General features: G+C 33.0%; 69 protein-coding genes (2 of these 69 only partly in view). 45 read left to right on the top strand and 24 right to left on the bottom strand.

Annotation, left to right across the window (positions count from 1 at the left end; all coding sequences use genetic code 11):
• The 8 genes from DFQ10_RS16620 to DFQ10_RS16585 all read right to left on the bottom strand — a co-directional run.
• Positions 1–267 carry the start of a DUF3696 domain-containing protein gene (locus DFQ10_RS16620; protein ID WP_115818574.1) on the bottom strand. It extends 1,101 nt beyond the left edge of the window, so the window shows 267 of its 1,368 coding nt (coding positions 1–267); it begins with the start codon at positions 265–267; the stop codon falls past the left edge of the window.
• 485 nt (positions 268–752) lie between these two features.
• Positions 753–1,196, bottom strand: a complete 444-nt coding sequence (locus DFQ10_RS16615; RefSeq protein ID WP_115818573.1) for a hypothetical protein — start codon at positions 1,194–1,196, stop codon at positions 753–755.
• Complete coding sequence (locus tag DFQ10_RS16610; RefSeq protein WP_115818572.1) at positions 1,193–1,753, bottom strand: hypothetical protein; 561 nt, start codon at positions 1,751–1,753, stop codon at positions 1,193–1,195. Before DFQ10_RS16610 ends, DFQ10_RS16615 begins: the two co-directional genes overlap by 4 nt.
• 228 nt (positions 1,754–1,981) lie before the next feature.
• Complete coding sequence (locus tag DFQ10_RS16605) at positions 1,982–4,162, bottom strand: B12-binding domain-containing radical SAM protein (RefSeq protein ID WP_115818571.1); 2,181 nt, start codon at positions 4,160–4,162, stop codon at positions 1,982–1,984.
• A 72-nt stretch (positions 4,163–4,234) separates the two neighbouring features.
• Positions 4,235–5,179 (bottom strand): tRNA dihydrouridine synthase, encoded by a 945-nt coding sequence (locus tag DFQ10_RS16600; protein WP_115818570.1) that lies wholly within the window; start codon positions 5,177–5,179, stop codon positions 4,235–4,237.
• Positions 5,180–5,265: 86 nt separating this feature from the next.
• A complete protein-coding gene (locus DFQ10_RS16595) occupies positions 5,266–6,153 on the bottom strand; it encodes a dienelactone hydrolase family protein (RefSeq protein ID WP_115818569.1) in 888 nt (295 codons plus the stop codon).
• 54 nt (positions 6,154–6,207) lie between these two features.
• Positions 6,208–7,107, bottom strand: a complete 900-nt coding sequence (locus DFQ10_RS16590; RefSeq protein ID WP_115818568.1) for a DUF4476 domain-containing protein — start codon at positions 7,105–7,107, stop codon at positions 6,208–6,210.
• Positions 7,108–7,193: 86 nt separating this feature from the next.
• Complete coding sequence (locus DFQ10_RS16585; protein ID WP_115818567.1) at positions 7,194–7,784, bottom strand: FMN-binding negative transcriptional regulator; 591 nt, start codon at positions 7,782–7,784, stop codon at positions 7,194–7,196.
• Between the two features lie 114 nt (positions 7,785–7,898).
• Here DFQ10_RS16585 and radC point away from each other — a divergent pair, with 114 nt between their 5' ends.
• Genes radC through DFQ10_RS16565 form a run of 4 tightly spaced genes read left to right on the top strand, consistent with a single transcriptional unit; the run spans position 7,899 to position 11,420 of the window.
• A complete protein-coding gene (gene radC, locus DFQ10_RS16580; RefSeq protein WP_115818566.1) occupies positions 7,899–8,597 on the top strand; it encodes a RadC family protein in 699 nt (232 codons plus the stop codon).
• A gap of 44 nt (positions 8,598–8,641) precedes the next feature.
• A complete protein-coding gene (locus tag DFQ10_RS16575; RefSeq protein WP_115818565.1) occupies positions 8,642–9,937 on the top strand; it encodes a polysaccharide deacetylase family protein in 1,296 nt (431 codons plus the stop codon).
• Positions 9,934–10,620 carry a YjjG family noncanonical pyrimidine nucleotidase gene (locus DFQ10_RS16570; protein WP_115818564.1) on the top strand — a complete coding sequence of 229 codons (687 nt, stop codon included), beginning with the start codon at positions 9,934–9,936 and terminating at the stop codon, positions 10,618–10,620. Before DFQ10_RS16575 ends, DFQ10_RS16570 begins: the two co-directional genes overlap by 4 nt.
• An 11-nt stretch (positions 10,621–10,631) precedes the next feature.
• Entirely contained in the window at positions 10,632–11,420 is a 789-nt protein-coding gene (locus tag DFQ10_RS16565) for a hypothetical protein (RefSeq protein WP_115818563.1), read from the top strand.
• Between the two features lie 4 nt (positions 11,421–11,424).
• On the opposite strand, the gene DFQ10_RS16560 is transcribed toward DFQ10_RS16565, so the two are convergent.
• Entirely contained in the window at positions 11,425–12,702 is a 1,278-nt protein-coding gene (locus DFQ10_RS16560) for a replication-associated recombination protein A (protein WP_115818562.1), read from the bottom strand.
• A gap of 152 nt (positions 12,703–12,854) precedes the next feature.
• On the opposite strand from DFQ10_RS16560, the gene DFQ10_RS16555 reads away from it, so the two are divergent.
• A complete protein-coding gene (locus DFQ10_RS16555) occupies positions 12,855–13,646 on the top strand; it encodes a rhomboid family intramembrane serine protease (protein ID WP_115818561.1) in 792 nt (263 codons plus the stop codon).
• Between the two features lie 24 nt (positions 13,647–13,670).
• On the opposite strand, the gene rlmB is transcribed toward DFQ10_RS16555, so the two are convergent.
• Both rlmB and DFQ10_RS16545 read right to left on the bottom strand, forming a co-directional pair.
• Complete coding sequence (gene rlmB, locus DFQ10_RS16550) at positions 13,671–14,405, bottom strand: 23S rRNA (guanosine(2251)-2'-O)-methyltransferase RlmB (protein WP_115818560.1); 735 nt, start codon at positions 14,403–14,405, stop codon at positions 13,671–13,673.
• A 115-nt stretch (positions 14,406–14,520) separates the two neighbouring features.
• Positions 14,521–16,200 carry a BamA/TamA family outer membrane protein gene (locus tag DFQ10_RS16545; protein WP_245940752.1) on the bottom strand — a complete coding sequence of 560 codons (1,680 nt, stop codon included), beginning with the start codon at positions 16,198–16,200 and terminating at the stop codon, positions 14,521–14,523.
• Positions 16,201–16,387: 187 nt separating this feature from the next.
• On the opposite strand from DFQ10_RS16545, the gene rpsL reads away from it, so the two are divergent.
• From rpsL to eno, 34 genes are all read left to right on the top strand, one after another.
• Entirely contained in the window at positions 16,388–16,762 is a 375-nt protein-coding gene (rpsL, locus tag DFQ10_RS16540) for a 30S ribosomal protein S12 (protein WP_019386263.1), read from the top strand.
• A 22-nt stretch (positions 16,763–16,784) separates the two neighbouring features.
• Positions 16,785–17,261 carry a 30S ribosomal protein S7 gene (rpsG, locus tag DFQ10_RS16535; protein ID WP_115818558.1) on the top strand — a complete coding sequence of 159 codons (477 nt, stop codon included), beginning with the start codon at positions 16,785–16,787 and terminating at the stop codon, positions 17,259–17,261.
• Between the two features lie 3 nt (positions 17,262–17,264).
• Positions 17,265–19,391, top strand: coding sequence for an elongation factor G (gene fusA, locus DFQ10_RS16530; protein ID WP_115818557.1), 2,127 nt, complete (start codon positions 17,265–17,267; stop codon positions 19,389–19,391).
• Between the two features lie 12 nt (positions 19,392–19,403).
• Complete coding sequence (rpsJ, locus tag DFQ10_RS16525) at positions 19,404–19,709, top strand: 30S ribosomal protein S10 (protein ID WP_007650482.1); 306 nt, start codon at positions 19,404–19,406, stop codon at positions 19,707–19,709.
• A 173-nt stretch (positions 19,710–19,882) separates the two neighbouring features.
• The gene (gene rplC / locus DFQ10_RS16520) at positions 19,883–20,500 is read left to right on the top strand and encodes a 50S ribosomal protein L3 (protein WP_115818556.1); all 618 of its coding nucleotides are present in this window, start codon (positions 19,883–19,885) and stop codon (positions 20,498–20,500) included.
• Positions 20,500–21,129 (top strand): 50S ribosomal protein L4, encoded by a 630-nt coding sequence (rplD, locus tag DFQ10_RS16515; RefSeq protein WP_115818555.1) that lies wholly within the window; start codon positions 20,500–20,502, stop codon positions 21,127–21,129. The genes rplC and rplD overlap by 1 nt, the downstream gene beginning before the upstream one ends.
• Positions 21,130–21,134: 5 nt before the next feature.
• The gene (rplW, locus tag DFQ10_RS16510) at positions 21,135–21,425 is read left to right on the top strand and encodes a 50S ribosomal protein L23 (protein ID WP_115818554.1); all 291 of its coding nucleotides are present in this window, start codon (positions 21,135–21,137) and stop codon (positions 21,423–21,425) included.
• Positions 21,426–21,437: 12 nt separating this feature from the next.
• Complete coding sequence (gene rplB, locus DFQ10_RS16505; RefSeq protein WP_115818553.1) at positions 21,438–22,265, top strand: 50S ribosomal protein L2; 828 nt, start codon at positions 21,438–21,440, stop codon at positions 22,263–22,265.
• Between the two features lie 10 nt (positions 22,266–22,275).
• Positions 22,276–22,554 carry a 30S ribosomal protein S19 gene (gene rpsS / locus DFQ10_RS16500; RefSeq protein WP_020897652.1) on the top strand — a complete coding sequence of 93 codons (279 nt, stop codon included), beginning with the start codon at positions 22,276–22,278 and terminating at the stop codon, positions 22,552–22,554.
• A gap of 5 nt (positions 22,555–22,559) precedes the next feature.
• Complete coding sequence (gene rplV, locus DFQ10_RS16495) at positions 22,560–22,967, top strand: 50S ribosomal protein L22 (protein WP_115818552.1); 408 nt, start codon at positions 22,560–22,562, stop codon at positions 22,965–22,967.
• 3 nt (positions 22,968–22,970) lie between these two features.
• Positions 22,971–23,687: a 30S ribosomal protein S3 gene (rpsC, locus tag DFQ10_RS16490; protein ID WP_115818551.1), complete on the top strand. Its 717-nt coding sequence runs from the start codon at positions 22,971–22,973 to the stop codon at positions 23,685–23,687.
• 20 nt (positions 23,688–23,707) lie between these two features.
• A complete protein-coding gene (rplP, locus tag DFQ10_RS16485) occupies positions 23,708–24,127 on the top strand; it encodes a 50S ribosomal protein L16 (RefSeq protein ID WP_115818550.1) in 420 nt (139 codons plus the stop codon).
• Positions 24,128–24,139: 12 nt separating this feature from the next.
• Positions 24,140–24,331, top strand: coding sequence for a 50S ribosomal protein L29 (gene rpmC, locus DFQ10_RS16480; protein ID WP_115818549.1), 192 nt, complete (start codon positions 24,140–24,142; stop codon positions 24,329–24,331).
• A 17-nt stretch (positions 24,332–24,348) separates the two neighbouring features.
• Positions 24,349–24,606, top strand: a complete 258-nt coding sequence (rpsQ, locus tag DFQ10_RS16475; RefSeq protein WP_040756784.1) for a 30S ribosomal protein S17 — start codon at positions 24,349–24,351, stop codon at positions 24,604–24,606.
• 2 nt (positions 24,607–24,608) lie between these two features.
• A complete protein-coding gene (rplN, locus tag DFQ10_RS16470) occupies positions 24,609–24,977 on the top strand; it encodes a 50S ribosomal protein L14 (RefSeq protein ID WP_115818548.1) in 369 nt (122 codons plus the stop codon).
• A gap of 13 nt (positions 24,978–24,990) precedes the next feature.
• Positions 24,991–25,302 (top strand): 50S ribosomal protein L24, encoded by a 312-nt coding sequence (gene rplX, locus DFQ10_RS16465; RefSeq protein WP_115818547.1) that lies wholly within the window; start codon positions 24,991–24,993, stop codon positions 25,300–25,302.
• A 2-nt stretch (positions 25,303–25,304) separates the two neighbouring features.
• A complete protein-coding gene (rplE, locus tag DFQ10_RS16460; protein ID WP_115818546.1) occupies positions 25,305–25,856 on the top strand; it encodes a 50S ribosomal protein L5 in 552 nt (183 codons plus the stop codon).
• A 2-nt stretch (positions 25,857–25,858) separates the two neighbouring features.
• The gene (gene rpsN / locus DFQ10_RS16455; protein WP_115818545.1) at positions 25,859–26,128 is read left to right on the top strand and encodes a 30S ribosomal protein S14; all 270 of its coding nucleotides are present in this window, start codon (positions 25,859–25,861) and stop codon (positions 26,126–26,128) included.
• Between the two features lie 88 nt (positions 26,129–26,216).
• Positions 26,217–26,615, top strand: a complete 399-nt coding sequence (gene rpsH, locus DFQ10_RS16450; protein WP_115818544.1) for a 30S ribosomal protein S8 — start codon at positions 26,217–26,219, stop codon at positions 26,613–26,615.
• A 12-nt stretch (positions 26,616–26,627) separates the two neighbouring features.
• Entirely contained in the window at positions 26,628–27,170 is a 543-nt protein-coding gene (gene rplF, locus DFQ10_RS16445; RefSeq protein WP_115818543.1) for a 50S ribosomal protein L6, read from the top strand.
• 10 nt (positions 27,171–27,180) lie between these two features.
• Positions 27,181–27,537: a 50S ribosomal protein L18 gene (gene rplR / locus DFQ10_RS16440; RefSeq protein ID WP_115818542.1), complete on the top strand. Its 357-nt coding sequence runs from the start codon at positions 27,181–27,183 to the stop codon at positions 27,535–27,537.
• Between the two features lie 6 nt (positions 27,538–27,543).
• Entirely contained in the window at positions 27,544–28,068 is a 525-nt protein-coding gene (gene rpsE / locus DFQ10_RS16435) for a 30S ribosomal protein S5 (RefSeq protein ID WP_115818541.1), read from the top strand.
• 84 nt (positions 28,069–28,152) lie between these two features.
• Positions 28,153–28,332 carry a 50S ribosomal protein L30 gene (gene rpmD, locus DFQ10_RS16430; RefSeq protein ID WP_115818540.1) on the top strand — a complete coding sequence of 60 codons (180 nt, stop codon included), beginning with the start codon at positions 28,153–28,155 and terminating at the stop codon, positions 28,330–28,332.
• 15 nt (positions 28,333–28,347) lie between these two features.
• Positions 28,348–28,800 (top strand): 50S ribosomal protein L15, encoded by a 453-nt coding sequence (gene rplO, locus DFQ10_RS16425; protein WP_115818539.1) that lies wholly within the window; start codon positions 28,348–28,350, stop codon positions 28,798–28,800.
• Positions 28,801–28,809: 9 nt separating this feature from the next.
• On the top strand, positions 28,810–30,174 hold the full coding sequence (gene secY / locus DFQ10_RS16420; protein ID WP_115818538.1) for a preprotein translocase subunit SecY: 1,365 nt from the start codon (positions 28,810–28,812) through the stop codon (positions 30,172–30,174).
• Between the two features lie 78 nt (positions 30,175–30,252).
• Complete coding sequence (gene infA / locus DFQ10_RS16415) at positions 30,253–30,468, top strand: translation initiation factor IF-1 (protein ID WP_007094967.1); 216 nt, start codon at positions 30,253–30,255, stop codon at positions 30,466–30,468.
• 6 nt (positions 30,469–30,474) lie between these two features.
• Positions 30,475–30,591, top strand: coding sequence for a type B 50S ribosomal protein L36 (gene ykgO / locus DFQ10_RS16410; RefSeq protein ID WP_008269159.1), 117 nt, complete (start codon positions 30,475–30,477; stop codon positions 30,589–30,591).
• Positions 30,592–30,593: 2 nt separating this feature from the next.
• Positions 30,594–30,968, top strand: a complete 375-nt coding sequence (gene rpsM / locus DFQ10_RS16405; protein ID WP_115818537.1) for a 30S ribosomal protein S13 — start codon at positions 30,594–30,596, stop codon at positions 30,966–30,968.
• 101 nt (positions 30,969–31,069) lie between these two features.
• Positions 31,070–31,453, top strand: coding sequence for a 30S ribosomal protein S11 (rpsK, locus tag DFQ10_RS16400; protein WP_115818536.1), 384 nt, complete (start codon positions 31,070–31,072; stop codon positions 31,451–31,453).
• A 216-nt stretch (positions 31,454–31,669) separates the two neighbouring features.
• Positions 31,670–32,275, top strand: coding sequence for a 30S ribosomal protein S4 (rpsD, locus tag DFQ10_RS16395; RefSeq protein WP_115818535.1), 606 nt, complete (start codon positions 31,670–31,672; stop codon positions 32,273–32,275).
• Positions 32,276–32,368: 93 nt separating this feature from the next.
• A complete protein-coding gene (locus tag DFQ10_RS16390; RefSeq protein WP_115818534.1) occupies positions 32,369–33,361 on the top strand; it encodes a DNA-directed RNA polymerase subunit alpha in 993 nt (330 codons plus the stop codon).
• Between the two features lie 59 nt (positions 33,362–33,420).
• Positions 33,421–33,894 (top strand): 50S ribosomal protein L17, encoded by a 474-nt coding sequence (gene rplQ, locus DFQ10_RS16385; RefSeq protein ID WP_115818533.1) that lies wholly within the window; start codon positions 33,421–33,423, stop codon positions 33,892–33,894.
• A 268-nt stretch (positions 33,895–34,162) separates the two neighbouring features.
• Positions 34,163–35,266: a glutamine-hydrolyzing carbamoyl-phosphate synthase small subunit gene (gene carA / locus DFQ10_RS16380; protein ID WP_115818532.1), complete on the top strand. Its 1,104-nt coding sequence runs from the start codon at positions 34,163–34,165 to the stop codon at positions 35,264–35,266.
• A 218-nt stretch (positions 35,267–35,484) separates the two neighbouring features.
• Positions 35,485–36,780, top strand: a complete 1,296-nt coding sequence (gene eno / locus DFQ10_RS16375; RefSeq protein WP_115818531.1) for a phosphopyruvate hydratase — start codon at positions 35,485–35,487, stop codon at positions 36,778–36,780.
• Between the two features lie 61 nt (positions 36,781–36,841).
• Here the strand turns inward: eno and DFQ10_RS16370 are convergent, their stop codons facing one another.
• Positions 36,842–37,600 (bottom strand): DUF481 domain-containing protein, encoded by a 759-nt coding sequence (locus tag DFQ10_RS16370; RefSeq protein WP_115818530.1) that lies wholly within the window; start codon positions 37,598–37,600, stop codon positions 36,842–36,844.
• Positions 37,601–37,774: 174 nt separating this feature from the next.
• On the opposite strand from DFQ10_RS16370, the gene DFQ10_RS16365 reads away from it, so the two are divergent.
• From DFQ10_RS16365 to DFQ10_RS16350, 4 genes are all read left to right on the top strand, one after another.
• Positions 37,775–39,061, top strand: coding sequence for a citrate synthase (locus tag DFQ10_RS16365; RefSeq protein ID WP_115818529.1), 1,287 nt, complete (start codon positions 37,775–37,777; stop codon positions 39,059–39,061).
• Between the two features lie 149 nt (positions 39,062–39,210).
• Positions 39,211–40,791, top strand: a complete 1,581-nt coding sequence (locus DFQ10_RS16360; RefSeq protein WP_115818528.1) for an autotransporter outer membrane beta-barrel domain-containing protein — start codon at positions 39,211–39,213, stop codon at positions 40,789–40,791.
• 31 nt (positions 40,792–40,822) lie between these two features.
• A complete protein-coding gene (locus DFQ10_RS16355) occupies positions 40,823–42,121 on the top strand; it encodes a T9SS type A sorting domain-containing protein (RefSeq protein WP_115818527.1) in 1,299 nt (432 codons plus the stop codon).
• A gap of 65 nt (positions 42,122–42,186) precedes the next feature.
• Positions 42,187–43,098 (top strand): dimethylarginine dimethylaminohydrolase family protein, encoded by a 912-nt coding sequence (locus DFQ10_RS16350; protein WP_115818526.1) that lies wholly within the window; start codon positions 42,187–42,189, stop codon positions 43,096–43,098.
• Position 43,099: 1 nt separating this feature from the next.
• Here the strand turns inward: DFQ10_RS16350 and DFQ10_RS16345 are convergent, their stop codons facing one another.
• The 6 genes from DFQ10_RS16345 to rsfS all read right to left on the bottom strand — a co-directional run bounded on the left by DFQ10_RS16345 (position 43,100) and on the right by rsfS (position 48,002).
• Positions 43,100–43,366: an acyl-CoA-binding protein gene (locus tag DFQ10_RS16345; protein ID WP_115818525.1), complete on the bottom strand. Its 267-nt coding sequence runs from the start codon at positions 43,364–43,366 to the stop codon at positions 43,100–43,102.
• Positions 43,363–44,016, bottom strand: a complete 654-nt coding sequence (locus DFQ10_RS16340) for a phosphatidylserine decarboxylase family protein (protein WP_115818524.1) — start codon at positions 44,014–44,016, stop codon at positions 43,363–43,365. The genes DFQ10_RS16345 and DFQ10_RS16340 overlap by 4 nt, the downstream gene beginning before the upstream one ends.
• On the bottom strand, positions 44,006–44,827 hold the full coding sequence (locus DFQ10_RS16335; RefSeq protein WP_115818523.1) for a phosphatidate cytidylyltransferase: 822 nt from the start codon (positions 44,825–44,827) through the stop codon (positions 44,006–44,008). The genes DFQ10_RS16340 and DFQ10_RS16335 overlap by 11 nt, the downstream gene beginning before the upstream one ends.
• Entirely contained in the window at positions 44,827–45,435 is a 609-nt protein-coding gene (locus tag DFQ10_RS16330; protein ID WP_115818522.1) for an LUD domain-containing protein, read from the bottom strand. Before DFQ10_RS16330 ends, DFQ10_RS16335 begins: the two co-directional genes overlap by 1 nt.
• Positions 45,436–45,668: 233 nt before the next feature.
• On the bottom strand, positions 45,669–47,612 hold the full coding sequence (ftsH, locus tag DFQ10_RS16325; protein WP_115818521.1) for an ATP-dependent zinc metalloprotease FtsH: 1,944 nt from the start codon (positions 47,610–47,612) through the stop codon (positions 45,669–45,671).
• An 18-nt stretch (positions 47,613–47,630) separates the two neighbouring features.
• Positions 47,631–48,002: a ribosome silencing factor gene (rsfS, locus tag DFQ10_RS16320; protein ID WP_115818520.1), complete on the bottom strand. Its 372-nt coding sequence runs from the start codon at positions 48,000–48,002 to the stop codon at positions 47,631–47,633.
• 93 nt (positions 48,003–48,095) lie between these two features.
• Here rsfS and DFQ10_RS16315 point away from each other — a divergent pair, with 93 nt between their 5' ends.
• Positions 48,096–48,827, top strand: a complete 732-nt coding sequence (locus DFQ10_RS16315; protein ID WP_115818519.1) for a biotin--[acetyl-CoA-carboxylase] ligase — start codon at positions 48,096–48,098, stop codon at positions 48,825–48,827.
• Here the strand turns inward: DFQ10_RS16315 and DFQ10_RS16310 are convergent.
• Entirely contained in the window at positions 48,824–49,219 is a 396-nt protein-coding gene (locus DFQ10_RS16310; RefSeq protein WP_115818518.1) for an SRPBCC family protein, read from the bottom strand. The genes DFQ10_RS16315 and DFQ10_RS16310 overlap by 4 nt on opposite strands.
• An 82-nt stretch (positions 49,220–49,301) precedes the next feature.
• Positions 49,302–49,946, bottom strand: coding sequence for an orotate phosphoribosyltransferase (gene pyrE, locus DFQ10_RS16305; protein ID WP_115818517.1), 645 nt, complete (start codon positions 49,944–49,946; stop codon positions 49,302–49,304).
• 120 nt (positions 49,947–50,066) lie between these two features.
• Between pyrE and DFQ10_RS16300 the strand changes: the two genes are divergently transcribed.
• Entirely contained in the window at positions 50,067–50,648 is a 582-nt protein-coding gene (locus DFQ10_RS16300) for an NUDIX hydrolase (RefSeq protein WP_115818516.1), read from the top strand.
• A gap of 98 nt (positions 50,649–50,746) precedes the next feature.
• Here DFQ10_RS16300 and DFQ10_RS16295 read toward each other — a convergent pair whose 3' ends face one another.
• From DFQ10_RS16295 to DFQ10_RS16280, 4 genes are all read right to left on the bottom strand, one after another.
• Positions 50,747–51,418 (bottom strand): N-formylglutamate amidohydrolase, encoded by a 672-nt coding sequence (locus DFQ10_RS16295; protein WP_115818515.1) that lies wholly within the window; start codon positions 51,416–51,418, stop codon positions 50,747–50,749.
• A complete protein-coding gene (locus DFQ10_RS16290; RefSeq protein ID WP_115818514.1) occupies positions 51,415–52,641 on the bottom strand; it encodes a glutamate-cysteine ligase family protein in 1,227 nt (408 codons plus the stop codon). The genes DFQ10_RS16295 and DFQ10_RS16290 overlap by 4 nt, the downstream gene beginning before the upstream one ends.
• Positions 52,642–52,644: 3 nt before the next feature.
• Complete coding sequence (locus DFQ10_RS16285; protein WP_115818513.1) at positions 52,645–54,090, bottom strand: RimK family protein; 1,446 nt, start codon at positions 54,088–54,090, stop codon at positions 52,645–52,647.
• A 210-nt stretch (positions 54,091–54,300) separates the two neighbouring features.
• Positions 54,301–56,047, bottom strand: partial view of a M14 family metallopeptidase gene (locus DFQ10_RS16280; RefSeq protein WP_115818512.1) — the 3' portion only. 11 nt of this gene lie beyond the right edge of the window; 1,747 of the gene's 1,758 nt are visible here — the last part of the coding sequence; the start codon falls outside the window, past its right edge; it ends in the stop codon at positions 54,301–54,303.

The raw sequence follows: 56,047 nt of genomic DNA, 5'->3' as shown, positions 1-56,047 counted from the left end.
AAAGTTTATATAATTCTCACCATATGATAAATCAAATGATACATTTAATTCCTCATTATGGAAGTATACAAAATCATCAAATTTACCTAATTCAGAAGTATATCTAAAGCTTGTAGAATTGAGCTTGGTACTTCTTTTTAGAAATAATAAAAATTTTAATAGACTGCTTTTTCCTGAACTATTCTCACCTATCAATATGCTGACTTTTGTAAAGTCAAATTTTTGATTATTAAGTGATCTGAAGTTGTTTATTTTTATTCCAAACATATAACGAATATATGAAACGAAATTTGAATAAATTCATCTGTTAGAATAAATTTATGTTAAACTAGAAGTTTAAAATCATGGTGCGTGGTTTCTTAATGTTGTACTTAAATAATATTTTTTGTTCAAAAAGTTGTTGGAACAAAAATTGTATGAAACTAGAAATTTAAAATCATAATGTGAGTTTTTAAACGTTTACTAATCTAAGCCTTTTTTATTTAAAATAGTATATAAATAAAAATTATATTAAAACTAGAAATTTAAAATCATGTTGTAAAATGTGTTTTATCGTGGTGCAAAGGTAATCAATAAATTAAGTATAGCTTATATTATTAATAATGTTTTTTATAACAGTGTACTCAACTATTATGCCAATCTATCATAATTATTTAGCTGTTTAGATGCATAATTCATTTCCTGAAATTTAATTTTTTGTAAAAAAAATTGTCACATCGACATTAAATTACAATACTAAAACAATCAAAAACCTATTTCCCAGAACCAAAAGCCCTCTGCCACACCACAACAACCTTCCGCTTAATTTTAGTAGAGTTTGAGACTACAAAAGCAAAACCCATAGTAGTAAGTAAAGCAATAAAAGCGAGTGCGCCAAGTGCGCCTCCATAACCATCAAAGACATGGTTTTTAGTAATGTAAATAGCAGTGAATAGCGCTCCTGCTATGGCAAGTAAGGTATAACCTTTTAAGGTTTTAGAAGAAACCATACCTATAAACGAGGTGCCAACAAATACAATAGGTAAATGTTCTGATAAATATATATTGAGTAGGTTAGGGAAGGCGTAAAAAAACAGTCCAACAATTAAAGAGAGTAAAGCAGAAGCTTTTACAGCGCCAAGTCGTAAGTGTTCGCTAACAAAGTAGGTGAGTGTTGCGCCTAAAATTCCGGTGGTGATGAGGATAAATGTATTCATACCGTTAACGAATAAATTAAAGTCGCTGTGATGACACCAGCAAATGCCATGGTGCCTAATTTTCCGCCAACACCAAGAAATAAGTTTTTAGACATCATAAAAAACAAGCCTGCCAAAGTGCCTGCTGCGAGAACAAAACCAATAGACGGAGTGGTTGCGACACTAGACATCCCAACAAAAGCACCACAATAGATACTTGCTGGTAGTTGTTGTAAGTAGTTCGATTTTTTATTGAGCGATGGTACAAATGATGCCAAAGTACCCACAATACCCATAGCTAAAATACTTCCTAAACCTCCATGGATATTTAAGAGGTAACATAATACCGCACCAATTGGCACCCAAATAACGACTGATATTTTTTCGTAGGCGTAATCTTCGTGGTGTAAATCCAAGTAGCGGTATCCAAAAACGATGGTGAGTAAAATAACAAGGGCCGCTATAATTATGGCTGCGTTGGTTTCGTAATGCGCGTTTACAATCATGGTTAAAAATGTAACCTGTGTAAATAAAACAGTAGCGACCATTAAAAATCGAATGGCTTTATGTTTTCTCATTAAGAAATTTTAGATGTTTTGTTTTAGGGCTAAGTTTGTTAACTTAGTCTTAGAAGATGCAAAGGTCTAAGAAAATTTTTAAGAGGCAAATTGTTAGGTAGATATTTAGTATTACTCTCTTAGAGATTCAACAATCCAAAACATCAACAGTTTTTGAATTTCAAAAACACCCCTAAAGTCCCCTCAAGGGGACAATCTAAAGATTCAACTTTCTTGTAAAATAAAATCCTACAACACCAACAAACCAGAATCACGTAAAACATCAACAGGCTTAGCATACCAAAACAATTCAAAATCTTCAAATTGGGTTTCGAAACTGGTTTTTAACTGCTTAAACGATTGTGGTTTATGTTGAGGTGTGATGTCTTCTAAAATATCTAAAAGCCAAAGGCCTTTCTCTTTTTCTAGTGTAATCTGAAAGCTGTCTGCCGTATCGTGAAACGTGAATTCTAAGAAGTCTTTAGTGGTTCCTTTTTTCGTTTTTGAAAATTCAGACACTAAAGGCATGCTACCTAACCACACAATTTTTGCGGTGGGTTTAATGTTGAAAACAGGTTCTTGTGCTAATGAATTATATATAAAATCGGGATCGATTTCGGTTTCAGGGATGTCAAAGTCGAACCAATCTTGTAATGGAATATCAAACCCAATACCATGCATAAAATTAAAGAGTGATTTCTTTAATCCAAAACTAAATTGCGAATGATCAATTCCGGTAGAATCTATAAAATCGACATCATTATTCGCAAAACTGATGTTTTTATAATTGGGTGTAATGCCATAGTCTTCGGGATGTAAACCCACAGGACTGTGCGCTGTTAATGCAAATTGATGCCAGAAACCAGATTGTAATACACCAACTTCAAACAACTGACGTACCATTTCTAGACTATCTACCGTTTCTTGAATCGTTTGGGTTGGGTAGCCGTACATTAAATACGAATGCACCATAATATTAGCTTCTGTAAAATTGCGAGTTACTTGCGCCACTTGCTCAACGGTTACACCTTTGTCAATGAGTTTTAACAAACGATCTGAAGCGACTTCCAAGCCACCAGAAACGGCAATACAACCAGAGGCTTTCAATAAAATACAAAGATCTTGTGTAAAGTTTTTTTCGAATCTAATGTTGGTCCACCAGGTAACGCTGAGGTTGCGTTTTATGATTTCGAGCGCTAAGGCTTTCATCAAAGATGGAGGAGCCGCTTCATCTACATAGTGAAATCCGGTTTCGCCAGTTTGGGCAATCAGCGTTTCCATACGGTCTACTAAAAGCGAGGCAGCAACAGGTTCGTAAATTTTAATATAGTCTAAAGAGATATCGCAAAAGGTACATTTTCCCCAATAACAACCGTGTGCCATGGTGAGTTTGTTCCATCTGCCATCGCTCCATAAACTGTGCATGGGATTGGCAATTTCTATAACTGAGATATATTGATCTAATAATAAATCTGAATAATCAGGAGTGCCAACATCTGCTTGTTTGTAACCGGGTTGTGTGGTATTATTTTTATAAACGATGGTTCCGTTTTCGAGAATGAATGTGCGTTTGAATGTGGTTTCGTTATTAAGAACCGCGTTGTACAATAACTCAATAGGCAATTCACCATCATCTAAGGTGATAAAATCGAAAAATTCAAATACGCGAATGTCAGTAACAGACCGTAATTCGGTATTTGGAAATCCGCCTCCCATCGCAATTTTTATCTCAGGATAATTCGCTTTTATAAATTGTGCAGAGCGAAAAGCACTGTATAAATTCCCAGGAAATGGCACCGAAAAACAAATGAGTTTGGGCTGTGTGTCTTTAATCCGAGCGTCTAATAATTCTAATGTGATTTGATCGATGTAGGTTTCATCATCTTGCAGCTGTGCATATAGCGCATCAAAGGCATTGGCACTTTGGCCTAAACGTTCAGCGTAACGACTAAATCCAAAATCGGGATCAATACACTCTACAATAAAATCGGATAAATCTTCAATATAAAGCGTAGCTAAATGTTTGGCTTTGTCTTGCATGCCCATCGCACCAAACGCATAATCCATATCGTCTAGCTGTGCAAAACGCGAGGCTTGAGGAAGAAAATTGGTGGTGCAAATCTGTCTAGCAAAGGTTTGGTTTTTGCCTTGTAGAAATAAGATGATATCATCTAAAGATTTTAGATAATGCTCTTTTAAAGCATAAATACGTTCGCAATTTTCAGACTGAATACGATCATTATCGAAAGCAAGCTGAAAAATCTCTTCAAAAGTTTCTTTTTTGAACAACTCTAAAATCACTTCAATACCCAAATCCATTTGAAACGCGCCAATCCCTTTGGTGTTCAGAAAGCCTTTAAGATAGGCTGTTCCAGGATACGGAGTGTTTAATTGGGTAAATGGAGGTGTTATGAGTAAGAGGTCTTTCACTTGTTGAAATTGAAGTTGAAACTGAAAATGAATTTGAAATCGAAACAGTTTGATGCAAATATAGTTTGAAATCTACCCATTCTTCAAAATCTCACTAACAGCTTGTTGGTATGCTCTTGGGTTATTCGCCTTTTTGATTTTCTTAAACGTTTTTCTTGGGTCTGAAAACGACTGCGCAAAGTATTCCCAAAAGCCTTGCATTTTCATTTTAATCGGAGTTGGACCAGAAAGCGCAGCATCGTATTGCTGATATATGGTGTCATGGAATTCTCTAAAAATATCCCATCGGTTTTCTGGATATTCAGTCGTGTCGTTTTTAATCATACTTGGTAAAAACGGATCAGCAATTAATCCTCTACCAATCATAAAATGATCGATACTTGGAAAACGCGTTTGCATTTCTTTCAGCTTTGCTACAGATGTAATGTCACCATTGTAATACAATTTGTGTTTGGTGCTTTCTGTGCACTTTTGAAAAGCTTCAAGATTCACTCCTCCTTTATAAAGTTGTTTGCCAATACGTGCATGAATGGCAATATTTTTTAGCGGATAAGCATCTAGAATAGGGAAGGTGTCTAAAATTTCTTCAGGGTTTTCGTAACCCATGCGCATTTTCATAGATACCACAATGTCTGTTTCTTTATGGACGCGCTCTAAAATATGATTGATTTTTTCAGGATCGCAAATCAATCCAGAACCCATACCACGATTTGTTACCATTGGATAGGGGCAACCTAAATTCCAGTTCAACTCTTTATAGCCTAATTCCTGAATATAATCGACCACGAATAAAAACTCATCAGCGCTATTCGTCATAATTTGTGGAATGACTTCGAGTTCTGTATTGTTTTCGAGTTGTAAATCGAGTTTATAAGAGTTTTTAATAATTAACTTATTATTAAAACGAATGTAAGGAGCATAAAACGTGTCAATGCCGCCAAAATAGTGGTTAAAAGCATTCCGGAATCGGAAGTCTGTAAACCCTTGTAATGGTGATGATAAAAGCGTAATCGGCATTTCGTTTTATGTTTTTATGTGGATTTTTTTGCAGCCGCTAAATAACAAAAAACTAATGTATTATTCTGATGAACGTGCGTGGTTTATTATTTTAAATGTTCTTTAAAAAAAGCGATGGTGCGTTCCCAAGATAAAGTTGCTGCTGCTTTGTCATATCTTGGTGTGGTGTTATTGTGAAAACCATGATTGACTTCAGGATAAATATAAGCTGTGTATTCTATGTTATTGGCTTTTAAGATTTCTTCAAACGCTGGCCAACCTGCATTAACTCTAGTGTCTAATTCACCATATTGGAGTAGCAGTGGAGCTTTAATTTTTACAGCATCTTCAACTTCTGGTTGTCGTCCATAATACGGCACTGCAGCGCCTAAGTTAGGTAAACGAACGGCCATCATATTTGAAATCCAGCCTCCAAAACAAAAACCAACAACACCGACGTTGCCATCGCAATTATCATGATTTTTAAGATAATGATAAGCAGCAATGAAATCTTCTAGCATTTCCTGTTGGTTACGCTCTTTTTGCATTGCTCTACCGTCATCATCATTTCCGGGATAACCACCAAGCGGACTTAAAGCATCTGGTGCTAATGAAATAAAACCTTCTTTTGCGGTGCGTCTGCCAACATCTTCAATATATGGATTTAAACCTCTGTTTTCATGCACTACAATAACTCCAGGTAATTTGGTTTTGTTATCTTTTGGTTGAGATAATAAAGCTTTTATGGTACCACCTCCTTTTGGAGATTCGTAAGTAATAAAATCAGAATCTATGGTAGGATCATCAGGAGCTACTAATAAATTATCTAAGTAGTTAGGAGATACAAAACTTAATAAAGATGAAATGGTAATGCCGCCAACAGCATATATGGAAAGCTTTTCTACAAATTGTCTTCGGTTGAGTTTGTTGTGTGCGTAGTCATCGTAAAGATCAAATACTTCTTGTTTAATGTCTTCTTTTTTTAAGTCTTTCATAGTGCAGGGTTTTAATTATCTATTGAACAATAATTTTCTGCTAAAAATTTAAATCTAGTGTCCTAAAGATTCAATGTATTCGTTAAGGTCATCAATTGTGCTTTCAAACTGAAAGGCATCGTTAACTTTCCAATAATTTTCTGGATTAAAACAGAATGTATAAGCAAATTTTGCATACTCTAGTCTGGAGTCTTCAAAATCAAATAAACCTATAATTTGTGAAATCTGAGCAGACGTTAAGCAATTGCCTTTCGTAATTTGTTTTGCTAGCGTGAGTTTAGAATCTGAAAACGTTTTGTTCTTAATTGATGTTAGTGCTTGTGAGAAATCATTACGAGACATAGCATAGCAACCTGTGTCTTCTACAATAACTGTATTCGTAGGCTCAATAGTTGTAGTTGTTGTAGTTTGTGTGGTTGTGCTGCCGCCTGAATTAACATTGATTCCAACACCAATATTGGTGTCATTTGCATTTACACCAACGTTTATATTAATTTGGTCACCATTACCAGAAGAAGTTGTCGTTGTCGTAGTTTGTGTTGTAGTCTGAATAGGACCTAATGGTATAGCATTATAATGAATCACTGATACATTACTTGGAGGAGGTAAAATGGCTTGAAAAGGAGTAAATGAGAAAAAACGTAATTTCTTACCACGTTTTGTTGTTTTGATTTTATAAACAAACTCACCGCGTTTATTGTCAACATCTACAACCATAAGATGTTTCTTTTCAATGGTAGGGATAGAATCATTAGCAAAAATAATTTTAGTATCATAATACTCATTCACCAAGTAATCTACAGCAATATTAATTACTGGTTCTTCATTTTGTCTGACACTATTTAGAATGACATAAAAGGCATCTCCATCTTCCGAAAAAATAGTTAATCGAGATTCTTGAGCACTTAAAAAGATGCTAAATAAAAGTAAAGTTAATACAGTGATTTTTTTCATGATGATTGCTTTTTAAAATGTTTTAAATTCAAAACTTATGCCAAAAATAATAATTTATTAGAAGATGTTTTTTTACGAAATTCTTGTTAAAACACTTTATCCAAAAATAATTTTATACTTTCTTGATTTGCTCTTACCAATTCTTCACGAGCAGCTTCTATATCCTTTGGTTTTTTGTCTTGAGAGAGTTTAAATTTACCTTCCCAATGGGTAATTGTGATTTCAAACATTTCAATATAGTTAAGGTTTTTATCTAAACGCGGATTATCAGTCTCTAGAACATATTTATGATCTGGTGCCTCTAAAAATTCAGTCATTGTAATTAAGGATTGCTTAAGAGCAGCTTTACTTTCTATCGCTTTTACTGTTCCTTTGAGATGCACTTTAATGTAATTCCAAGTTGGTAGTTGTGTCGTTGAATAAATACTAGGAGAAATGTAACATTCGGGTCCTGCAAAAATGAGCGTGACATCATTATCTCCTTTTAATAGTTCAGCTTGAGGATTATAAATATTGATATGGCCAATCAGTTTACCTTCTTCATAAACTAAAGGTAAATGCGTAATTATGGGTTGATGGTCTTTTACAGAAATAACCGTTGCCAAAGGATAGGTCTTTATCACTTCAATCATATGATTGATGTTGTTGTCTTGATGTTGATTTGGTGGATAAGTCATGTGTTGTTAGCCTAAACTTGTTTCAGGATTTTTTTTTTTTTTTTTTTCTAAAATATATACTATAATTATTGCATTTAATGATACTCGAAATTTACAATTTTTTATCTTTAGTGCATGTCAGAGAAACCAACTTCGTTTTCAATTAAAAATTGGTCACAAGACGATCAACCTCGCGAGAAGCTCAGAGACAAAGGAAAAGCGTCTTTAAGTGATGCCGAATTAATCGCTATTTTAATCGGTTCTGGTAATAGAGAAGAAAGTGCTGTAGCATTATGCAAACGCATTTTTGCAAGTGTAGATAATAATTTGAATGCTTTAGGGAAATTATCTCTTTCTCAATTAATGGAATTTAAAGGTATTGGAGAAGCCAAAGCGATATCTATTGTTGCGGCATTAGAATTGGGACGTCGTCGTCGGTTAGAAGATGCTCTTCAGTTAGATAAAATAACATCGAGCCGTTCAGTCTTTGATGTCATGCAACCTATTTTAGGTGATTTACCGCATGAAGAATTTTGGATTCTGTATTTGAACAATTCAAATAAAGTAATTCAGAAAAATCAATTAAGTAAAGGAGGTATTACTGGGACTTTGGTTGATGTACGTTTGGTGTTAAAAAATGCGCTTGAGGTTGGAGCTGTTGCTTTAATATTATGTCATAATCATCCATCAGGCACTTTAAAACCAAGTCAGGCAGATAAAGATATTACCAAAAAATTAAAAGGTGCGGCACAGAGTTTAGATATTTCTGTTTTAGATCACCTTATTATTACGCAAAATGCTTATTATAGTTTCGCAGATGAAAACATTATGTAATATTATGACTTTAAACTTTAATTGGAATTCTGCAAACTGAAAATATGCTACTAGTTTATACACATAAAATAACACCACGTGTTACCTACACGTTTAAACATATATGCAAACGTATTTTGGGTATTGAGGTGCGCTTTACATCTAAAGTTGAAGATTTTATTGCGCATGATAGTCTTAAAATGTCCTACGCCAAACAGCCATTAAGTAATGAATTGTTTGTACAAAGTAATACGTTATTATTTGAAAATGGTTTGTCTGATGTTACGCTTAATGTGCAACAATGGGAACATACAAAAGGATTCTTTGCCACGGGAGAACGTAGTGATTTACCGTTTGATATTTTTGCTGCTTCTTTTTATTTATTGAGTAGATATGAGGAATATCTGCCACATGTAAAAGATGAGTATGGTCGGTTTTTAGCATCCGAAAGCTTAGCGTATAAACAAAAGTTTCTTAACCAACCTGTGGTTGATATTTGGGCTTATAAGTTAAAAGACGTATTAGCTAAGCGTTTTCCAGATTATAAATTTCCAGTGCGTAATTATAAAGTACAACCCGTTATAGATGTGCCAATGGCTTATTATTTTAAGCATAAAGGCTTATTGCGAATAATTGGTGGCACGTTGAATGATTTAAGACGGTTTAAGTTAAAACAATTATACTTTAGGTATTTAGTTTTATTTGGTTTTAAACGCGATCCTTATGATACTTTTAGATGGGTCATTAGAAAACAGAACAATTACAATTTTAAATTTATGGTTTTGTTTTTAATAGGAGATTATTCAACCTATGATAAAAATATAAATACTAATAAAAAGGAATTTGTTTCACTTATAAAATCTGTTGCAGATTATTGTGATGTAGGTATTAAAGCATCTTATTTAGCTTTAGATGATGTTGCTATTCTTAAAAAAGAGAAGCTTAAAATGGAAACCATTACTCATACGGATTTAAAGGCTGTACGCCATTCGTTTTCTAAGCTGAATTTACCAATATCTTATCGTAATTTGGTGGAATTAGAAATTAACCAAGACTATTCTATGGGATATATTGATACTTTAGGATTTAGAGCAGGTACATGTACACCATTTCAATTTTATGATTTAGATTATGAAGTCCAAACGCCCTTGCAAATTAACCCTTATCAATGTTTGGATTATGCGTTGTTAAAATATAATTCAGAACTAGATAAAACGGAGCATTTACAAAAAATAATAAGGGAAGTTAAAGCGGTAAATGGTACTTTTATACCTGTATTTCATAATTACGCTTTTAGTGATTTGGATCGCTGGAAGGGATATAGGTCATTATTTAATTTAATCTTAGAGTCTTCAGAATGAAAAGCCAAATAAAACATGTTTTTTTCGACTTAGATCATACCCTTTGGGATTTTGACAAAAATTCAAGTTTAACATTTGAAAAGATATTTAACCTAAATCAAATTGATGTAAAACTTGAAGATTTTTTGCCTGTTTACGAACCTATAAATTTAAATTATTGGAAGCTCTACAGAGAAGAAAAAGTGACAAAGTCTGCATTACGTTATGGCAGGTTAAAAGAAGCTTTTGATGGAGTAGGAGTTATGGTTGAAGATGATATGATACATCACTTATCGGAATCTTATATTGATTACCTTCCGTCATTTAACCATTTATTTGATGGCACTTTTGAAATTTTAGATTACCTGAAGGATAAATATGAATTACATATTATTACCAACGGATTTGAAGAAGCTCAAGAAAAAAAAATGACGACTTCAAATATTAAGCATTACTTTAAAACCGTTACTAATTCTGAAATGGTCGGAGTGAAAAAGCCTAATCCTAAAATTTTTAACTTTGCTTTAGATTTGGCTAAGGCTTCGCCTATTGAAAGTATTATGATTGGAGATAGTCTAGAAGCTGATATTGAAGGAGCACATAATATAGGAATGGACACCATTCACTTTGATTATAAAGATACATCTAGAAGTCACAAATATAAACGGATTACAAATTTAAGAACACTAACAACTCATTTATAAATATTACCATTATGTTAAAAAAAATAGTATTTACAGTTTCATTTATACTTATTAGTTTTTATGGAATAGCACAAAAGAATATCAATAATTACAAGTATATCATTCTACCAACATCATTTGAGTTTTCTAAAAGTGAAGATCAATATCAATTAAATTCTTTGCTTAAATTCTTATTCAATAAATATGGATATGAAGCCTATTTTGGTAACGATGATTTACCACAGGACTTAATTGGTAATAGATGTTTAGCATTAAATGCTGAAGCTTTAAAAGGTAAAGGTGGGATTTTTAAGACCAAGTTAGAGATTGAGCTAAAAGATTGTTTTGGTAACATAGTTATGACTTCTCAAGAAGGGCAATCTAGAGAAAAAGAATATAAGAAAGCTTACACGGAAGCTTTAAGAGAGGCTTTTGAAACTTTTCAAAATTTTGATTACAAATATGTTTCAGATAAAGAAACTTTAGTTGAGACCTCAAAACCTAAAGTTAAAAATGTAAAGCAACAAATGGTTGAAGTAGATACCCCAAAAGAGGTTATTACCGCTAAAGAAACTAAAGTTGAAGAGGTGTTAACTGCGGACAATCTTTCAGATTTACATTATGCACAAGAGATTGATAACGGTTATCAGTTGCTGAATTCAGAGCCAAGAATCGTTATGATTTTACTTTCTACTGCAGCTGAAAATGTATTTATGGTAAATGGAAAAAATGCTATTGTTTTTAAAGAAGATGGGTTTTGGTACTATTCTGAAAATAATGGTAAGCTTGAAGAAAGAAAATCAATGAATATAAAATTCTAACAAATTAATATCCATATTTATCTTTCCAGAGCATCTTTAAGTAATTCCGTTGTGCCTGCTCACGAGCATTATTGCCAGGATTATATAATGTGGTGTTAGCGATGTCTTCTGGTAAAAATTCTTGGGCAGCAAAATTGTTTTCGTAATTGTGCGAATATTTATAGCTATCTCCATAACCTAATTCTTTCATCAGTTTGGTAGGAGCGTTTCTAATCGCCAATGGAACCGATAAGTCCCCAGTATCTTTAACTAATTGTTGAGCTCTGTTTATGGCCTCGTAAGCCGCATTGCTTTTTGCAGAACTCGCTAAATAAGTAGCACATTGACTTAATATGATTCTAGATTCAGGATTACCAATTATTGAAACGGCCTGAAATGTATTGTTAGCAATTACCAAAGCGGTTGGGTTAGCGTTACCTATATCCTCACTTGCTAAGATTAAAAGTCGCCTTGCAATAAATTTTACATCTTCACCACCTTCAATCATTCGTGCTAAATAATAAACAGCAGCATTTGGATCACTACCTCTTATGGATTTTATAAATGCTGAAATAATATCATAATGTTGTTCTCCAGCCTTATCGTATCGAGCAGCCTTATTTTGTACTTGTTTCATCACTAAATCATTAGTGATAATAATGTCATTACCTTCAAACGAAGCCACTAAAAGTTCAAAAATATTTAGCAACTTTCTGGCATCTCCACCAGATAATCTTAATAAGGCTTCAGTTTCTTTTAATTCAATATTTAGCTTAGAAAGTGTTGTGTCTTGGGTTAATGCACGTTGTAATAAATCTTCTAAATCCGTTTTGCTAAATGCATTTAAGGTGTAAACTTGGCATCTAGAAAGTAGTGCAGAGATAACTTCAAAACTTGGGTTTTCAGTGGTCGCACCTATTAAAGTAACCCAACCTTTTTCAACAGCTTCTAATAAGGAGTCTTGCTGCGATTTGCTAAACCGGTGAATTTCATCAATAAATAAAATGGGGTTTTTTGTAGTGAACATACCTCCACTTTTCTTAGCTTTATCTATAACTTCTCTAATATCTTTAACTCCAGAATTGATGGCACTCAACTTAAAAAACGGACGGTCAGATTCATTAGCAATGACGTTGGCCAATGTCGTTTTTCCAATGCCAGGAGGACCCCAAAGTATAAGAGAGGGAATTACTCCGCTTTTAATCTGCTGGTAAAGCATTCCATTTTTACCCACTAAATGTTGCTGACTAAGATAGTCTTCTAAAGTATGTGGTCTTAAACGTTCTGCTAATGGAATATTCATAATTCAAAATTACAAAATGCTTTTGTGATGTATTCAATTTATTAAGGAATTTCATCTTAAAATAATGAAAGATTAAAATTGATAGTTTCTGCCAATATTGCAGACAATTCTATTTTGGATATAAATTTGAATAGGATTCTTTAAATTTGAATATGAGCAAAACACAACATTTTAAATACTCTAATAGTATCATTGTTTATCCTTTGATAATGTTGTTTACAATTTGGTTGGTGTTTTGGTACCAAGTTAGAATTGATAGTGGTATTAAGGCTTTTGGAATTAGGCCTCAAAAAATAGAAGGACTAATAGGTATTGTGACCAGTCCGTTTTTACATGGAGATATCAATCATATTTATAATAATTCCATTCCACTTTTTGTCCTCAGTTTATCTCTGTTTTACTTTTATAATAAAATCGCTTGGAAAGTTATTGGGTTTGGTATTTTACTTTCAGGATTTCTAACATGGCTTATAGCGAGTAATGGTAATCACATTGGAGCTAGTGGGTTAGTTTATGTTTTGGTTAGTTTTATGTTTTTTAAAGGCATTTTCGCAAAACACTATAGGTTAATTGCGCTGTCTTTATTGGTAATTTTTCTTTACGGTAGTATGATTTGGTATGTTTTCCCAATAAAAAGCGGCATGTCTTGGGAAGGGCATCTATCCGGATTGATTACAGGATTAGTATTCGCATTAATTTTTAGAAAACAAATTGCCAAGCCAGAACGTTATAAATGGGAACAACCCAACTATAATGAAGATGACGATCCATTTATGAAACATTTTGACGAAGATGGAAATTTTATTGAATTTGAACCCGAAGATGAACTTGAACTGGAGATTGAATCTGAAGTTGAAATAGAAAACAATAAAATGACATCAAGCAATCAAAATCGTATCAATATCAATTACACCTTTAAAGAGAATAAAGACGGTAATTTTTAATTAATTATACTTCTTAAGTAAAAACTAGCTGCGTTGTCTAACGGCTTCATATAAAAATGCACCACAAGCTACAGAGACATTTAAGGATTCTATTTCACCTAAAATAGGAAGTTTCGCTTGGTCGTCTACTACTTTTAAAACCGATGGATTAATACCTCTTCCTTCAGAGCCCATAATTATAGCACACGGTTCTTTAAAAGAAACATCGTATAAAAAGTGATCTGCTTTTTCTGTTGCAGCAATAACTCTTATTCCAGAAGACTGCATATGAAAAACAGCATCTTTTATATGATCTACTTTACAAATGGGCATTTTAAAAATAGCACCTGCACTTGTTTTAATGGTGTCTCCATTTATAGGAGCTCCACCTTTTTTCTGAATGATAATACCATTAACGCCTGTGCATTCAGCCGTTCTAACAATGGCTCCAAAATTTCTTACATCGCTTAGTTGATCTAATAATAAGAATAAGGGAGTTTTACCAGATTCAATAACACTTATTACTAAGTCATCAATGTCATGAAAAGCAATAGGTGAAATTTGAGCCACAGCTCCTTGATGGTTACCACGTGTTAAGCGATTAAGCTTTTCAACAGGTACATATGATGAATTGATGCCTTCAGTACGAATTAATTGTTCTAATTCTCTAAATAATTCACCTTGAAGACCTTTTTGCATAAAAACCTTATCGATAGTTTCATTAGATTTTATAGCTTCTATAATTGCTCTAATGCCAAAAATTGTGGTTTCTTTTTCCATCTATATAATATATGCTAATTCAAAAGATTATTGTTATAGCTAATTTTGGTAGGATAACCACAATTAACTAAATATCCATTATGGATTTAATTGGCGCAAAGGTATAGAAACAGATTTAAAAAGTAGCAGTTAAACTCACATGAACTTTAGAATCTGATAATTTAAATGGTCTATCTTCAGTCTTGCCACTAGAATAATTTAATCGAAATAGTCCAGCATTAGTTAATAAGCCTAACCCAAACCCAAAACCATAGAGTTTCTCTTTACTTTCAGTTAGCTTGTTTTCAAAATAAGCAGCATCTATAACAGAGTGTACATAAATACTATTGCTAAGGCGATATCTGTATTCTGTGCTAATTACAGCATATAAATTTGCAACTAAACTGTTTTCTTCGAATCCACGAATAGAGTTGATGCCTCCAAAACGAAATAATTCATTGTCTAGGTAATCATTAGATGTTAATGTGGCTCCATTCAGTCTCATATAAAAACTATTCTTTTTATTGAGGTTGAAAATTTTATAAGCATCTACATTAAAGACACTTTGTTTTTCTTTACCTAAATCATTATTTCTAGTTCCAATTCCCGAAGAAAAATCAAACCAAAAATTAATAGGAAACAAAGGGTCATAAAATTGAGGCTTGGTATAATTGTAATGAAGGGTGTAGTAATTTGAAGTGTAATCGTTTAAAATGTCCGTGTCGTTTTCTAATAGATTTGTTGAGGTTGTGGAGTTTAATCCAATACCAATTTTATGCTGCGCATTAATCTGATAGTTGATTTTTGCATATTGTTTGGCATTTAAAAAGGTAGAATCTTTTCTGAAAATATTTAAACCAACTTGAAGCCCAACGGGTGAAGCAAACAAATAAGGCAAGTCAGCATCAACTCTAAAGGTTTGTTGATCTATTTCATCGCTTTTATAAAAAAGGTTTAGTGTTTCTCCATAATTAAGATTATTGATGAGTCGTAAATCTAAATAACCATCAAATTCTATTCTATTGGTGATTTCGTTAGTGCCAAAACCTAGAAAGCCATCAAAATTATTCGTTTTAGTTTTTTCTATATACAAATATAATGTTGTGGAATCTTGTGTAAAAAGAACTTCAGGATCTTTAATTTTACTAGCAAACCGTAACTCCTCTAAAAGTTCAACTTTTTCTCTAATAGCATTTAAGTTGAAAGATTTTCCTGTCTTTAGTTTCATAAAGCGTTTTACATAAGACTTCGGAAACTTCTCATAACCTTTTATTATAATCTTATCAATACGCCTTTTCTGGTTAGTAACAATTTTTAAATCTGCCGAAATTAAATCAGAATTTAACTTTGAAATATTGATGAGTTGTAGTGTAGAAAACGGATCACCTTGTTCTGCAATTTTAGAGTTTAAGATTTTTAATTGACTTTCTAATTCTGTTATTTTTAATTCGAAGAAATTAGTATCTTTTGAAGGGGTTATTGTTGTGAGATAATCTGTATTAAAGCTAGAATCATAATATATTCTTATTTTATTTACTCTTTTACCTAATATAAATTGCGCTTCAAAAAGTGTATCGTGCTTTTTATTTACATTTTTTATCGTAGTATCAATGTAGCCGTCTTTGGTTAATTTTTTTTTTAAACGATTGATTTCATTTTGAAGGCTATTATAATTACTGTAACTTTTTTTGTAACCAATTGAATCAATAACTTTCGTAGCATCTTGGTTTTCACCAACAACGCTTAGACTAATTGTTTGTGTGAAGCTTTGTTTTGATAAAAGTAAAAATAAAGTAAAAAAAATAATTTGTCTCAAAATCTGCATTTTCACTAATTGGAATAGGTCTTATAGTAACGTAAAAATAGGGTATAATATATAGGACTAAAAAAAAAAGTTTATATTTAATTGAAAAATTAATTCACAACTGTTTGAATTATAGATATTAATTTCTACCTTTGCAGCCCTCAAAAGTGAGGGTTAATAAAATTTTATATAGAAATATATGCCAACAATTTCACAATTAGTACGAAAAGGAAGAGCCAAAATAACCAAGAAGAGTAAATCGGCTGCTTTAGATTCGTGTCCTCAAAGACGTGGTGTATGTACTCGTGTTTATACAACGACACCTAAGAAACCTAACTCAGCAATGCGTAAGGTAGCAAGGGTTCGTTTAACAAACGGAAACGAAGTAAATGCATACATTGGTGGAGAAGGTCACAATTTACAAGAGCACTCGATAGTATTGGTTAGAGGTGGAAGGGTAAAAGATTTGCCAGGAGTTAGATATCACATCGTTCGTGGTGCTTTAGATACAGCAGGTGTATCAGGAAGAACACAACGTAGATCTAAGTATGGTGCAAAACGCCCTAAGAAGTAATTTAAAACTTTAAGAAGAAGACATGAGAAAAAGAGCAGCAAAAAAGAGACCGCTTTTACCAGATCCAAGATTTAATGATCAGTTAGTAACACGTTTTGTTAACATGATGATGTGGGATGGTAAGAAGTCTATCGCTTTTAAAGTATTCTATGATGCAATTGATATTGTTGAAGAGAAAAAGAATGATGACGAAAAAACAGCTTTAGAAATTTGGAAAGAAGCTTTATCAAATGTGATGCCTCACGTAGAAGTACGTAGTCGTCGTGTTGGTGGTGCTACATTTCAGATTCCAATGCAAATTCGTCCAGATCGTAAGGTTTCAACTGCGATGAAATGGTTAATTAGCTATTCACGTAAGAGAAACGAAAAATCTATGGCGCAACGTTTGGCTTCAGAAGTTTTAGCTGCGGCTAAAGAAGAAGGTGCTGCCGTTAAGAAAAGAATGGATACGCACAAAATGGCGGAAGCAAACAAAGCATTCTCACACTTTAGATTTTAAGAAATGGCAAGAGATTTAAAACTTACAAGAAATATAGGGATTGCAGCTCATATTGATGCTGGAAAAACTACAACTACAGAGCGAGTTCTTTATTATACAGGTGTTTCGCATAAAATAGGTGAAGTACATGATGGTGCTGCAACTATGGACTGGATGGAGCAAGAGCAAGAAAGAGGTATTACAATTACTTCTGCTGCCACTACATGTGAGTGGGTTTTTCCTAAAGAAAATGCAGAGCCTACTCCTGAAGCGCAAAGTTACCATTTTAATATTATTGACACACCAGGTCACGTGGATTTTACGGTTGAAGTAAACCGTTCATTACGTGTACTTGATGGTTTAGTATTCTTATTTAGTGCAGTTGATGGTGTTGAGCCACAATCTGAAACTAACTGGAGACTTGCTGATAACTATAAAGTGCCTCGTATTGGTTTCGTTAATAAAATGGACCGTCAAGGATCTGACTTTTTAGGTGTTTGTCAACAAGTAAAAGATATGTTGAAGTCTAATGCGGTGCCAATTGTTTTAAACATTGGTGACGAAGAAGATTTTAAAGGTATTATAGATTTAGTTAAGAATAGAGCTATTGTTTGGCATGATGAAACTCAAGGGGCAACTTTTGATGTTATTGAAATTCCAGAGAACCTTAAAGCTGAAGCTAGAAAATATAGAGCATTACTTATTGAAGAAGTAGCTGGTTACGATGAGAACTTACTAGAGAAGTTCATGGAAGATGAAGATTCTATTACAGAAGATGAAGTGCATGCTGCACTTAGAGCTGCTGTTATGGATATGGCAATCATTCCTATGATTTGTGGTTCTGCTTTTAAAAATAAAGGTGTACAGTTTTTATTAGATGCTGTTTGTCGTTATTTGCCTTCTCCAATGGATAAGGATGGTATTGTGGGTGTGAATCCAGATACTGAAAAAGAAGAACTTCGTAAACCAAGTGTTAAAGAACCTTTCGCTGCATTAGCATTTAAAATTGCTACTGATCCTTTCGTGGGTCGTTTAGCATTTTTTAGAGCATATTCAGGTCGTTTAGATGCAGGTTCTTACGTATTGAACAATCGTTCAGGTAAAAAAGAACGTATCTCTCGTATCTATCAGATGCATGCTAACAAGCAAAATGCAATTGATTTTATCGAAGCTGGTGATATTGGAGCTGCTGTTGGATTTAAATCTATCAAAACAGGAGATACATTAACAGATGAGAAACATCCACTTGTTTTAGAATCTATGGATTTTCCTGATCCCGTAATTGGTATCGCAGTTGAGCCTAAGACTAAAGCAGATGTTGATAAATTAGGTATTGGTTTAGCTAAATTAGCTGAAGAGGATCCAACATTTACTGTGCGTTCAGACGAGGCTTCAGGACAGACTATTATTTCTGGAATGGGGGAGTTACACTTAGATGTAATTGTAGATCGTTTAAAAAGAGAATTTAATGTTGAGGTTAATCAAGGTCAACCACAAGTTGAATATAAAGAAGCTATTACACAATCTGCAGATCATAGAGAAGTTTATAAGAAACAATCTGGTGGACGTGGTAAATTTGCTGATATCGTATTTACGATTGAGCCAGCAGATGAAGGTGTAGTAGGATTACAATTTGAATCTGTAATTAAAGGTGGTAACGTTCCTAAAGAATTTATCCCTTCAATTGAAAAAGGATTCAAAATGGCAATGCAGAATGGACCATTAGCTGGTTTCGAAGTTGACGCAATGAAAGTGACGTTGAGAGATGGATCTTATCACGATGTCGATTCTGATCAACTATCATTCGAATTAGCAGCTAAGCTTGGATTTAAAAATTCAGCAAAAGCAGCAAAAGCGGTTATAATGGAACCTATTATGAAACTTGAGGTGATTACACCAGAAGAGAATATGGGTGATATTGTGGGTGATTTAAATAGAAGACGTGGTATGATGGAAGGTATGGGAGACCGTGCAGGTGCTAAAACAATTAAAGCTACAGTACCACTTTCTGAAATGTTTGGTTATGTTACTACATTGAGAACATTATCTTCAGGTAGAGCAACATCAACTATGGAATTTTCACATTATGCTGAAACTCCGGCAAACGTGTCAGCAGACGTAATTAAAGCAGCTAAAGGAGAAGAATCTTAAAAAGTTAAGAAAATGAGTCAAAAAATTAGAATCAAATTAAAGTCTTACGATCATAACTTGGTAGATAAATCTGCTGATAAGATTGTAAAAACAGTAAAAAGTACAGGTGCAGTAGTAACAGGACCAATTCCATTACCTACACACAAGAAAATATTTACTGTATTACGTTCACCACACGTAAATAAGAAGTCTAGAGAACAATTTCAATTAAGCTCTTACAAGAGATTATTAGATATTTACTCTTCATCTTCTAAAACAATTGATGCTTTAATGAAACTTGAATTACCAAGTGGAGTAGAAGTTGAGATTAAAGTGTAATTACACAATAACATGTCCTGAGCTGCGAGCGAGGGAAAAACGGAAAAAATACAATTCAAGGCTGAAACGTATTTTCGGCCTTGAATTTTATATACGTATGGACAATTCGCGAGTTGTCCTGAAAAAAACAAAAGATGACAATTCGCGAGTTGTCACAATAAAAACAAAAAATTATGTCTGGGTTAATTGGAAAAAAAATCGGTATGACCAGCATTTTCGATGAAAATGGGAAGAACATTCCTTGTACAGTAATCGAAGCTGGACCATGTATCGTTACCCAAGTCAGAACTGAAGAAGTGGATGGTTATTCAGCCCTTCAATTAGGTTTCGATGACGCGACAGAAAAAAGCGCTACTAAAGCAGACTTAGGTCATGCTAAAAAAGCGGGTACTTCTGTAAAACGCAAAGTTGTTGAATTCAAAGGTTTTGATAAGGAGTACAAATTAGGTGATGCTATTACAGTAGAACAATTTATTGAAGGGGAATTTGTGGATATCGCAGGTACTTCTAAAGGTAAAGGTTTTCAAGGTGTAGTAAAACGTCATGGATTCGGTGGTGTAGGTCAAGCAACGCATGGTCAACATAACCGTTTAAGAGCTCCAGGTTCTATTGGTGCAGCATCTTATCCTGCGAGAGTATTCAAAGGAATGAAGATGGCCGGAAGAATGGGTGGCGAAACAGTAAAAGTTCAAAATTTAAGAATTTACAAAGTAGTTGCTGAAAAGAACTTACTTGTGGTAAAAGGATGTGTTCCTGGTCACAAAAATTCTTATGTAATCATCGAGAAGTAATGAAGGTAGCAGTTTTAGATATAAACGGAAAAGATACGGGTAGACAAGCTGAGCTTTCTAAAGACGTATTCGCTATAGAGCCTAATAATCACGCTGTCTATTTAGATGTTAAGCAATACTTAGCAAATCAAAGACAAGGGACGCATAAGGCAAAAGAAAGAGCAGAAATCTCTGGAAGTACACGTAAGATTAAAAAACAAAAAGGTACTGGTACTGCAAGAGCAGGTAGTATTAAGTCTGGTGTATTTAGAGGTGGTGGTCGTATGTTTGGTCCTAGACCAAGAAATTACGGGTTTAAATTAAACAAAACCGTAAAACGATTAGCACGTAGATCTGCACTAACTATTAAAGCAAATGACAAATCAATTTTAGTAATGGAGGATTTCAATTTTGAATCACCAAAGACTAAGAATTTTGTCAATGTTTTAAAGGCTTTAGAGGTAGAAAACAAAAAATCTCTTATTGTGTTGGGTGGTACAAATAATAATGTATATTTGTCCTCACGCAATTTTAAAGGTTCGGAAGTTATAACAGCCTCTGAATTAAGTACTTATAAAATTATGAATGCTAATAAAGTAATTCTAATTGAAAGTGCATTAGAAGGAATTGAATCGAATTTAAGTAAATAGAACAGATGAGTATCTTAATAAAACCTATAATCACAGAAAAGGCGACTATGCAAAGTGAGTCGTTGAATGCATTTGCATTTCAAGTGAATCCAAAGGCGAACAAGGTAGAAATCAAAAAAGCAGTAGAAGCTGCTTATGGAGTTTCTGTAGAAAAAGTTCGTACAATAAATGTCCGTCCAGAAAGAAGAACTCGTCATACAAAGACAGGGATTCAACATGGTAAAACAAATGCTATTAAAAAAGCAATTGTACAACTGGCGGAAGGTGAAGTAATAGATTTATACACTAACATGTAATTTTAGACATTAATGTCAGTAAGAAAATTAAAACCAATCACATCAGGTCAGCGATTTAGAGTAGTTAATGGATTTGACGCCATTACTACTGATAAGCCGGAGAAAAGCTTGCTTGCTCCGAAAAAGAGATCTGGTGGTAGAAACAGTCGAGGAAAAATGACTATGCGCCAATTAGGTGGTGGTCATAAGAAACGTTATCGTATTATCGATTTCAAACGTAACAAAGCAGGTATTCCTGCTGAAGTTAAGACAATTGAATACGATCCGAACAGAACAGCATTTATTGCGTTGTTAAACTATCAAGATGGTGAGAAACGTTACGTTATCGCACAGAATGGTTTACAAGTAGGTCAAAATATTGTAGCTGGTGAAACTGGTATTGCTCCGGAAATCGGAAATGCAATGCCATTAAGTGAAATACCATTAGGAACTATTATCTCTTGTATTGAGTTACGTCCTGGTCAAGGAGCTGTTATGGCTCGTAGTGCTGGTGCATTTGCTCAATTAATGGCAAGAGGTGATAAATTTGCTACTGTAAAATTACCATCTGGTGAAACAAGAATGATCTTAATTACTTGTATGGCTACTATTGGAGCGATTTCAAATTCAGATCATCAATTACTTGTGTCAGGTAAAGCTGGTAGAAGTAGATGGTTAGGAAGACGTCCAAGAGTAAGACCAGTAGTGATGAACCCAGTCGATCACCCAATGGGTGGTGGTGAAGGTAAATCTTCAGGTGGTCATCCAAGGTCTAGAAACGGTATTCCTGCTAAAGGATTTAGAACACGTTCTAAGACAAAAGCGAGTAATAAGTATATTGTAGAACGTAGAAAGAAATAATTAAGATAGTATGGCACGTTCATTAAAAAAAGGACCTTATATCCACTATAAATTAGATAAGAAAGTTGCTGAAAATGTAGCTTCGAACAAAAAGACGGTAATTAAAACTTGGTCTAGAGCTTCAATGATATCTCCGGATTTCGTTGGACAAACTATAGCAGTTCATAACGGTCGTCAATTTGTTCCAGTATTTGTTACTGAAAATATGGTAGGTCATAAATTAGGCGAATTTTCACCAACAAGATCTTTTAGAGGTCATGCAGGTGCTAAGAATAAAGGTAAAAAATAAGAATCATGGGAAGTCGTAAAAAACAAATGGCGGAAGCTATTAAAGCGGAGAAAAAGCAGGTTGCTTTTGCAAAGCTAAATAACTGTCCTACATCACCAAGAAAAATGCGTTTAGTTGCGGATTTAGTAAGAGGTGAGAAGGCTGATAAAGCTCTTCAGATTCTTAGATTTAGTCAAAAAGAAGCGTCTCGTCGTTTAGAGAAACTTGTAATGTCTGCAATTGCAAACTGGCAAGCTAAAAACGAAGATGCTGATGTAGAAGAAGCTAAATTGTTTATCAAAGAAATTAGAGTAGATGGTGGTTCTATGTTAAAGAGATTGCGTCCAGCACCTCAAGGTAGAGCACATAGAATTAGAAAAAGATCTAATCACGTAACAGTGGTTGTAGATGCAATAAATAAAACACAAAGCTAAGATATGGGACAAAAGACAAATCCAATCGGAAATCGCTTAGGAATTATTAGAGGATGGGAATCTAACTGGTACGGAGGAAACGATTACGGTGATAAACTTGCCGAAGACGATAAGATTAGAAAGTATATTCATGCTCGTCTATCTAAAGCTAGTGTAAGTAGAGTAATTATTGAGCGTACGCTTAAACTTGTAACCGTTACTATCACAACTGCAAGACCTGGTATTATTATCGGAAAAGGTGGTCAAGAGGTAGATAAGTTAAAAGAAGAGCTTAAAAAGATTACTGGAAAAGAAGTTCAATTGAACATCTTTGAAATTAAAAGACCTGAACTAGATGCATTTTTAGTTGCAGCAAGTGTCGCTCGTCAAATAGAAAGCCGAATTTCTTACAGACGTGCTATAAAAATGGCAATTGCAGCTTCTATTCGTATGAATGCTGAAGGAATAAAAATTCAGATTAGTGGTCGTTTAAATGGTGCTGAAATGGCACGATCAGAGCATTATAAAGAAGGTCGTATTCCATTATCTACTTTTAGAGCTGATATTGATTATGCTTTAGTAGAAGCGCATACTACCTATGGTAGACTGGGCATCAAAGTTTGGATAATGAAAGGCGAAGTATATGGGAAAAGAGAATTATCTCCATTGGTTGGCTTAGCTAAACAAAAAGGTAAAGGTGGACGTGGAGGAAACAAGAACCAATCTCGTCGTAGAAAGTAATTTTTTAAAGAAAAGGAAAAATGTTACAGCCTAAAAGAACAAAATTTCGTAAGCAGCAAAAAGGACGTATGAAAGGTAATGCGGGAAGAGGTCATTTGTTATCAAATGGTACTTTCGGTATTAAATCTTTAGAGTCGACTTTTATAACTGCACGTCAAATAGAAGCAGCACGTATTGCAGCTACACGTTACATGAAAAGAGAAGGATCGTTATGGATTAAAATATTTCCAGACAAGCCTATTACAAAGAAACCTCTTGAAGTGCGTATGGGTAAAGGTAAAGGTGCCGTTGAATATTGGGCAGCAGTGGTAAAACCAGGACGTATGTTATTTGAAATAAGTGGAGTGCCATTAGAAACTGCTCAAGAAGCACTTCGTTTGGCAGCTCAGAAACTTCCGATAAAAACTAAGTTTATCATAGCTAGAGATTACGAAGCTTAATAGAAAAATATTATGAAGCAATCAGAAATTAAACAGCTTTCAACAGCTGAGTTACAAGAGAAACTTAGTGAATCTAAAAAGAGTTATACAGACCTTAAAATGGCTCATACTATTTCTCCTTTGGATAACCCTATTCAGTTACGAGTTGCACGTCGCACAGTAGCTAGAGTGGCAACGGAATTAACTAAAAGAGACGTACAATAATTGTATTCTGCTGAAAGATGGAAAAAAGAAACTTAAGAAAAGAACGTATAGGGATCGTAACTAGTAACAAAATGGAGAAATCTATTGTTGTATCTGAAGTTAAGAAGGTAAAACACCCTATGTATGGTAAATTCGTGTTAAAGACAAAGAAATATGTCGCACACGATGAGACAAACGACTGCAACGAAGGAGATACTGTAAAGATCATGGAAACACGACCTTTAAGTAAATCTAAATGTTGGAGATTAGTAGAAATAATTGAAAGAGCGAAGTAATTATGTTACAACAAGAATCAAGATTAAAAGTAGCTGATAACACTGGTGCAAAGGAGGTTTTAACCATCCGTGTACTTGGAGGAACTAAAAGAAGATATGCTTCTGTAGGAGATAAAATTGTAGTTGCTGTAAAAGATGCTACACCTAATGGTGCTATTAAAAAAGGTGCTGTTTCTACAGCAGTTGTTGTTCGTACTGCTAAAGAAGTAAGACGTCCAGATGGATCTTATATTAGATTTGACGATAACGCATGTGTACTATTGAATCCTCAAGGGGAAATGAGAGGAACACGTGTTTTTGGACCTGTAGCTAGAGAACTTCGTGATAAACAATTCATGAAAATTGTATCATTGGCACCAGAAGTGCTTTAATTGATAAACAAAGATGACAAAGCTTAAAATAAAATCAGGAGATACAGTACAAATAATTGCTGGAGATCACAAAGGATCAGAAGGTAAAGTACTTAAAGTATTAATAGATAAGAACAGAGCCATTGTAGAAGGCGTAAACATGGTTAAGAAACATACTAAACCAAGTGCACAAAGCCCTCAAGGTGGAATTGTAGAGAAAGAAGCATCTATTCATATTTCAAACTTATCATTGTTAACTTCGAAAGGAGAAACAACTAGAGTAGGTTTTAAAATGGATGGTGATAATAAAGTAAGATTTTCAAAAAAATCTAATGAAGTAATTTAATTATGGCTTACGTTGCAAGATTAAAACAAGAGTATAAGGACAAAGTTGTTCCTGCTCTTACAGAAGAATTTGGATATAAAAATGTAATGCAGGTACCTAAACTTACTAAGATAGTAATATCTAAAGGTGTTGGTGCAGCTGTTGCGGATAAGAAATTAATCGATCACGCAATAGAAGAACTTACAAAAATATCTGGCCAGAAAGCTATACACACAATGTCTAAGAAAGATGTTGCGTCATTTAAATTACGTAAAGGGATGCCTATTGGTGCCAAAGTAACTTTAAGAGGTGAGCAAATGTATGAGTTCTTAGATCGTTTGGTAACTTCAGCTTTACCACGAGTTAGAGATTTTAACGGAATTAAAGCTACTGGCTTTGATGGACGTGGAAATTATAACTTAGGTGTTGTAGAACAAATCATTTTTCCTGAAATAGATATTGATAAAATCAATAAAATATCAGGAATGGATATTACATTTGTGACTTCTGCTGATACAGATAAGGAAGCGAAGTCTTTATTAACAGAATTAGGATTACCTTTTAAAAAGAATTAATTATGGCTAAAGAATCAATGAAAGCCCGTGAGGTTAAGCGTTCTAAAACGGTAGCTAAGTATGCAGAAAAACGTAAAGCTTTAAAAGAAGCTGGTGATTATGAAGCATTACAGAAATTACCAAAAAATGCATCTCCTATACGTCAGCATAACCGTTGTAAACTTACTGGAAGACCAAAAGGTTACATGAGACAATTTGGAATTTCTCGTGTAATGTTTAGAGAAATGGCTAACCAAGGTTTAATACCTGGTGTAAAGAAAGCTAGTTGGTAAGAACGTAATTTATTACGTTTAAAAAAGATTATAAATTGGTTTCAGGTTTGGCAATAATGTCGAAAACCGCTACCGCAAATTAATAAATATGTATACAGATCCTATTGCGGATTATTTAACGCGAGTTAGAAATGCAGTAAATGCAAACCACAGAGTGGTTGAAATTCCTGCTTCTAACTTAAAAAAAGAAATAACTAAAATATTGTTCGATCAGGGCTTTATTTTAAGTTATAAGTTTGATGACTCTTCAGTTCAAGGTACGATTAAAATCGCTTTGAAATACAACAAAGACACTAAAGAGTCTGTCATCAAAAAAATTCAAAGAATCAGTAAACCAGGTCTACGTAAGTATGCCTCTTCTAACGAAATGCCAAGAATCCTTAATGGTTTAGGTATTGCAATTGTTTCTACGTCTCACGGTGTGATGACAGGTAAACAAGCGCAAAGAGAAAATGTTGGTGGGGAAGTATTATGTTACGTATACTAAAAACAGGAAATTATGTCAAGAATAGGTAAAAACCCAATAACAGTTCCTGAAGGTGTAACAGTTGAGATTAAAGACAACATGATTACCGCTAAAGGTAAACTTGGTGAATTAACTCAAGAGTATTCAGAGATTGAAATAAAAATGGAAGACGGTACTATTACATTAGAGCGTTCTTCTGATAAGAAAGATTTAAGAGCAAAACATGGTCTTTATAGAGCATTAATTGCTAATATGATAGAAGGTGTTTCTAAAGGATGGACCAAAGAACTAGAAATGGTTGGTGTAGGTTACAGAGCATCTAATCAAGGACAAAAATTAGATTTAGCCGTAGGATTTTCTCATAATATCGTTTTGGATATTGCTCCAGAAGTAACAGTTGAGACAATTTCAGAAAAAGGTAAAAATCCAAGAGTTAAATTAACGTCTTTTGACAAACAATTGGTTGGACAAGTTGCAGCGAAAATACGTGGCTTTAGAAGACCTGAACCTTACAAAGGAAAAGGTATTAAGTTTGTTGGTGAAGAAATTAGAAGAAAAGCAGGTAAATCAGCTTAATAATTAAGTTATGGCATTGACAAAGAACGAAAGAAGATTAAGAATTAAAAGCAGAATCCGTAAGGTAGTATCTGGTACTGAAACAAAACCAAGATTAGCTGTTTTTAGAAGTAATAAAGAAATTTATGCTCAACTCGTAGATGATGTAACTGGTAAAACTTTAGCTGCTGCATCTTCAAGAGATAAGGATATTGCTAAGTCTAAAGGTAACAAAACAGAAGTTGCTACTTTAGTAGGTAAATCTGTAGCAGAAAAGGCTATGAAAGCTGGTGTTGAGACTATTTCTTTTGATAGAGGTGGTTACTTATATCACGGAAGAGTAAAATCATTAGCAGAAGGTGCTAGAGAAGCAGGACTTAAATTTTAAGACATTATGTATCAAAAATATAAAAACGCAGAGCTTGTTAAACCAGGCGGATTAGAATTAAAAGATCGCTTAGTTGGCGTTCAGCGTGTAACTAAAGTAACAAAAGGTGGTAGAGCATTTGGTTTTTCTGCTATTGTTGTTGTAGGTGACGAAACAAATGTTGTAGGACAAGGTTTAGGTAAATCTAAAGATGTTGCTACTGCAATTGCCAAAGCTGTTGAAGATGCTAAGAAAAACTTAGTAAGAATTCCTATTCTAAAGGGAACTATTCCTCATGAACAAAAAGGAAAATACGGTGGAGCAAGAGTAAATATTATTCCAGCAGCACCTGGTACAGGTGTAATTGCAGGTGGTGCGGTAAGAATTGTACTTGAAGCAGTAGGTGTACATGATGTACTGTCTAAGTCTCAAGGTTCTTCAAATCCTCATAATGTGGTAAAAGCAACTTTTGATGCTTTATTACAATTAAGAGATGCTAAAGCTGTAGCTAAAGAACGTGGTATTTCACTTGAAAAAGTATTTAACGGATAAACATAGACTTTAGTCTTTAGTGTTTAGACGTCTGATTTTTTAATTTCTAACGACTGAATACTAACAACTAATAAACTAAGCAAAATGGCAAAGATTAAAGTAAAGAAAGTAAAGAGTGCAATCAATCGTACTAAAAGACAAAAGCTTACATTACAAGCTTTAGGTTTAAAAAAGATTGGTCAAGTAGTAGAGCACGACGCTACATCAAGTATCCTTGGTATGGTGAAGAAAGTTGAACATTTAGTTTCTGTAGAAGAAGCTTAAAAATATAACTTAACAATGGATTTAAGTAATTTAAAACCTGCAGAAGGTTCAGTAAAAAATCAAGGAAAGCGTATTGGACGTGGACAAGGATCTGGTAAAGGTGGTACGGCAACTCGTGGTCACAAAGGGGCAAAGTCACGTTCTGGTTATTCTAAGAAATTAGGATTTGAAGGTGGTCAAATGCCATTACAAAGACGTGTTCCTAAATTTGGATTTACAAATATTAACAGAATAGATTATCAAGGTGTAAACTTAGATACTTTACAAAAGTTAGTTGATGAAAAGAAAATTAAGGATAGTGTTGATTTTGAATCTTTAGTATCTATGGGATTAGCTGGTAAAAACGAGCTAGTAAAAATCTTAGGTAGAGGTGAGTTAAAATCAAAATTAACTGTAACTGCTCATAAATTTACTGCTACAGCAAAGGCTGCTATTGAAGCTGCTGGTGGTGAAGCTGTAACTTTATAAGATTATAGGATGAAAATAATAGAAACATTAAAAAACGTTTGGAAAATCACAGAACTTAAGGATAGAATTATTCTAACCTTAGGTTTGCTTTTGGTTTATCGTTTTGGTGCGCAGGTAGTTTTACCTGGTATTAATATCGATGCTTTAGGTGGTTTGCAAGCTGGAACATCAAGTGGTATACTAGGATTGTTAAATGCCTTTACAGGAGGTGCATTTGCTAATGCATCTGTATTTGCGTTAGGTATTATGCCTTATATCTCGGCTTCCATTGTGGTTCAGTTAATGGGTATTGCGATTCCTTATTTACAAAAACTTCAAAAAGAGGGAGCTAGTGGTCAGAAGAAAATCACTCAAATTACACGTTGGTTAACTATCGGAATTTGTTTAGTACAAGCGCCAGGTTATTTAGCAAGTGTACCTTCATTATCTGGAGCATCTTCAATGAGTTCTATGTTAGTGCCTGGATTTAGCGAAAACATCTTTTATTTCTCTTCAGTAATAATTCTTGTAACAGGTTGTGTATTTGCAATGTGGTTAGGTGAGAAGATTACCGATAAAGGTATTGGGAATGGTATATCGTTATTAATTATGGTAGGTATCATTGCAACTTTACCTCAATCTTTTGTTCAGAATATGTATTCTAGACTAGAAGGTGGTAATGGAGGATTCATGATGATATTAATAGAGATGGTAATATGGTTCTTAATCATATTGGCAGCTGTATTCTTAGTGATGGCTGTTAGAAAAGTCGCTGTGCAATATGCAAGGCGAACGGCTTCTGGTGGTTATGAAAAGAATGTATTTGGTTCGCGTCAATTTTTACCATTAAAATTGAATGCATCTGGTGTAATGCCAATCATCTTTGCTCAAGCTATAATGTTTGTTCCTAGTTTAATAGGTAGTTCATCATGGTTAAAAGATACAAGTACAGGAGTTTGGATGCAATCTAATTTTTCTGATATGTTTGGTTTTTGGTATAATTTAGTATTTGCTTTATTAATTATTGTATTTACATATTTCTATACAGCAATTACTGTACCTACTAATAAGATGGCAGATGATTTGAAACGTAGTGGTGGATTTATTCCAGGCATTCGTCCAGGATCTGAAACTTCTGAGTATTTAGATAAAATTATGTCACAAATAACGTTGCCTGGTTCTATATTTTTAGCTTTAGTGGCTATTTTCCCGGCATTCGTTCATAAGTTAATGGATGTTCAGCAAGGTTGGGCATTATTCTTTGGTGGTACATCACTATTAATTATGGTTGGTGTTGCTATTGATACCATGCAACAAATTAATTCTTATCTACTAAATAAGCATTATGATGGCCTTATGAAAACTGGTAAGAATAGAAAAGCGGTGGCGCAATAAGATGAATCAAATTTAGATCTCAGTCTTAAGTTTAGGCAAGGTATTTGCTTAATGAAGATTGAATACTAAAAATATATTATGGCAAAACAAGCAGCAATAGAACAAGACGGAACAATCATAGAAGCATTATCAAACGCAATGTTTCGTGTTGAATTAGAAAATGGTCATATTGTGACCGCACATATCTCTGGTAAAATGCGTATGCATTATATTAAACTTTTACCAGGAGATAAAGTAAAATTAGAAATGAGTCCTTACGATTTAACGAAGGCTCGCATAACCTATAGATACTAATACACGATGAAAGTAAGAGCATCAGTAAAGAAAAGAAGCGCAGACTGTAAGTTAGTGCGCAGAAAAGGTAGACTTTACGTCATTAACAAAAAGAATCCTAGATTCAAACAAAGACAAGGGTAAATATGGCAAGAATTGCAGGTGTAGACATACCAAAACAAAAAAGAGGAGTGATCTCTTTAACTTATATCTACGGAGTAGGTAGAAGTAGAGCGAAAGAAATTTTAGCTGAAGCTAAAGTTGACGAAAGTACTAAAGTACAAGATTGGACTGATGATGAAATAGGAGCAATCCGTGACGTTGTTGGTACTTTTAAGATTGAAGGTGAATTACGTTCTGAAATCCAAATGAACATTAAGCGATTAATGGATATTGGATGTTACAGAGGTATTCGTCACAGATCTGGTCTTCCATTAAGAGGACAACGTACTAAGAATAACTCTCGTACAAGAAAAGGTAGAAGAAAAACGGTTGCTAATAAGAAAAAAGTAACTAAATAATAAATAGTCTTTAGTCTTTAGACGTTGGAAAGAATCTGTTTGAAATTTAACGGTTTAGGATTCTAGCGACTATAAACTAATACTAAAAACTAAAAGTAAACATGGCAAAGTCAAGTACTAAAAAACGTAAAGTAATTGTTGATGCAATTGGAGAAGCTCATATAACAGCATCTTTTAACAATATCATTATTTCTTTAACAAACAAAAAAGGTGACGTTATTTCTTGGTCATCAGCTGGTAAAATGGGTTTTAGAGGTTCTAAAAAGAACACACCATATGCTGCACAATTAGCTGCAGAAGATGCTGCTGGTGTAGCAAAAGAAGCTGGATTGAAGAAAGTGAAAGCATATGTAAAAGGTCCTGGTAATGGTAGAGAATCTGCTATTAGATCTATACACAATGCAGGAATTGAAGTTTCAGAAATTATTGATGTTACTCCAATGCCACATAACGGTTGTCGTCCTCCAAAAAGACGTAGAGTTTAATCTAAATTCTATATAGGTTTCTGACGAATTTGAGTTAGAAGCACTTAGTAAAATTATCATATAAACTAATATCACACATTTATGTGCTGATATTAGTTTATTTTGTATAAATTTGCAAACTGAAAAATATTAACAAGTATTAATAAGAGATCAACGATTCTTGAAGGATAAGATTAAGACCTTAATTCATTTATCACTCTTAAAAAACAATTTAAAATGGCAAGATATACTGGTCCTAAAACTAAAATAGCTCGTAAATTCGGACAAGCTATCTTCGGAGACGATAAAGCCTTCGAAAAAAGAAATTATCCACCTGGACAACATGGTAACACACGTCGTCGTGGTAAAAAATCTGAATATGCTATCCAATTGATGGAGAAGCAAAAAGCAAAATATACTTATGGTATATTAGAAAAGCAATTCAGAAACATGTTCAAAAGAGCAACTGCTGCTCAGGGTATTACAGGTGAGGTTTTACTTCAATTATGTGAATCTCGTTTAGATAACGTGGTTTTCAGAATGGGTATTTCTCCAACAAGAAGTGGTGCTAGACAATTAGTTTCTCACAGACACATTACAGTAAATGGTGAAAAAGTGAATATCCCTTCTTACCAATTAAAAGCTGGAGATGTAGTTGGTGTTAGAGAAAAATCTAAATCTTTAGAAGCTATTCAAAATTCATTGTCTAATTCTAGCAATGTTTACGAATGGATTACTTGGAATACAGGATCAATGGAAGGAACGTATGTTGCTGTACCTGCAAGAATTCAAATTCCAGAACAAATCAACGAACAATTTATCGTTGAACTTTACTCTAAATAATAATTAATTATATTGGTATTTGGCCAAAGGTTTTATTAGACTTCTTCAAACTTTTAAATCGCGCAACCAAATAACAATCAAAACGAAGACAATATGGCAATATTAAATTTTCAGAAACCAGATAAAGTAATCATGATTGATTCTACTGATTTTGAAGGTAAATTTGAATTTAGACCTTTAGAACCAGGATACGGATTAACAGTAGGTAATGCTCTAAGAAGAGTATTATTATCTTCTTTAGAAGGTTTTGCAATAACTTCAGTTAGAATAGAAGGTGTAGATCATGAGTTTTCTACAATTTCTGGTGTAGTTGAAGATGTTACTGAAATGATTTTAAACTTAAAGCAAGTAAACTTTAAGCGTCAAATAGATGAAATTGATAATGAAACTGTTACAATCTCTATCTCAGGACAAAATCAAATTACAGCTGGTGATTTTCAGAAGTTTATTTCTGGGTTCCAAGTATTAAATACGGATTTAGTAATCTGTAACTTAGATCCTAAAGTAAACATCAATATGGAATTAACTATTGAAAAAGGAAGAGGTTACGTTCCTGCAGAAGAAAATAAGAAAGCTTCAGCACCAATCGGAACCATCTTTACAGATTCAATTTTTACACCAATAAAGAATGTAAAGTATGCTATTGAAAACTTCCGTGTAGAGCAAAAAACGGATTACGAAAAATTAGTTTTCGAAATTCAAACTGACGGATCAATCAATCCAAAAGATGCTTTAACTGAAGCTGCTAAAATATTAATTCACCACTTCATGTTATTCTCTGATGAGCGTATCACTTTAGAAGCTGATGAAATAGCACAGACTGAAACTTATGATGAAGAATCACTTCACATGAGACAACTATTGAAAACTAAATTAGTTGATATGGATCTTTCTGTACGTGCTCTTAACTGTTTAAAAGCTGCAGAAGTTGATACTTTAGGTGATTTAGTATCATTCAACAAAAATGATTTAATGAAATTCAGAAACTTCGGTAAGAAGTCTTTAACAGAGCTAGAAGAACTAGTAAACGTTAAAGGTTTAAACTTCGGAATGGACTTAAGTAAATATAAATTAGATAAAGATTAATTAATCATATTTTGCTCCTCGATTTACGAGTTTAGTAGCAAGATGATAAAACAAATGTCATGAGACACGGAAAAAAATTCAATCACTTAGGAAGACAAACAGCACACAGAAAGTCAATGTTAGCAAATATGGCTTGTTCTTTAATAGAGCACAAGCGTATTAATACTACCGTTGCTAAAGCGAAAGCTTTAAAGCAGTTTGTAGAGCCTATGATTACAAAATCAAAAACTGATACAACTCACAACAGACGTATTGTTATGGCTAGACTAAGACAAACGGATGCTGTAACAGAATTGTTTAGAGATGTAGCACAAAAGATTGGTGATCGTCCAGGTGGATATACACGTATCATTAAATTAGGAAACAGATTAGGTGATAACGCTGATATGGCAATGATAGAATTAGTTGATTATAACGAAATCTACAATGCTGGTAAAGCACCTAAGAAGACAACTCGTAGAAGTAGAAGAGGTGGTAGCAAAGCTACTACAACTCCACCAGTGGAAACTAAAGCTTCAAACGAAGAAGAATAAATGTTAATAAGCATTGATAAATATAAAGGATAGACTGTTTCAGTTTATCCTTTTTTTTTGGATTTTTGCAAAGTTTAGATGAACAACTTGGGCGTTTCCCAACAAGTTTTTAAGAAAACTTATTCGGCCGCGCTTTCACTACTCGCTCTCTGCGAGGAGCTCAAACAGATCGTTCAATCGCTAACGCAAACCATAGGTTGTAAAAAGCCTGCAGAACAACGAGTACAAACATCGATTTAATAGCAATAAACGATTCAACACAACAACAATGAAATACAAACAAAGAAAAAAAGCCCTTATTCTTTTAGCAGACGGTACAATTTTTCATGGTAAATCCATAGGAAAAGAAGGTTCTGCTTTTGGTGAAGTTTGTTTTAATACTGGTACAACTGGTTATCAAGAAATATTTACGGATCCTTCTTATTATGGTCAACTTATGGTAACTACCAATGCACATATTGGAAATTACGGAATTAAAGAAGATGAAAGTGAATCTGAAGATGTTAAAATAGCAGGATTAATTTGTAAAAATTTCAGCTTTAATTATTCAAGACCAGCAGCAGATGGTTCTTTAGAAGAATTCTTCGAAAAGTATAATACATTAGCCATTGCAGATGTAGATACTAGAGCATTAGTGAGCTATATTAGAGATAATGGAGCAATGAATGCAGTTATTACTACAGAAGTTGATAATTTAGAATCACTAAAAAAACAATTAGCAGAATTACCTTCTATGAAAGGTTTAGAATTAGCTTCTAAAGTATCTACTAAAGAACCTTATTTCGTTGGTGATGAAAACGCAAAATATAAAATTGCAGCTTTAGATATTGGTATAAAGAAAAATATACTTAGAAACTTAGTCAGTAGAGATGCTTACGTAAAAGTATTTCCATATAATGCTAAGTTCGAAGATTTAGAGGCTTTTAATCCAGATGGTTATTTCTTATCTAATGGACCTGGTGATCCAGAACCTTTAGTAGACGCGCAAGCCTTGGCAAAAGAAATTATAGCCCACAATAAGCCATTATTTGGTATATGTTTAGGGCACCAGGTAATTGCTTTGGCAAATGGAATCTCAACTTACAAAATGCATAACGGTCACAGAGGGATTAACCATCCTGTTAAAAATTTAGTAACAGGTAAAGGTGAAATTACATCTCAAAATCACGGATTCGCTATTAATAGAGAAGAAACGGAAGCAAATAGTAACGTAGAAATTACACATGTGCATTTAAATGATAATACAGTTGCAGGTATCAAACTAAAGGATAAAAATTGTTTTTCTGTGCAGTATCATCCAGAGGCAAGTCCTGGTCCAAACGATTCACTCTATCTGTTTGATCAATTTATAGAGAATATTAAAAATAATTAAGTTTATAAAATACCAAAAACGCAATAAAACACCTTTTTTATTGCGTTTTTTTAGTTACGAAAACATTATAGTAAATAGTAATCATAAATATGATTTTTGTTATGTTTTAAGCAGTAGATTTTCGTAAATTTGGGTAACATAAAAGCTTGTATTTACTGATTTATTTCAGAACTGAAGTCTTTTATTTTATTAATTAAAGTTAACTAAAATTAAAAATAATGAGCATTATAATCAATGTACACGCAAGACAAATTTTAGATTCTAGAGGGAATCCAACAGTAGAAGTTGATGTTACTACAGAAAACGGTATTATGGGTAGGGCAGCAGTACCATCTGGTGCATCTACAGGAGAGCATGAAGCTGTTGAATTACGTGATGGTGGTGATACTTACATGGGAAAAGGAGTATTAAAAGCCGTAGAAAATGTAAACTCTACAATTGCTCAAGAGTTATTAGGTGTTTCTGTTTTTGAACAAAACGCTATTGATCAAATGATGATTGAATTAGATGGTACAAAAAATAAATCTAAATTAGGTGCTAACGCTATTTTAGGTGTATCACTTGCTGTAGCTAAAGCAGCAGCTAATGAATTAGGTATGCCATTATATAGATACGTTGGTGGTGTTTCTGCCAATACGTTGCCATTACCTATGATGAATATCATTAACGGTGGCTCTCATAGTGATGCTCCAATTGCATTTCAAGAGTTTATGATTATGCCTGTTAAAGCTAAAAACTTTACACATGCTATGCAAATGGGAACTGAGATCTTCCATAATCTTAAAAAAGTATTACACGATAGAAATTTAAGTACAGCAGTTGGTGATGAAGGTGGATTTGCACCAAACTTACCAGGAGGTACAGAAGATGCTTTAGATACTATTAAAAAAGCAGTAGAGAAGGCTGGATACAAATTTGGTGAAGATGTAATGATCGCTTTAGATTGTGCTGCAGCTGAATTTTACAAAGACGGAAAATACGATTATACACTTTTTGAAGGTGATAAAGGTGTAGTAAGAACAAGTAAAGAACAAGCTTCATATCTTGCTGAATTAGCTTCTAAATACCCTATTATTTCTATTGAAGACGGTATGGATGAAAACGATTGGGAAGGTTGGAAAGATCTTACTGAACAAATTGGAGATAAAGTACAATTAGTAGGTGACGATTTATATGTAACTAACGTAGAGCGTTTATCTCGTGGTATTGAAAATGGTATTGCTAATTCAATTTTAATTAAAGTAAACCAAATTGGTACTTTAACAGAAACTATTGCAGCAGTAAACATGGCTCATAATGCAGGTTATACATCTGTAATGTCTCATAGATCTGGTGAAACAGAAGATAATACTATTGCTGATTTAGCTGTAGCATTAAACTGTGGTCAAATTAAAACAGGATCTGCTTCTCGTAGTGATCGTATGGCAAAATACAACCAGTTATTACGTATAGAAGAAGAATTAGGAGATGTTGCATATTTCCCTGGAGCAAATGCTTTTAAATTGAAAGCATAATATTATTTTAACTACTTATTGAAAACCATCTAAAAAAATAAATTTTAGATGGTTTTTTTATTTAATCAAACGTATAAACAATTCCATTTGTCAATTCGTACTGTGTTTTAGGAATACCAATAATTGGATTGGCATCAAAATTATATGTAAACGTTGTTTTAAATAGTAAGTTTTTCAAAATTTTGATACCTATAGACGTTTCATTAGAAATTCTAAAATCAGAAAATTGCTTCAATAAGGGTTGGTAATATGTTGTACTCACTAAAGATATATTTTCTAAAGGATATAAACTACAAGAAAAGTATGTGCTTCCTCTGAAATCTCTTAATACTTCTATGGAGTTTTCCGAAGCTTCTTCATGTTCAAACATAAAGAGTGTACCTAAATATAGTCTATAATTATCACTTTTAGAAAGTTTAAAACGTGGGCCAATACCTAATAATCCTCTAAATTTTATATCAGAAATAGCATCATATTGGCTTTGAGCAAAGACCTCTACTTTTAAGCGATTCACAATTTTTCTATTGTACCTAATATGCTGAATCCCTTTATTTACAAATGAGTTATCTTCAATTTTATCTAATTTAACATCATTTACAAACAAATACAAGTTCTTATCTGTGTTGTATTGAAGTCTAATTTTATTGCTAATTTTAAAAATAGATTTTGTGTTTTTTATGAGCCCAACATCTAAGTTTGTCGCAACAGACCATTTAGAGGTGTCAGATACACGCCTTAATGATTCTACATTTACAATTTGAGCATAATTAATATGGTAACCTAGAATTGAAAAAAAAACGATTAAAATAAAGTGTTTCATACTGCAGAAATGAATGCAAAAATAGTTCGATTTTTTAGCTTAAAGGTTTAAAAATACTAGCATTTCTAAACTTCTATTTGTAAATGTTAAAACGGTTATAAATCTACTTTCGAAATCGTTTGAGATTTCGTAAATTTACATTCCTTAAAAATTATTAAAATCCGAAAAGAAAATATGTCAGATAAAGCTACATTAGAAATTAATGGTGAAAAGTACGAGTTACCAATTATAATTGGAACTGAACAAGAAGTCGCTATTGATATAAAAAGTTTAAGAGGTGAAACAGGTGGTGTTATTACTTTAGATCCAGGTTATAAGAATACAGGAAGTTGTGAAAGTTCTATTACATTTCTAGATGGTGAAAAAGGCATCTTAAGGTATAGAGGTTATTCTATTGAAGAACTTGCTGAAAAGGCTAGCTTTTTAGAAGTAGTTTATCTTCTTATTTTTGGGGAATTACCAAATAAAGAAACATTAGATAAGTTTCATGAAGATATAAAGTCGCATTCAGTTGTAGATGATGATTTAAAAAAGATATTAGATGCTTTTCCAAAATCAGCACATCCGATGGGTGTTTTATCTTCATTAACTAGTGCACTTACCGCATTTTACCCATCATCTGTAGATGTAGCGTCAGAAGAAGCTATGTATAATTCTATAGTAACAATTTTAGGTAAATTCCCTGTTATTGTGGCTTGGACCATGCGTAAAAAACAAGGTTTACCTTTAGAATATGGTGATGACAAATTAGGTTATGTTGAGAACATCTTAAAAATGATGTTTAAAAGCCCAAATGGTGATTACATACAGAATCCAATTCTCGTAAATGCTTTAGATAAACTTTTAATTTTACATGCAGATCATGAGCAAAACTGTTCTACATCTACAGTGAGAATTACAGGTTCATCACATGCCGGACTTTTTGTGTCATTGGCATCAGGTATCTCAGCACTTTGGGGACCATTGCATGGAGGAGCTAATCAAGCTGTTTTAGAAATGTTAGAAGCAATTAAAGCAGATGGTGGTGATACTAAAAAATACATGGCAAAAGCAAAGGATAAAAACGATCCTTTCCGTTTAATGGGATTTGGTCATAGAGTTTACAAAAACTTTGATCCTAGAGCACTTATTATTAAGCAAGCTGCAGAAGAAGTGTTAGCCGATTTAGGAATAGAAGATCCTATCTTAGATATCGCTAAAGGATTAGCAAAAGAAGCTTTAGAAGATTCATATTTTGTAGATAGAAAATTATATCCAAATGTAGATTTCTATTCTGGTATCATTTATAGAGCTATGGGAATTCCTGTAGAAATGTTTACAGTTATGTTTGCATTAGGACGTTTGCCAGGTTGGATAGCACAGTGGAAAGAAATGCGCACGCGCAAAGAGCCAATTGGTCGTCCAAGACAGTTATATATAGGTGAAACATACAGACCTTTTACAACAATTGATAAGAGATAAATTATTATAATATTTCTATAAAAGCTTCATAATCTTGTTATGAAGCTTTTTTTTATCCTATAAATATTTTAAGAAAAAATTATTTGTAATAATTTTTTCTTATCTGAAAATCATTATATTTAAGGGAACAATTTAAAAATCAAACTATTATGAAAACAAAAAAACTTTTTTTACTATTGGTTATGTTCCAATTTGGAGAATTTGTAACTAGTAATGCTCAAACTACAGAAACTACAAATGCAGTATCTGCTGGAAGTTATTTAGGAACAAGTACTAATATACCTGTAGAATTTAAATTTAATGGTGTATATGCAGGATTAATAACTCATCAAAATACTTTTTATGGAGTTTCTGCGGGGACTACAGAATCTAATTCTGGTAATTATGAGTTTAATTCTGCGTTCGGCGAGGAAGCCTTGTCTGCTTTTAATGCAGCTAATAGTATTAAATATAATTCAGCATTTGGGGCTAGAGCATTGCAAAATAATCTTAGTACTGGTAATAGTGCATTTGGTGGTCTTGCTTTGCAAAATAATACTACTGGATATTTTAATACTGCATTAGGACATCAAGCTTTACTTAGTAATACTTCTGGTTATAATAATATAGCAATAGGTTATAGGGCTATGGAAAAGAACACAACTGGAAAAGGAAATATTGGTTTAGGTAGTGATGCTTTAAAGTGGTTAGACGGAGGGACAAACAATATAGGTATTGGGAATTCATCTCTTTGGGGTTTGATCGGTAATAATAATAAAGATAATTTAGCATTAGGTACTCTCGCAGGAAGATATTTAACACAGGGCTCAGATAATGTACTTATTGGGTCACGAATAAATTTTCATACAGGTCCTTCAACAAGTATAAGAGCAGGAAATGACACTAGTAACACTCTTGTATTAGGTAGTAATGGTGATCAAAGAATATTTATTCATAGTAATGGTTATACAGGTGTTGGGTTAGGTAATAATGTTATACCTCAAAATATATTAGAATTGGGTAATGGGATTAGTGGTACATCAGGATTACGTTTTAGAAATTACACAAGTGCTAGTCCAACTGTTGCACCAAATGGATTTGTATTAACTTTAAATACAGATGGAGACGTTGTTTTAACGACAGACCAAGGAACAGGAGGTTCTACACTAATTAATGCAGGTACGAACATTAATGTAACAGGTAATGGTTCTGCTGCGACACCTTTTGTAATTAGTTCTACAGCTAGTAACGATAACATATATACAACAGATGGAACTTTAGCAGGTAATAGAATAGTAACCATGAATAATAATCGTTTAATGTTTGATACAGATAACAGTGGAGCCATATATATTGGTGATAGAAATGATATTGCAAATAATAATAATTTCCCTATGATGAATGACTCATACAGATTATTTGTTGAAGGTGGTATCCTTACTGAAAAAGTAAAAGTAGCATTAAGAAGTACAGCTAATTGGGCGGATTTTGTTTTTGAAAATGATTACAAGCTACCATCATTAAGAGAAGTTGAAGCTTTTATTAAAAAGAATAAGCATTTACCAGGTATTGAATCTGCAGATGAGTTAGTAGAAAATGGTCTAGACTTAGCAGATATGCAAGCAAAACAAATGCAAAAAATTGAGGAGTTGACGCTTTATACCATAGAGCAAGATAAGGTTCTAAAAAGGCAAAGTGATGAGATAGAAATTCTTAAGGCGCAAGTGAAAGCTATACTTGAGCGTCAATAAATGATATAAGTTTAATTTAAAATATTTAATTATGAAAAACTTATATAAATTTATTGCTGCGACGCTAGTAATATTGTCTATTAGTTCTGAGGTTTTTTCTCAAAACTATATAACTTGGATTAATACAGGTGGAGTAATTACAGGAACAGATGGAGCTGGAATAACGGTTAATCTGAGTTTATCTGCAGGAGCTAATCAATTTATCTTCAATTTACCAGCTAATCAACAAGCAAATCTAGTTGTAACTGGTGCTAACACTTTTTCGACTCGTGGACCTAATAACAACCCACCATCTAGAAATTTAATATTCACTTTCAATCGGCCAGTTATTGTAACTAGATATAATATGGCAGATATTGATTTAGGAAGTCAATGGAATGATTCTTTCAATTTTACAAATATTAATTATGCGAATTCAACTTCTACTAATTGTAATGCTAATACAACTGGGGTCATTGCAACTACGGATTTAGGTGCTAGTGCAGAATTTGCTTCTTGGTTTTGCTCAAATCCTGTAACAACGTTTTCCTTAAATTATTTTGGAAACAATAATAATTTGACTCATGCGTATTTAGGGTACTCAATGGAAGTAATTGCAGTTCCATTATTAGATGCTATTTGTATGAATGATCCGCCTCCACCTTTTCCAACAATAGGAAATGGTATTATTGGTAATTGGTTGCCAACAACGATTGATACAAGTATTGCTGGTACTAGCAGTTATACGTTTACACCAAATGCAGGCCAAGCCTTGCAGTGTCCCATTAATATGGATGTAACTATAGTTGATGATTGTTGTCTTCCTAATTTGACATCTAGCATGCCAATTAATTCAATGGTGCAAGAAGAAAGAGATTTTTGGATTAGTTCATCTGATGTAATAACGTTCTCTGATGGGATAATTGGAAATGGAGTTGTTTATCATGCAGGGAATTTTGTAGAGTTAACAGAAGGGTTTGATGCTGTTACAGGATCTCAATTCACTGCTTATCCTCAAGGTTGTTCAGGAAATTATCAGTATCGACAGCCGAATGAAAATAGTGAAATTAATTTAAAGGGTTTTTCAGAAACCTATATTGTTAACGAAAACCATAATGTTTTTGACATTGTCGTGGATAAATCTGGTGGATTTATTGAAATTCCAGAGATTAATCTTGATATAGATAAAATCACCATTTATTCGCTTTCAGGACAAATTCTTTATGTAGGTGGCTTGGAAGATAAGATATCTACTAGAGTTAGTATTAATGCATTTGATACTGGCGTATATATTGCTGTTTTATCAACTAAATCTGGATATACTTTTTCACAAAAGTTCATCAAAAAATAATATATCAATTCATATTTTAGAAAGCATCATTATATTTAATGGTGCTTTTTGTATTTTCGTGAACTATGAAATTAAACATTCAAAACGAAACGTCTCGTCTAAAAGCTGTTATTTTAGGTATAGCAGAAAGTATTGGTCCAGTTCCATCATTAGAAGATGCTTACGACCCTAAATCAGTTCAGCATATAAAAGCTGGTACATATCCTAAAGAAAGTGATATGGTAAAGGAAATAGAAGCTGTAGCTGCTGTGTTAAAAAAATATGGAGTAAAAGTCTATAGACCAAAAGTAATTAAGGATTATAATCAGATATTTTCTAGAGATATTGCCTTTGTTATTGAAGATAAATTAATAGAAGCGAATATTCTACCCGATCGCGAGCGTGAGTACGAAGCTATTCAGCATGTCTTATATGAAATAGGAGAGGAGAATATTATTGTATTGCCAGAAGAATGCCATGTAGAAGGTGGTGATGTAATGCCTTGGAATGATTATATTTTCATAGGCACGTATTCTGGCGAGGATTATTCCGATTACATTACAGCAAGGACAAATATGGATGCTGTTATTGCTATTCAAGAATTATTTCCTAATAAGACAGTTAAAGCTTTTGAGTTAAGAAAGTCTAATACAGATCCAAAAGAAAATGCCTTACATCTAGATTGTTGCTTTCAACCAATAGGAAAAGATAAAGCGATTCTTCATAAAAACGGTTTTTTAATTGAAAAGGAATATCAGTGGTTAGTTGATTTCTTTGGTAAGGATAATATATTCGAAATTACAAAAGAAGAAATGTATCATATGAATAGTAACATCTTTTCTATTTCGGAAGAGGTTATTATTTCTGAAAAAAACTTTACAAGATTAAATACTTGGTTAAGGGAAAAAGGATTTACTGTTGAAGAAGTACATTATTCTGAAATAGCGAAACAAGAAGGTTTATTACGCTGTTCTACATTACCTTTAATAAGAGAATAAATTATTTACGATACAAAAAGTAGTTAGTAACAAGGTTGATATACTCTTGTTTAGCTTCATCCCTTGTAATATCTTTTACTTGGAATAGTGCATTGGCTTTAAATGCATTAATAATTGGTTTACGACTACTCGGTCGATCATAATTATTCGTTGCTTTTTTATAATAGGCATAGAGGCGCAGTAAGAAATCTGCAGGAAAAGGTTCTGTATGATCGTTTACACGATCTACGGCTGCAATAAATTCTATGTCTAATTCCTCTGATGTCATTTAATTTCTGCAATGATACTTTCTCCGCCTTTAACTTTCTGGTTAAGCTCTACTTTAATATCTGCATCTAAAGGTAAGAATAAATCAACACGCGACCCAAACTTTATAAATCCAGAGTCAGCACCTTGTTCTACTTTATCATTTACTTTTGCGTAGTTAACAATTCGTCTTGCAAGCGCACCAGCAATTTGTCTATACAGTATTTTTCCAAAGTATTCATTTTCTACAACTACAGTTGTACGCTCGTTTTCTTCACTTGCTTTTGGGTGCCAAGCTACTAAATATTTCCCTGGGTGATATTTGCTAAAAGTAACGTTACCTGAAATTGGATAGCGCGTTACATGAACATTAATAGGTGACATAAAAACTGAAACCTGAATACGCTTATCCTTAAAAACTTCATTTTCTTCTACTTCTTCGATAACAACAACTTTACCATCAACAGGAGATAAAGCCTGTTTGTCATTGACATGTGTATTTCGTTTTGGGTTTCTAAAAAATTGTAAAATTAAAATGAAGAATACTAGTATGGCTAGCATTAGTCCCTTACGAATCCATTCGTTTGTAATAAATTCATCTATTAAAAAAAATGAACCTACAACTAGGACTAGTGTAATAAATATAATTTTATGACCTTCTTTATGAAACATGAGTTGAAATTCTTAAAAATAAATAAATAAACGGTGAAGCAAATATAATACTATCTAATCTATCTAGTAGTCCACCGTGTCCTGGCATAATAATACCGCTATCTTTAACACCTGCTTGACGCTTAAACTTAGATTCAATTAAATCACCAAAAGTACCTAAAACACTAACCACAATTGCTAATATTAACCAAGGTGTAAATCCAAGTGTTTCTGTGTAGTTTGCAATAAAATGACTAGAAATACAGGCAAAAAATAAGCCACCTAAGAACCCTTCTATTGTTTTTTTTGGTGATATGCTCGGAAATAATTTTTGTTTCCCAAAGTTTTTACCAACCAAATAAGCTGCACTATCATTAACCCAAATAAGTATAAATCCTCCTAATAATAATTCTGGCGTAAATACATAATTGTAATTTGCAATTAGCAGCATAAAAACAAAACCACTCGATAAATAGAACGTAGAGGCAATATAGCGTTTAACTTTAAAAAGAGGAATTCTCTTTGAAGTAAATAAATCTTTAATTAAAATTAAATTTACAAATATGGTAATGACTAATAAAATTTGAATGGCTTCATCATTAAAAGATATATCCGTGTTTTGAATACACATATACCAAAATCCTCCGTATATAATAACGAAAATGATGTATTGAATGAATGATTTAAGTTTAATGAGGTTGCTAAATTCAGATAGAGATATAATACCAAATATAGCAATTAGAATAATAGAAGCTTCTTGTACAAATAAAGAACCTATAAGTAGTAATACATATACAGCACCAGAAATGGCTCTTATAGCTACCTCTTTCATTATAGATCTTCTAATAAAAGTAAATATAGGTTTTTAGAACTGCTGCCATAAGTTAAAAAGTCTTTGTCGTCAGCTGTTTTAAAATGCTTAATGGTAGTGATGTTTGTAGGTATAGTTACTTTATTTTTTGCTTTTATACCTTTAAGACCTTCGCCAATGGTTTCTACAAACTGGCTAGTTGTGGCATAAATTATAAAGTGATCTGGTAGTTCAATTAATTTTTTTTCAGCAATTTGATTCGATGAAATCAATAAAGAACCATCATCAGAAATTAAATATTCACAAGTGGATAAAAAATAAGTGCTTTCTGATAGTTTTTTTGTGCTGTTAAGATTAAAATTTTTAAATAATTCCGTTAAACGTTGATCAAATAGAAAGACTTTATCGTTTTGCCAATTATTTTCTTTCAAGATAGCATCAAAGCTTTCTTTTACTTCATCAAAATTTTCGCAATATAAAAATTTACCACCATTAGCTTTAAAGTTAATAGTAAAGCGTTCATCTACAGGTAGCTTAACTTCGGGCATATATTTGCCTCGCTCTTGATTTGGTATGTGTTCTTCAGTCTGTTCAGACTTTTTTCCGAAGAATTTACGAAATAAGCTCATTCAATAGTTGCTATTAATCCTGTCGTTTATGTTATTTTCAAATATAAAAAAACTTAAATTAACATTGGGTTAATTTAAGTTTTTTATATGAACTCATTTAAAGTTTTGTTTTTAGTGGAAAACTATCACTTTGAGAAGTTAAATTCTCGCTATTATGAACTCTATGGTGTAATAATAAAGCCAATATAGAACAGTGAAATTTTAAATGAATTCTATCTTATTATAAGAATTATTTATTCTTCCTCTTCGCTAATAATAGCTGAATTTTCAAAAGCACGTTTTCCAAAGATTTTTTCAAGATTATCTTTGAAAATAACTTCTTTATCTAAAAGTACTTCTGCCAATTCTGTAAGCTTATCTTTATTTTTCTCTAATAATGCAATAGCACGTTGATATTGTTTTTCAATAATATCTGAGATTTCTTGATCAATTAGCTCAGCTGTTTTTTCACTATATGGTTTTGTGAATCCATATTCAGATTGCCCTGAAGAATCATAATATGTTAAGTTACCTACTTTGTCACTCAAACCATAAACCGTCACCATAGCTCTAGCTTGTTTGGTTACTTTTTCTAAGTCACTTAAAGCTCCAGTAGAAATTTTATCAAAAATTACTTTTTCAGCAGCTCTTCCACCTAAAGCGGCACACATTTCATCTAGCATTTGTTCTGGGTGAACAATTAAGCGTTCTTCTGGTAAATACCATGCAGCACCTAAAGAACGTCCTCTAGGTACAATAGTTACTTTTACTAAAGGAGCAGCATGCTCAAGCATCCAACTTACAGTTGCATGACCAGCTTCATGGAAAGCAACAGCTCTCTTTTCTGCTGGAGTAATAATTTTGTTTTTCTTTTCTAAACCTCCAATAATTCTATCTACCGCATCTAAGAAATCTTGCTTGTTTACAGCTTTCTTTCCTTTTCTCGCAGCAATTAAAGCTGCTTCATTACAAACGTTGGCAATATCTGCACCAGAGAAACCTGGTGTTTGTTTTGCTAAGAAATCGATATCTAAGGTTTCTTCTTTTTTAAGTGGACGTAAATGCACTTCAAAAATTTCTTTACGCTCTCTTACATCTGGAAGATCTACATAAATTTGACGGTCAAAACGACCAGCTCTCATTAATGCACTATCTAAAACATCAGCTCTGTTGGTTGCCGCTAATACAATAACATTTGTATTGGTACCAAAACCATCCATCTCTGTTAAAAGTTGGTTTAGCGTGTTTTCGCGCTCATCATTAGAACCAGACATGTTATTCTTTCCTCTTGCTCTACCGATAGCGTCAATCTCATCAATAAAAATAATTGATGGTGATTTCTCTTTAGCTTGTTTAAATAAGTCTCTTACTCTAGATGCACCAACACCAACAAACATCTCTACAAAATCTGATCCAGATAAAGAAAAGAATGGCACTTGCGCTTCACCAGCAACAGCTTTAGCTAATAAGGTTTTACCCGTTCCTGGAGGTCCTACTAATAAGGCTCCTTTAGGAATTTTACCACCTAATGAGGTGTATTTTTCTGGGAATTTTAAGAAGTCTACAATTTCTTGTACTTCTTCTTTTGCGCCTTCTAAACCAGCAACATCTTTAAATGATGTTTTGGTATCTATTTTTTCGTCAAAGAGCTTAGCTTTAGATTTTCCGATATTAAAAATCTGTCCGCCAGCGCCTCCGCCTCCGCCTCCAGACATACGTCTCATAATAAAGATCCATACACCAATGATTAAAACAAAAGGTAATAATGTGAGTAATAAATCTCCCCAAACATTTTGTTCTGAATCAAATGCTACATTAACATCAACATTATCTTCTGCTTTGATTTTAGCGATTTCTTCTTGAAATAATTTTAAATCACCAAACTCAAATTGATAGTTAGGAGCTGTTGCAACTGCAGGTAATAACGATTTTGGCTTCGATTTCTTATGTACGTCTTGTTCTTGAGCTTCTTTAGTTAAATAGACTCTTGCAATACGGTTGTTAATGATTTCAACCTTTTTTACGTCACCGTTTTTTAGATATTGAAAAAACTCTGCTGGTGTAGTTTTACTACCAGACGTATCTCCAAAACCACCAGAAAACAGTTGGATTGCTAAGAATACAGCTATAATTATTCCGTAAATCCAATAAGGACTTACCTTCGGTTTTTTATTTAAATTTTTATTGTCTTTTGCCATTATAAGCGTTTCTCTTTTTTAGTAACTCGTTTCTATTTGGGTGATTTTAGCATCTCCCCAAAGACCTTCAATATCATAGTATTCTCTTATCTGTTTTTGAAACACATGTACTACAACATTAACATAGTCCATTAAAACCCATTCAGCATTGTCGGTACCCTCAATATGCCAAGGTTTGTCTTTAAGTGCTTTGCTAACTTGTTTTTGTATGGATCCAACGATTGCGTTTACTTGCGTATTTGAAGAACCTTCGCAAATTATAAAATAGTCACAAACCGTATTTTCTATCTCTCTTAGGTCTAAAATTGTTATCTCTTTTCCCTTTACTTCTTCGATGCCACCAATTATACTTGTTATAAGTTGATCTACAGGGATTTTATCTTTTGTCATTAAATTGTATTAATTTTTGCAAAGTTATTATTTTTTTAGTTCTTTTAAGCTCTAATTGTCATAAGAAAACTATAAAATATAATTGCCTAGTTAATGTATATAATCAAACTTGATGCCATTGCTTCTACAAATACTTATCTAAAGGATTTGGCATCAGTTACGTTACCCAAAGATTATACCATTGTTGTTGCCGAAAAACAAACACAAGGTAGAGGGCAAATGGGAGCGGAATGGCACTCTGAAAGCGGTAAAAACCTCACTGCGAGTGTGTTTAAAAAATTGCCTTCTATTAATGTTGGCGATCAGTTTTATATTAGTATGACTGTTTCTTTGGCAATCTTCAAAGCTTTAAGTGTCTTTAAAATACCTCAATTACGTATTAAATGGCCTAACGACATTTTGTCAGCAGACACTAAATTATGTGGTATATTAATAGAAAATGTCATAAAAAATAATAGTCTTCAAGGTTCAATAATTGGATTTGGGCTTAATTTAAATCAGAAATTTTTTGATAATTTACCAAATGCGTCCTCAATGAGTTTGCTCACTGGAGTAATTTATAATAAAGATGAAGTGCTTTTTGAAGTATTAAAGCAGTTGAGAGTTTATTTTAATTTATTAGAATCAAAAAAACACGCTGAAATAAAATTAGAATACGAAAGTCTTTTATTTAGAAAAGAAAAGCCCTCAACTTTTAGAACATCTAAAGATGAGAGCTTTTCTGGTATTATTAAAGGTGTTACTGATTATGGACACCTTAAAGTTTGGACGGAGGATGAACTGATTAAAACTTTTGATTTAAAAGAAATAATGCTATTATTTTAAATCTCAGTTTTCATATTAGTTACTAAAGTCTCTATAAATTTACTAATAGGACCTTTAATCATCATGGCCATCATGGCGTTGAATTCTCCTTCGAAATTTAATTTTACGTCTGTTTTATTTGGCTCAATTTCAGTAATATCTGCAATTAGCGCAAAGTCTAATTTTCCGCCAGCAGCTCCTAAAACAATTTTGTTATTCGCTACAGCTTCCTTTTTCTTTAAAATAATTTCTGGCATTCCTTTTAATGCGAATAGAAATTTGTCATTTTCTAAAACTTCAAATTTGCTAATATTATCAGGCATTAGGCTTTCAAAATTTTTAACATCAGATAGAAAATTAAAGGTTTCTTCTGCCGATTTATCTAAAGTTACTTTTGGTGATTCTAAATTCATTGTTATAATGTTATGTTGTTTTTGTTTGTCGTTAAGTTTTAACTATACAGCTAAACGACTCAACAATCTTATGATACTTATATCAATTAGCGTTCCATTTACTAGGATTAGCATTCCATTGTGCTAAAATGTCTTGTTGCTCTTTGGTGATATAAAAAGTGTCTACGGCTTGTTCTAAGAGGTTTTCGTAATTGCCAAGGGTGTGTAATTCTACATTGGCATCTTTAAAATTCTTAGTGGCAATATCAAAACCATAAGAAAATATAGCAACCATACCTTTAACGTTAACTTCTGCTTCATTTAGTGCTTTCACAGCATTGAGGCTGCTCATTCCTGTACTAATTAAGTCTTCTACTACAACTACGGTTTGCCCTTTTTTAATATAACCTTCAATTTGGTTTTGGCGACCGTGTTTTTTAGCTTCAGGTCTTACATAAATAAAAGGAAGATTTAAATAGTCTGCAACTAAAGCACCAATACCAATAGCACCTGTGGCAACACCAGCAATAACGTCTGGTTTGCCATAAAGTTCTTCAATATTTCTGGCTATAGTTTCTCTAATATAATTTCTAATTGTTGGAAATGATAACACAACTCTGTTGTCACAATAAATTGGTGATTTCCATCCAGAAGCCCATGTGAAGGGGTCGCTAGGTTGCAATTTTATAGCATTAATTTGCAGTAAAACTTCTGCTGTTTTTTTGGCAGTATCTTTGTTAAAAATCATGATACAAAAATAATGAAATTTAAAGTTTAGAAAATTTTAATCGAAAATAAATTTCATTTCAAATACTTTGTCGTAAAAAATAATATTTTTACAAAAGGAATGCTGAAACAAATCCAAACGATGTACACTATTTATGTAGGCGATAAACCTATTATTTTAACTACAGAAAACACAAAGGAAACTGATTTTAAATCCTTTCTTTTAAAGTCGGTAAATATTGGTAAGGTTATTAAGACCTTAAACAATACAGATTTAAAAGCGGTGCACTTAATTCATAAGAATGAGGATAAACTGCTTAAAAAGTTTTTGACACTTTTGCCTAATGTCGTTGCTGGTGGAGGAAAAGCTTACAACTCAAAAAACGAAATTCTTTTTATTTACAGAAATGATAAATGGGATTTACCTAAGGGTAAAGCCGAACGTAAAGAAACTATAGAACAAACTGCGATACGTGAAGTAGAAGAGGAGACAGGCGTGCAAGGTTTAAAAATCGTAAAACCATTACCTACTACATATCATATTTTTAAGCGTAATGGTAAGCATAGAATCAAAATAACCTATTGGTTTGAAATGAAAACAGATTTTGAAGGAGAGTTGTTTCCACAAGAAAACGAAGGTATTACTAAGGTAGAATGGTTAGATGCTAAGGCATCTCAACAAGCTTTGGAGAATAGTTATGCTAATATTCGCATTTTAGTTTAGTGACATTAATGGTTTAAAACTATCAGTATTACAATTTTTTTATATCTAAGTCTAGATAACTGTAACTTGAAGTTTTTATGAATTTAGTGTGGTTAGAATTAGTAATCTAAAGCGTTATAAACAGTCTGTTTTAATTTTGAATCCATACTGTTTTGTTTTGCAAACTTTTGGTTCAACTCAATCTCAATTCCTAAGTAATTATTAGGAAATTGCTTCCTTAAATAGGTCGTGAATCCATCCGCTTTTCCTAAATAAGGATAATTGAATCTTACATTTAAGTTAGAATCTTGTTTTAAAAGATCTGTTTTCAATTGTTTGCAATACTGTTGCTCTTGTTTTTTAGCGGAATCATATAATAAACCTATATCACAATGTCTTTCTTCACCATTAAAAATTGGTGTAAAACTATGAATAGACAGGTGTAGAACGGTTTCACCGTTTTCAGTATAACTTTTAATGTTATTTTCAACTGCAATTCGGTAGGGTAAATAGTACTGTTTTAAAATTTTAGTTTTCTCATCTTTAGATACGTTTTTTGTAAACTCTGAAAATAAATTTTTATGATGTAATGAACGATTCAGTTCTACCAATAACCGACTTGTTGTATTATAAAATGAGGCATCAGACAAAGGTTTTAAATATTGAAATACATCTAGTGTTCCCAAATCATAAGCACGATGCGTCTTTAAAACGGCTTTATTATTGAATTGTTTGTTATAATTATCAGGAATGTCATTTCCTCCATGTTCACAAGTTAAAACGAGTTTCATGGTTGAAATAACGTATTGGTTTTTAAACAATTTTGCATCTCACGATACACTGAAATAATGTGTGCTTCGGAAGTATTATTACCAATCGATTTTAATATACGTGTTGCTAAAGTGCCTTCTTCTAAAATAAACTCAATAGCTTCGTAATGCGATTTGTGCAACTTTGGTTTTACGGCTAGATATAACTGTTTCCAAACGTCATTTACAGTTGAAACTTTTTTAATTCCAAATAACTCTAAATACTCAAGATTTATAATTTCTGAGTTTTCAGCATGTTTTATGGCGTCATTAAAAATAGGAAACAATTCTTCTTTAGTCCATCGTTTTTGAGCCTCAAGCGAACAAAAGTCTTTATTGACTAAAGCTTTTAAAACTGCAATAACAAGCGCGCAAATAGCGATATCTGCTTTTGGACATTCTTGAATATCCATTAATCTAATTTCAATAGCACTGCGATCAAAACGAGCAATAGCACCTCGAGAATTTAAAAAATGTTGATCTAAAATCTTATCCTTATCAAAAGGTCTAATCGCTTTTTTTATAGGTTCAAAAATCGTTGCATAATAATCTAATTTCGAAAATACACGCTCAGGAATTACCATCCCTGTTAATTCAGGAATCTCTTTCTGATTGGTTTTGTAAAACTCTAATCGTGTGTCCTTAAAACCCGTAATTTTTCCTTCTAAAATTGGTGAGCTTGCACAAAGACCAGGTAATAATGGTAAAATAATTCTAATTGCAGCATGCAGTTTTTCAAATTCTGTATCGTCATAAAACGGTAAATTAATATGTGTGCTTTGTACATTGCTCCAACCATGACCTTTACAGTTAAAAATGGTGTTATATAATGCATATACTTCGCTATAACTGTGTTTCCAAAGTTCAGTATCTGTATCTGGATGCATTAACGGATGCGATGCAGAACCTAATAGTTGCAGATTTAAGGGGAGTAAAAGCGCATCGATTTCTAAGATATTGGCATGAAATTTTTCAGCTAAGTCATCGGTATTTTTTGTTGGACCATTGGTTTTTAGCTCAATAACGTGTGCCACCAATTCGTTACTCCAAGCGATGTCTCCATTTTCAATATCAGCCTTTAATTCTCCTGCTTTACTAGATAGAAGTTCATCTACTTGTGGTGCCACTTTAAAGCTGTCATTTTTTACAAGCATATATTCGAGTTCTATGCCATAGACATCGAATAAGTGATATGGTTTTTTCATTGATTACGTTAAGCGTTTTTTTAATGCCGTAAGAATTTCGGTATAAACAGCATCACCATAATAAGCGTCTTCTACACCAAAATCTATATTTGGGTTGTCATTTATTTCTATGACCATCAGTTTATCTTCTACCACTTTTATATCGATGCCATAAAGCCCTAATCCCATTAATTTGGCAGATTTTAGTGCTATATCAATAACGTTTTTTGGAACATCTTCTATAGGTAAACAATCGGCATCTCCATCTTGTTCATTTTTGTCAGTTGCTTTCCAATTATAAATCTGCCAATGGCCTTTTGCCATATAATATTTACAGGCATAGAATGGTTTGTTGTCTATAATACCAATGCGCCAATCATAATCCGAAGGGCAAAACTCTTGCGCAATTATTAAGTCGGATTCCTTTAGCATCTCCGTAACTAAAGTGTCATATTCCTCTTTGTTTTTTGCTTTTTTTACGCCAAAAGAAAATGTAGAATCAGGTGCTTTTAAAACACAAGGTAATCCGGTTTGTTCTAAGACCACATTTCGGTTATTGATGTGAACAATTACGGTTTTTGGTGTGCCAATGTTGGCATTATTCATGGCTTCAGCCATATACACTTTGTTGCAACATTTTAAAATAGCATCCGGATAATCAATTATGGCAATACCTTCTTGCTGTGCTTTTCGAGCAAACGTGTAAGCTTCATTGTTTACTTCTGTACTTTGTCTTAAAAACAAAGCATCAAAAGAGGATAAGCGTGATAAATCTTTAGGCTCAATAATTTCGGCATAGATATTCATCTTTTCTGCAATCTCTACAAACTTTTTTAAGGCTTTAGGATTGCTTGGAGGTGCAGGATCGTTAGGGTTAACCAATATGGCTAAATCGAAATCGTAATTATTAACCTTAGCCGTATCATACCGTTTTTTTGAGAAATATTGATTAGCAAATTCATGTACGCTAGATATATGTTCTTTAGGGATTTCAGATTCAGAAATGGCTTTAATACCCTGTATGTTCCATTTTGTGTTATGATTAAAATTAACACGTAAAAATGGGACTTGAAAGTGCTTATAAAAAAGGGCGCTCAAGTTTTTGTATTTCTGTGCGACGTTTTGCCCAAAATAAATGCTCAAAGTAAAATCTTGCGATTTTATATTCTTTAGGCTTTGCTGAATAACATCATCAAATTCATCAGAAACAATTCTGACTAATTTTAAAGCCTTGAGATCTACAATGTTTTTTGTTGTTGGAATTGGTAAGTGACCTCTGGCTTCTGCCAAAAGTGAAACGTAATAGCCTTTGGATTGGTATGAGTAGTCCTTGCATAAATTGAAAATTCGTGCGTTTTTTAATAAGGAATACTTAGGATTTGTAAGATAATCTTGAGAGGAAATTACGGTGATATTATCAATTGAAAAATTCCATTTTTCAGGTTGATTAACAACAATGTATTTGTTCATTTAGAGCGCGTTACGCTATTATAATTTTAAACAAAATTATACTATTTTTTGATTGGTTTTACAAAGAGGATTAAATAATTATTCGAGATAATTTTTCAGCAAATTTGTTTAACTTTTTACATGAAATATCTGTTTCATATTACGAGTTAGGCAATCTCTTTTTGGTAAGAAACTAAAGCTAAATTATTTAAAAAACTGAAAAATCAAGTTCTAATTAATGCGATAAATTGGATACTGCAAATGAGCAGTTTCATAATACTTACTTTGTTTGTGTAACCAGTCTAGTTGCGCATACCAATTATTTGCAAAATCTTCATCATAACTAATTTTTACATTGTATTCTATTTGAAGTTTTGGATTTTCATCTAATAGTTGCTTTGCTTTGTCTTCCCAAACATAAGGGGAAAAGCCTTCTTTTTGTTGTAAAATGGTATCGAAGAAATTCCAGTTAAAAAAGGAATCAGTAGCAGAAGGTTCTAACGTTTCCAATAGATAACGTATACCTTTTTGGTTAGTAGAAATGAGATAATCTCCTTTTCTAAATTTAACCTTTTCATTTGATGTATTTACGTTTGTATTGTAATGCGCGTAATGACCTTCATATGGAGACTTTTTTGTTTCAAATGCTCCTATTTTATAAGATTGGACATTAAGAATGGTATCGTTTTTAAATTGTGTGAATGCAACATTGTTCAACTTTAATAAATCAATGACATTGTGCCAACCTTGTGGAATTATATATGCATTCGGTATAATGATAGAATCTGTTGCTTTGAAATAATTTTGATATGAAACATCTTTAGTAAATGGTTTTGATTGATCATATTTTAAACGTTTGGCTCCAGTAAATTCACTCGGAATCATTTCACCTTCGTAACCTTTAAATTTAAGAGTAGATGTTTGGCTTGTATCTACCGCCCAAGTTAATGGATAGTTGTTTCCGGCTGACCATAATTTGGTTTGTGCTTGTCTAAGCTGTGTGATTTTTTCTCCTTGTTCTTCGGTAATTTCAATCATGCTTTTCATTAATTCATATGTCCCTTCTACACGCTGTTTATATGGTTTTAGCATATGTGTTTCTACCATCATACCAAGTGTGTTAAACAAGGTTGTATAACCGGTAGAGTACCTTGGAGAGTCTAAAAATTGTGTAAATCCAGAATCTGGTGTGCGATTAAAAACATTAACATAAGGAGTAATATCCCAGGATTTTACTTCTAGTTTCTGTTCTAATGTCGGCATTATTTCTGTATGCAAAAATTCACCAAGCTGACCACTCAGTTTATTGTGTTGTGTGAATAAATGCGTCAATGTATATTGATAATCCGCTCCATTACTAACGTGATTATCAATAAACACATCAGGTTGTACCAAATGAAAAATTTGAGCAAATGTTTTTGCGTTTTTTGTGTCGGCTTTTATAAAATCTCTATTCAAATCATAGTTTCTTGCGTTGCCTCTAAAACCGTATTCTTTTGGACCATTTTGGTTGGTTCGTGTTGTAGAGTTTCTATTCAAACTGCCGCCTACATTGTAAATGGGTATTGTTACCAAAACAGTGCTTTTTGGTGCGTCAATTTTTCCCTCTGCCAAGTCTCTATAAAGCATCATTGTCGCATCAATACCATCGGATTCACCAGGATGAATGCCATTATTTATCAATACGATTCTGTTGTTTTGTCTAAGATTTTCAAAATCATCACCAGAACCTTTCATGTTTAAAGTGACCATATGAAGTGGTTTCCCGGAATCTGTAGCTCCAATTTCTTTGATTGAAATTTCAGGATAACTGTCCGCTAAATCATTATAGTATTTAATAGTTTCTTGGTAAGTTGCTGTCTCCAAGCCTTTACTTTTTTCAAAAACGGTAGTGAAATCTATGACACTTTTTTTCTGTCCCGATTTTTTTTCTTCAGTTGTATGATTGCACGAGTAAATTATCAAGAAAAGGAAGACG

Source organism: Winogradskyella eximia (genome assembly GCF_003386165.1).
Lineage (GTDB): Bacteria > Bacteroidota > Bacteroidia > Flavobacteriales > Flavobacteriaceae > Winogradskyella > Winogradskyella eximia.
Note: the sequence above shows the minus strand (reverse complement) of the source record. Positions and strands in the feature narration are given on the sequence as shown.

Bases quoted from the DNA above. Each gene is read 5' to 3' on its own strand.
- rplV (WP_115818552.1), top strand. From the start codon at position 22,560: ATGGGAAGTCGTAAAAAACAAATGGCGGAAGCTATTAAAGCGGAGAAA.
- DFQ10_RS16290 (WP_115818514.1), bottom strand. From the start codon at position 52,641: ATGAAAAAACCATATCACTTATTCGATGTCTATGGCATAGAACTCGAA.
- rsfS (WP_115818520.1), bottom strand. From the start codon at position 48,002: ATGACAAAAGATAAAATCCCTGTAGATCAACTTATAACAAGTATAATT.
- DFQ10_RS16560 (WP_115818562.1), bottom strand. From the start codon at position 12,702: ATGAATATTCCATTAGCAGAACGTTTAAGACCACATACTTTAGAAGAC.
- DFQ10_RS16360 (WP_115818528.1), top strand. From the start codon at position 39,211: ATGAAAACAAAAAAACTTTTTTTACTATTGGTTATGTTCCAATTTGGA.
- eno (WP_115818531.1), top strand. From the start codon at position 35,485: ATGAGCATTATAATCAATGTACACGCAAGACAAATTTTAGATTCTAGA.
- rplN (WP_115818548.1), top strand. From the start codon at position 24,609: ATGTTACAACAAGAATCAAGATTAAAAGTAGCTGATAACACTGGTGCA.
- rplR (WP_115818542.1), top strand. From the start codon at position 27,181: ATGGCATTGACAAAGAACGAAAGAAGATTAAGAATTAAAAGCAGAATC.
- ykgO (WP_008269159.1), top strand. From the start codon at position 30,475: ATGAAAGTAAGAGCATCAGTAAAGAAAAGAAGCGCAGACTGTAAGTTA.
- rplP (WP_115818550.1), top strand. From the start codon at position 23,708: ATGTTACAGCCTAAAAGAACAAAATTTCGTAAGCAGCAAAAAGGACGT.
- DFQ10_RS16315 (WP_115818519.1), top strand. From the start codon at position 48,096: ATGTATATAATCAAACTTGATGCCATTGCTTCTACAAATACTTATCTA.
- rpmC (WP_115818549.1), top strand. From the start codon at position 24,140: ATGAAGCAATCAGAAATTAAACAGCTTTCAACAGCTGAGTTACAAGAG.
- rpsL (WP_019386263.1), top strand. From the start codon at position 16,388: ATGCCAACAATTTCACAATTAGTACGAAAAGGAAGAGCCAAAATAACC.
- ftsH (WP_115818521.1), bottom strand. From the start codon at position 47,612: ATGGCAAAAGACAATAAAAATTTAAATAAAAAACCGAAGGTAAGTCCT.
- rpsD (WP_115818535.1), top strand. From the start codon at position 31,670: ATGGCAAGATATACTGGTCCTAAAACTAAAATAGCTCGTAAATTCGGA.
- DFQ10_RS16585 (WP_115818567.1), bottom strand. From the start codon at position 7,784: ATGACTTATCCACCAAATCAACATCAAGACAACAACATCAATCATATG.
- radC (WP_115818566.1), top strand. From the start codon at position 7,899: ATGTCAGAGAAACCAACTTCGTTTTCAATTAAAAATTGGTCACAAGAC.
- rplD (WP_115818555.1), top strand. From the start codon at position 20,500: ATGAAGGTAGCAGTTTTAGATATAAACGGAAAAGATACGGGTAGACAA.
- rpmD (WP_115818540.1), top strand. From the start codon at position 28,153: ATGGCAAAGATTAAAGTAAAGAAAGTAAAGAGTGCAATCAATCGTACT.
- DFQ10_RS16330 (WP_115818522.1), bottom strand. From the start codon at position 45,435: ATGAGCTTATTTCGTAAATTCTTCGGAAAAAAGTCTGAACAGACTGAA.
- rpsE (WP_115818541.1), top strand. From the start codon at position 27,544: ATGTATCAAAAATATAAAAACGCAGAGCTTGTTAAACCAGGCGGATTA.
- rplX (WP_115818547.1), top strand. From the start codon at position 24,991: ATGACAAAGCTTAAAATAAAATCAGGAGATACAGTACAAATAATTGCT.
- secY (WP_115818538.1), top strand. From the start codon at position 28,810: ATGAAAATAATAGAAACATTAAAAAACGTTTGGAAAATCACAGAACTT.
- rplB (WP_115818553.1), top strand. From the start codon at position 21,438: ATGTCAGTAAGAAAATTAAAACCAATCACATCAGGTCAGCGATTTAGA.
- DFQ10_RS16615 (WP_115818573.1), bottom strand. From the start codon at position 1,196: ATGAATACATTTATCCTCATCACCACCGGAATTTTAGGCGCAACACTC.
- DFQ10_RS16295 (WP_115818515.1), bottom strand. From the start codon at position 51,418: ATGAAACTCGTTTTAACTTGTGAACATGGAGGAAATGACATTCCTGAT.
- DFQ10_RS16595 (WP_115818569.1), bottom strand. From the start codon at position 6,153: ATGAAAGACTTAAAAAAAGAAGACATTAAACAAGAAGTATTTGATCTT.
- DFQ10_RS16310 (WP_115818518.1), bottom strand. From the start codon at position 49,219: ATGAATTTAGAATCACCAAAAGTAACTTTAGATAAATCGGCAGAAGAA.
- infA (WP_007094967.1), top strand. From the start codon at position 30,253: ATGGCAAAACAAGCAGCAATAGAACAAGACGGAACAATCATAGAAGCA.
- rpsQ (WP_040756784.1), top strand. From the start codon at position 24,349: ATGGAAAAAAGAAACTTAAGAAAAGAACGTATAGGGATCGTAACTAGT.
- DFQ10_RS16335 (WP_115818523.1), bottom strand. From the start codon at position 44,827: ATGAAAGAGGTAGCTATAAGAGCCATTTCTGGTGCTGTATATGTATTA.
- DFQ10_RS16355 (WP_115818527.1), top strand. From the start codon at position 40,823: ATGAAAAACTTATATAAATTTATTGCTGCGACGCTAGTAATATTGTCT.
- rpsN (WP_115818545.1), top strand. From the start codon at position 25,859: ATGGCTAAAGAATCAATGAAAGCCCGTGAGGTTAAGCGTTCTAAAACG.
- fusA (WP_115818557.1), top strand. From the start codon at position 17,265: ATGGCAAGAGATTTAAAACTTACAAGAAATATAGGGATTGCAGCTCAT.
- rplO (WP_115818539.1), top strand. From the start codon at position 28,348: ATGGATTTAAGTAATTTAAAACCTGCAGAAGGTTCAGTAAAAAATCAA.
- rpsC (WP_115818551.1), top strand. From the start codon at position 22,971: ATGGGACAAAAGACAAATCCAATCGGAAATCGCTTAGGAATTATTAGA.
- rpsS (WP_020897652.1), top strand. From the start codon at position 22,276: ATGGCACGTTCATTAAAAAAAGGACCTTATATCCACTATAAATTAGAT.
- DFQ10_RS16610 (WP_115818572.1), bottom strand. From the start codon at position 1,753: ATGAGAAAACATAAAGCCATTCGATTTTTAATGGTCGCTACTGTTTTA.
- rpsH (WP_115818544.1), top strand. From the start codon at position 26,217: ATGTATACAGATCCTATTGCGGATTATTTAACGCGAGTTAGAAATGCA.
- DFQ10_RS16345 (WP_115818525.1), bottom strand. From the start codon at position 43,366: ATGACATCAGAGGAATTAGACATAGAATTTATTGCAGCCGTAGATCGT.
- rplF (WP_115818543.1), top strand. From the start codon at position 26,628: ATGTCAAGAATAGGTAAAAACCCAATAACAGTTCCTGAAGGTGTAACA.
- rpsJ (WP_007650482.1), top strand. From the start codon at position 19,404: ATGAGTCAAAAAATTAGAATCAAATTAAAGTCTTACGATCATAACTTG.
- DFQ10_RS16600 (WP_115818570.1), bottom strand. From the start codon at position 5,179: ATGCCGATTACGCTTTTATCATCACCATTACAAGGGTTTACAGACTTC.
- DFQ10_RS16340 (WP_115818524.1), bottom strand. From the start codon at position 44,016: ATGTTTCATAAAGAAGGTCATAAAATTATATTTATTACACTAGTCCTA.
- rplC (WP_115818556.1), top strand. From the start codon at position 19,883: ATGTCTGGGTTAATTGGAAAAAAAATCGGTATGACCAGCATTTTCGAT.
- DFQ10_RS16555 (WP_115818561.1), top strand. From the start codon at position 12,855: ATGAGCAAAACACAACATTTTAAATACTCTAATAGTATCATTGTTTAT.
- rpsG (WP_115818558.1), top strand. From the start codon at position 16,785: ATGAGAAAAAGAGCAGCAAAAAAGAGACCGCTTTTACCAGATCCAAGA.
- rplW (WP_115818554.1), top strand. From the start codon at position 21,135: ATGAGTATCTTAATAAAACCTATAATCACAGAAAAGGCGACTATGCAA.
- rpsK (WP_115818536.1), top strand. From the start codon at position 31,070: ATGGCAAAGTCAAGTACTAAAAAACGTAAAGTAATTGTTGATGCAATT.
- DFQ10_RS16300 (WP_115818516.1), top strand. From the start codon at position 50,067: ATGTACACTATTTATGTAGGCGATAAACCTATTATTTTAACTACAGAA.
- DFQ10_RS16350 (WP_115818526.1), top strand. From the start codon at position 42,187: ATGAAATTAAACATTCAAAACGAAACGTCTCGTCTAAAAGCTGTTATT.
- rplQ (WP_115818533.1), top strand. From the start codon at position 33,421: ATGAGACACGGAAAAAAATTCAATCACTTAGGAAGACAAACAGCACAC.
- DFQ10_RS16365 (WP_115818529.1), top strand. From the start codon at position 37,775: ATGTCAGATAAAGCTACATTAGAAATTAATGGTGAAAAGTACGAGTTA.
- DFQ10_RS16370 (WP_115818530.1), bottom strand. From the start codon at position 37,600: ATGAAACACTTTATTTTAATCGTTTTTTTTTCAATTCTAGGTTACCAT.
- DFQ10_RS16565 (WP_115818563.1), top strand. From the start codon at position 10,632: ATGTTAAAAAAAATAGTATTTACAGTTTCATTTATACTTATTAGTTTT.
- DFQ10_RS16570 (WP_115818564.1), top strand. From the start codon at position 9,934: ATGAAAAGCCAAATAAAACATGTTTTTTTCGACTTAGATCATACCCTT.
- DFQ10_RS16390 (WP_115818534.1), top strand. From the start codon at position 32,369: ATGGCAATATTAAATTTTCAGAAACCAGATAAAGTAATCATGATTGAT.
- rplE (WP_115818546.1), top strand. From the start codon at position 25,305: ATGGCTTACGTTGCAAGATTAAAACAAGAGTATAAGGACAAAGTTGTT.
- DFQ10_RS16590 (WP_115818568.1), bottom strand. From the start codon at position 7,107: ATGAAAAAAATCACTGTATTAACTTTACTTTTATTTAGCATCTTTTTA.
- rpsM (WP_115818537.1), top strand. From the start codon at position 30,594: ATGGCAAGAATTGCAGGTGTAGACATACCAAAACAAAAAAGAGGAGTG.
- DFQ10_RS16575 (WP_115818565.1), top strand. From the start codon at position 8,642: ATGCTACTAGTTTATACACATAAAATAACACCACGTGTTACCTACACG.
- rlmB (WP_115818560.1), bottom strand. From the start codon at position 14,405: ATGGAAAAAGAAACCACAATTTTTGGCATTAGAGCAATTATAGAAGCT.
- DFQ10_RS16285 (WP_115818513.1), bottom strand. From the start codon at position 54,090: ATGAACAAATACATTGTTGTTAATCAACCTGAAAAATGGAATTTTTCA.
- pyrE (WP_115818517.1), bottom strand. From the start codon at position 49,946: ATGATTTTTAACAAAGATACTGCCAAAAAAACAGCAGAAGTTTTACTG.
- carA (WP_115818532.1), top strand. From the start codon at position 34,163: ATGAAATACAAACAAAGAAAAAAAGCCCTTATTCTTTTAGCAGACGGT.